This is a genomic window from Paenibacillus sp. S25 (assembly GCF_019454085.1).
GTDB lineage: Bacteria > Bacillota > Bacilli > Paenibacillales > Paenibacillaceae > Paenibacillus > Paenibacillus polymyxa_B.
The window spans coordinates 4,890,001-4,947,671 of the sequence record NZ_CP073683.1 but is presented as its reverse complement, the minus strand read 5'-3'; the positions used below and the strand labels follow the sequence as shown (position 1 = coordinate 4,947,671).

The window sequence follows — 57,671 nt, the reverse complement described above, 5'->3', positions numbered from 1 at the left end:
TTACCGCCATTATCCATCAAGCGAATGGAAAGCACAGGAGCTAGACTTGTACCGGCAAACAGGATGAAGGTATATAGTGAGACAGCTATAGCTCTCGCTGCACCGCCGAGCTGGCCGACGATTGCTATGAGTGAAGGAACACTCAGGGCAATGCCGCTGACAAAGCATACACTCAATACCACGATAGTCATAAGAGAGTGTGTCATTCCCATCAGCGCCAAACTCAGAATGGAAAGAATAAGGGCTGTACGTAATATAAGGTCCACACCATATTTCTGGGCTAGCTTTCCGGCGAATGGTGAAAGGAGCATGCCGATGATACCAGCGGATCTGACATAAAGCATCTGTCGGCTATTCAGGCCAAATTCAGGGCCGCCAAGATAGCTACCCAAAACCGTGTACATGCTCACAAAGGACATCAGGAGAACAAAAGCAACCGTATAGCTTAACCATAAAGGATACGAGCGCAGAACGGTCCCTAACTGACTGAAAGCTGACCAAATACGAACACCTCGTTGAGGGGAGGGGGTTTTAGGCAGGAAAAAAAGGACGATTAGGAAGGTAATTGCATATAAAATGCCTAGCATCCGAAATACCGTACTCCACCCCATTTGTTCGCTAATGACAATACTAAATACCTGACCAGCGATGCCTGCTACTAGAAAACCGGTGCTGATAAAGCCGATAGCCGTTACCCGTTTTTCGGTCGGGAACATATCGACAGCGTATGCAAGAGCAACGGGAGAAAAGGTGGCCGCAGCTAAACCCTGAAGTAAGCGCAGTGTAACTAATACAGAATATTGACTGGTTAAGCCGATGGATAACGAAATAATCGTTAATGCGAGCAGTCCGGTGACGATAACCTGCTTTCGTCCAAAGCGGTCAGACAATCCACCATAAACAAGACATCCCACCGCAAAGCCTAAGGAAAAGATACTGCCCGGCAGGGCTGCTTCAGCAAGCGTTTTTCCAAACACTTTAGCAAAAAGAGGGACCAAAGGGATTGTCACATACAGGCTGGACATAACTGCAACCGCTGACCAGCATAGGATTACAGTCATCCATGCATAAGGGAGAGCCACATTTTCTTTCTGTATAACGGTATGATTGGTTCGTAATTTACTCATCAGTTGAACACTCCTTGATCATAAAATAAGCAGCTTGTTGATACGCGCAATTAATTATATTAGATAACCTAATTATATGTTTAAAAAAATTTATCTGCCCACCCCCAATCTGCTTTCCATATGATGATGGATTTTTTCTATAATCCGCGAAAAAACGACCTGCTCCTCTGGCTCCAAAATACTCGCTAGAGAAGCACAGGAAGACCAAAATACAGGAAGCACCTGCTGTACAAGATGAGTCCCCGCTTCTGTAATGCGTACGTGAATTTTGCGTCGATCTGTAGAATTATGTTCTCTGATAATCCATCCTCGTTGCTCTGTCCAGTCCAAGATTGATGTAACAGATGCACGACGGATTCCTAGACGGTCGGCAATCATAGAGGGGCTCATCTGAGCCTGAGATTGGTGCAGTGTCAACAGCAACAACAGATCTAGCTTACTCTCTGTGAGGCCGTAGGCAGATAGATCTAGATCGATCGCGTCCAGCACGTTATCACCCGTCCACAGCAAGAAGAGACCAATGCGGGCAAGTTGTCGGTCCGTTCCTGCAAGGGCAGTTTGATCCATTAACTCCAGATAAGGTTCTGGACCCAGACGTGGAAGGGGTTGCTGGACGGTGTCCCCCTTACTTTGTTTTGGTGGCATAAGTTCACTCTTTTCATATAATTAGGTTATCTAATTATATATCAATATAACGTATTGAAATGCATAAGACAATATCTAAAAAGAAATACGGCTACATTCAATGCAGAAGCAGGGTTAAAACTCGGAAGAATGAACCAAACTGTGAATAGGTTACCAAATTGCGCCAATAGATAAGTGAAGGAGGCGTTCCTATGTTCCGCAAGCAGGAAAGAACGCTCATTATTGTATGTATAGTAATTGCGGCCATTATGCTATATGCCGTAATTAAAAGCATAGCTCGCTTGACTCCTTAGTTGGTAATCCAGAGTGATCCGCGATGTTTAAAATGTGAAATGAAGGAGTGAAACCCATTTGTCTTCATTGGACCCTGTATTGCTAAGCCGGATGCTGACCGGAATTACCCTGTTTGTTCATATCGTATTTGCATCCATCGGCGTTGGCGTACCCTTAATGATTGCACTAGCAGAATGGCGTGGGCTGCGAACCGGTGATCCGCATTATACACTGCTGGCCCGACGGTGGGCGCGAGGGTTTGTCATTACCGTTGCCGTGGGTGTCGTTACAGGCACCTCCATTGGTCTACAGCTCAGCTTGCTTTGGCCCACCTTTATGCGGGTGGCTGGACAAGCGATTGCGCTGCCTCTGTTTTTGGAGACGTTTGCTTTTTTCATCGAAGCTATATTCCTGGGCATCTACTTGTATACCTGGGATCGGTTTAAAAGTAAATATTTTCACCTGATGCTGCTCATCCCGGTAGCGATTGCCTCATCTGCTTCAGCGGTTTTTATTACGACTGTGAACTCGTTCATGAACCAACCTCAAGGCTTTACACTCAAAAATGGAGTCATGACTGATATTCATCCCATCCAGGCCATGCTAAATCCGGCTACCCCGACCAAAGTTTCTCATGTACTGGCTTCTTCGTATACATTGAGCGCTGGGGTGCTGATGGGACTGGCTGCTTACAGTATGCTGAGGGGACGTAATCACTCTTATTTCAAAAAGGCGCTGAAGCTGACTGCCACCTGTACCATTGTGTTTGCCATCAGTACCGTGATGATTGGAGACGCATCCGGTAAATTTCTGGCGAAATATCAGCCAGAGAAGCTGGCAGCCGCCGAATGGCATTTTGATACGATGACGCACGCGCCCTTCGTATATGGCGGATATATGGATAAGAACGGTGAAATCAAGTATGCGCTGAAAGTGCCTTATGCACTTAGTGTGTTGGCCGGGAACCTGCCCAGTACGGAGGTCAAGGGCTTAAATGATTATCCCGTAGATCAGCGTCCGCCACTGTCTATCCATTATATGTTTGACCTCAAAATCACCACAGGGGTGCTGATTCTCGTCATTCCGCTGTTATATCTGATCCGCAAGCGTTTGCCAGGTCGCAAACCATACCCCAGATGGCTGCTGTTGGCGCTCATTCTGGTGGGGCCGATGGCGATGGTAGCTATTGAGCTCGGATGGATGTTTGCGGAGGTCGGTAGACAGCCGTGGATTTTACGCGGATATATGAAGGTCTCCGAAGCAGCGACCACTTCTACGAGTGTCGGGTGGATGCTGGTGTTGTTTGTTATTTTGTATCTGGTGTTGTGTTTCTCGGCCATTAAGGTACTCAGCAAGCTATTCCGCAATAAGGATGCGGTGGAAGAGATAAGGCAGCTGGGCCTGGAAGGGGCTGAAGGCAAGTGAGCTATGAGATTGTAGGTATCGCCATTTTGTGGACGTTCCTGTTCGGATATTTGCTTGTGGCATCCATTGATTTTGGTGCAGGGTTTTTCAGCTTTTACAGTGTGTTAACAGGCCACCAGAACAAAATCCACAATATCATTCAACGGTATCTGTCCCCGGTGTGGGAGGTAACAAACGTATTTCTCATCTTTTTTGTGGTGGGATTAAACGGGTTCTTCCCGGATGCGGCATATTACTATGGTACGGCGTTACTCGTTCCCGGCAGTATTGCGATTGTGCTTCTTGCCATCCGAGGAGTGTATTATGCATACAATACGTATGGGCATTCCGGTAAGAATAATATCGTCTACATGGCGTTGTACGGTGCGACAGGATTGCTGATTCCGGCGGCACTGTCCACAGTTCTCGCTATTTCGGAGGGCGGCATTATTGTAGAAAACAGCACAGGTGTTCATCTGCAATGGGGCCAGCTATTAAGCAACCCCTACACGTGGGCGGTTATTATTCTGGCGCTGGTGAGTGTATTGTATATCTCGGCGATGTTTTTGTCCTTTTATGCCAAAAGGGCGGGGGACAAGGTTGCTTTCGAAATCGTACGAGGATACGCGTTGCTTTGGAGTGCTCCTACGATTTTGGCGAGTCTGCTCGCATTTTTTCAGATTAACAAACAAAATCCAGATCATTTTACCAATATGCTGAACATAGCCTGGATGTTTGTTGCATCCTTCATATGCTTTGCAGGAGCAGTTTATCTGGTATGGCAGCGGCGGCATCTGGGGGTTTCATTCATATTGGTGATGCTGCAATTTGCATTTGCCTGGTATGGCTACGGCCGCTCGCATCTCCCGTATGTTCTGTATCCCTACATTAATGTCTACGACAGCTTTACAAATTCTACGATGGCGTATGCATTGATTACGGCGTTTGTTGCGGGTCTGCTGGTGCTGATCCCTTCGCTGATCCTGATATTAAGATTGTTTCTGTTCGATGCAAAATATGTGCGCGGACATGAAGGGAAGAAAGGGTGAGTTAGAGTGGCTGCATTCGAGCATTTTACGATTATGTACGAGTCACCTATCATTATTGTCGTGGCGATTGTGTTTTTGTTTATTTATTCGGCACGCTTTAAAAATCCACAAGACTGACAACAACAGGTGGAACAGGCCTTCCTGATTGATCCGGGAGGTCTGTTTTTGCTGTATTATCGCAGAATTTCCTTTACAGACGTGATTGAATTATACTTTACATATATCAGGATGTTGCATCATTTTATGTTCACACTCGAGTGACAATATATAGTTAAATTGAACCGCTGCGTTTTTTGGAGAACGGGTTCATCAGGGAGGGAGCTGCATCATGCCCAAAGTTCGTTTTAACAATATGGATCAAGTAAATACCGATAAAACAATCAAGCAATTCAGACAATGGCGGCAGGAGCGACGCAGCAAAATAAAGGATTATACGTTCGTTGTGCCAAACCATCCCCCGGAGCTGGAGTTTCTGCATAGCAATCGGGAGATGGCGACAGCCACCTGGGTGGGACATTCCACCTTTTTCATCCAGTATCTTGGGCTGAATATCGTCACCGATCCGGTATGGGCAGAGCGTATGGCTTTTGATAAAAGGTTGGCTCCGCCTGGCATTCGTATTCAGGATGTGCCACCACTGGACATCATTCTGCTGTCTCATTCACATTATGATCATTTACATTTAGAATCGTTGCGGAAATTATATCGTGCAGATACGCTGATGCTCGTACCCACGGGGTTAAAGGCGAAAATGATCCGCAAAGGTTTTCGTAACTGTCATGAGCTGCAATGGTGGGAGCATTTTACGGTAGGAGGGGTACGATTTACGTTTGTTCCAGCCCAGCATTGGACACGACGCACGCCGTTTGATACGAATACTTCACATTGGGGTGGATACGTTCTGCAAAATGAGCAGCAGGTGATTGGCTCTGCCACGTCCGTCACGGAATCTCATCCTCATTCGAATACAGATTCAGAGCATACACCGACGTTGTATTTTGTGGGAGACACCGGATATTTTCGTGGGTTTAAGGAGATTGGCGAGCGCTTTGCCATTGACCTGACCTTTATGCCGATTGGTGCGTATGAACCGGAATGGTTCATGACCTCGCAGCATGTGACACCGGAGGAGGCATTGCAGGGGTTTGTAGATTGCGGCGCAGATCAGATGATTCCAATGCACTACGGAGCCTTCAAGCTAGCGGATGATACGCCAAGAGAGGCGCTGGATCGTCTCGAAGCGGAGCGTGAGCGTATGGGTATTTCGAAGGAACGCATTCATGTTCTGGGGCACGGAGAGACGCTGAAAATTGGACGTCGCTGCTCAACTACAATTTGAGGAATTCGACATAATCCTTATATAAGAGGATTTTGCAAAACTCCAATAAGCAACTTCCAATGAATAAGATATAGATCGAAATGGTTTAGTTCGTCTATATCTTGTACTTCGGAGCGACTGGAATCGAATTTTGCAAAATCCTGATAAACAAAGCGACTCTGCGGACAAATGATGTTGTCTGCGGAGTCGCTTTTTTTGTTTTTAGGCTGTGATGCAGGATTAAACTGCTTCCGTATCACTCGCCAAAGAGGAATCGCTGTTGGCGATGGGATGACGAACGATTTTAACTTCATAGAACGTGATTTTATTTTCAATAATATAGTCTGGAATTTGCCGGTGGCTATGGGATTCGCGGAACGCTTCGCTTTTCGTCCAGCCTTGGAAGTTCTCTTTTTCTTTCCAGCGTGTACTGATCGTTACTTCCTCATAATCCTTCGTGTTTTCAGTTAGCAACACTTCCAGACCGAGAAAACCTTCCATTTTTTCAACTTTTCCTTCTTTGTTAAATCTTTCGATGAGTAGATGTGCATTGCCCGGTGTGATTTTAGATGTATTTGTAACGATAACCATATTAATTTCCTCCTGAATGATGTGGTATGGTCGGTATAATAACCGGATAGCCATTCTCAAATTTGATGGTAGCGTTCATTTCATAAATGTCGCGAAGAAAAGCAGACGTCAAAATCTCACGGGGTTCGCCGGCAACGGCGATGCGTCCCTTTTTAAGCGCAATCATATGATGACAATAGGCCGCAGCTTGCTGCAAATCATGCAGTACCATAACAATCGTCAAGCCGGACTCGTGATTGATACGCCGCAGCATATCCATAACTTCAAATTGGTGGGCGATATCCAGAAAAGTGGTCGGTTCATCGAGCAAAAGAATATTCGTTTGTTGGGCCAAGGCCATTGCAATTCGTGCTTTTTGTTGTTCACCTCCCGATAGAGTATGGAACATCCGATCTGCATAGGGCTGGATGCCCGTGATCTTCATGACATGGTCCACGATTTGCTGGTCCTGTCCGGTATGGCGTACCCTCAAGCCCTTGGCATGAGGAGATCTTCCGTAAGCGACCAGCTCGCGGACCGTCAATAACGGCAGCATATCCTTCATTTGCGGTAGCATTGTAATCGTCTGGGCCAAATCACGTCGTTTGTATTCCTGCACGGGCTTGCCCAGGACGGAAACCTGACCCTGATCCTGCTTGAGCAGCCGGGTCATAATCCGCAAAAGCGTGGACTTGCCTGAACCGTTCGGTCCGACGATCGCAGTGAGCTGACCAGCGGGCAAGGTGATATTCACATCGTTCAGCTTGAAATACCCACGTTGTAAGGAGATATGCTCACCCTGAATGGCTGTCATCCGAAATTCCCCCGTTTCTTGAGCAAGATTAAGAAGAACGGTGCCCCGATGACGGCCAGCAAAATACCGACAGGCAGTTCAATCGGGTCAAACCAGGATCGCGCCACCGTATCTGCGAGAATAACCAGCGTTCCGCCGCCCACAATGGAAAGGGGAAGGAGGAAACGATAATCTTCCCCGATTAGCAGCCGTATGACGTGGGGAACAACCAGTCCTACAAAGCCGATCAACCCGGCTACACTGACTGCTGTACCGGCAAGCAGGGCAGAAAGCAAGATAATGAGCATACGTTGAAGCTCTACTCGCTGGCCCAGTAGCTGTGCTGAATCGTCGCCCAGCAGCAGCAAATTAGCTGGTTTAATCGCAAACAGAGAGGCGATTAAGCCAATAATGGCGTAAGGCGCCATGAACTCTAAATGATGCCAACTTCTTCCGTTTAATCCGCCGGATAGCCAAGGAAGAACGGCCTGTACGCGGTCGCTGTACATGACCATTACGCCGTTGGTGAGTGCGCCCAGCAGCGCGTTGATCGCAACGCCAGCGAGCACAATTTTAACAGGCGATGCCCCTCGGTCCCAAGCCAGCAGATAAATGACGATTGCGCTCAGAAAGGCTCCCAAAAAAGCGGTTATCGGAAGAAGGTAGCTGAGCTGTGGAAGCATCACCATCGTAATGACGGCGGCAAGTCCACCTCCAGCCGATACACCAATAATGCCAGGGTCAGCCAATGGATTTTTCATAACACCTTGAAGAAGTGCTCCGGAAGCTGCGAGACAAGCTCCTACCAGTAAACCTACTAATACTCTGGGTAGCCGGAGATCCATCAGGATCGTGCGATATGTAGATTCATCATTATGTAGCAAAACATGATTAATTTCTTGAAGTGGAATCGATACCGAACCGTAGGCCAGACCGTACACAGAGACGGCCAGCAGTAGAATCGGAAGGGTAATCCAGGCGATGGTGCGTCTTCTGGCGCGCTGTAGTTTGTTCATCTCCATCGCCTATTTCGCCGGATACAGCTTTTGATGCATCAAATCCAGCGCTTTAGTGACACGTGTGCCCGGATTCGTACCGAACAGATCTGAAGGTAAAACCTCGACCTGATTGTTTTTGACTGCTCGGATCCCGTTCCAAGCTGCATTTTCCTGCATTTCCTTTATAAATGCGGCTTTAACATCTTCCGTATTGCCATGGGTCATGATAAAGATGTAGTCAGGGTCAGCCTGTATGATGCGTTCTGTGTTCAGCTGCGCATATTGTGGGAAATTCTGCAGGCCCGGAAAATCAGAGGCGATGTTAGAGCCACCCGCAGCTTCCAGAATGTTTCCACTTAGTGAATTTGGCAGTGCCGCCATATACGTAGCCGGGGCTCCGTAGACTAGCAACACCTTCGGTTTGGAGGCAGAAGCAGTTTCCTTTTGCAGCTTAGCTACTTGTTGGTCAATTTGCTGGTTCAGCTTCATGGCCTGAGCCTGCTTTTGCAGTAATTGTCCGAACAGCGTAATTTGCGACTGAATATCGTGAACTGAATTGGCTCCCGTCAGCAGCAGCTGCGAACCGACTCCTTCAATGGCTGGAATGTCTTTTTCATTCATAGGATAATTGCCTAGCACGACATCCGGTTTGAGCATCGTAATTTTCTCCAGATCGACTTCATGGGTGGAGCCTACTTGCTGAACGTTCTCAGCAGCAGGTACGACGGCAGGTCCATTGGAGTTGGGTCTGCCCACGGCAGTTCCACCCAATGCGTATATGATATCCAGATCGCCATTGCTGAGCGCAATGATATGTTGTGGGGCCTTTTGAAACGCTAACGTCCGTTTTGAAAAATCAATAACTTGAATCGCCGCACCGCTTGGCGTGCCAGAAGTGGCAGATACGGATGCACTGGTTGGTTTGTGATCTGCGGTCGAGGCACCATTACTACATCCGGTAACTGCCAATAAAAGCGCTGCGGACGACCACAACACATAAGATTTCATGTTATTCCTCCTGCAATTTTCGAGTTAAACAATAATGATAATCATTTTCATTTATGTATAAGAGAATGATAATGAATATCACTGGGGATTGTCAATTGAAAAAAGCAAATTTTTAAATAAATTTTGAACTAAAAATAAGAGGTAGCTATTCTACTTATAGAAGAAGGAACCACAAATTTTTCTTAAAAAATAGCATATATCAAGGGATTATGTACATGCAAATACATATTGACATTTTCGAAAAGTGTAAGATATATTGGTGATGGGTTTACTTTATTTTGCGAAATTCTGGAATAGAAAGGTGGGAAGACACGGCTCAAAAAGAGCTATTTTTTTTAATTATCAATTGAGAATGATAATCAATTACTTAAATTCTCGTGGGGAGGGACTGCTGTCAAAATGAAGAAGGGGTATTCTGCAATTATTGCTGTGTTTCTGCTGGTGAGTGTGCTGAGCTTTTGGCCAACTTCGTCATCTGTAGTAGCCGCTGCGGCTTCTCCAAAATTGGCGGATGGTACATACACGCTCAAATACAATATTCTCAAGGCAGAAAATGATTCAGTGTCCATGGCTAATGATTATTTTGAAAAACCAGCTAAGTTGTATGTAAAAAAAGGTCAAATGACCATGCAAATTAAGCTGAATCATAGCGAATGGACAACCGGGTTTAAAGTAGATTACAAAGGCAAAATCATCGATACAAAGGTCATCCATAAGGATGCCAAAACCGATACCCGCACCGTACAATTTCCAATTACGAGTGTGAACAGCCCGCTAATCTCTAAAATTCATGTTACTGTCCCTGCGTATAACTACGATCATGACTATACGATCCGCTTCGCTTTTGATTCCAAAAGCGTCAAAAAAGTAACAGCCGTTCAGCCCGCGAAATCAACTAAATCTTCCAAGAAGTAAATTCAAGTTATCTTTATCGTTCATAAAATCAACATAAATTCAAGCATAAAAAATTGAGGAGTGTGTGTAGATATGAATATGGTAATGAATCGCTTTGAGCAATTTTCTTTTAAGAAGGTATTCGTCGCATTGATCATGACAGCGCTTGTTTTTGCACTCGTTGCTCCATTCTCAGCTAAAGCGGCAGCAGCCGACGGCACGTATAACGTAGACTATACCGTTCTGAAGGATCAAACCAATGAGACTTCTCGATTGGATAGCTACCTGACGAAGCCTGCTCAGGTTACAGTAGCTAATGGCAAAAATGTCGTTCGTCTGACTGTGAAAAGCAGCAATCTGATTACAACGTTCAAAGTAGAGCAAAATGGCGTACTGCAAGATGCGACTGTAGTAAGCACAGATACTGCTAGCAACACTCGTGTAGTGGAATTCGAAGTTGCTGATCTGAATGCAAAAGTAAATGCTTACGCTGAAATCACAATTCCAGTAATCGGCTACACAGGCAAGTACGATGTACAACTGCAATTCGACGAAATCTAATCCAAAATAAAACGTAAAAGGAGATTAAAAACATGAACATGATTATGAATCGTATGGAAAAATTGTCTTTGAAAAAAGTAATGCTTACTGTACTGATGGCAGCGCTTGTTTTTGTGGTACTAGCTCCATTTTCTTCCAATAAAGCGAACGCGGCTTTGCCTAATGGAACGTATCAATTGCCTTATACCGTTTATAAAGATGGAACCACTCAGCCATCTTACATGGATACAAATGGTTATGTGAAAAAACCAGCCACACTGATTGTTACGAATGGTCAATATAAAGTGAGAGTAGCTATTACCAAAAGTGCTTGGGTTACTGAATTCAAAACTCAACAAAACGGTCAGTATGTGAATGCGACTGTAGTAAGCACATCAGGGGATACAAGAATAGTCGAATTCCCTGTAACTAGCCCGTCTCAAAAATTGAACGTTAAACTGCATGTAAGTGTGCCTGCAGAATACACGGGTGGTATTCCGTACGATCACGACTATGTTGTTCAATTCCAATTCGACGACAGCGATATCTAAGACTTCTTTTTGTAAATATAATTTTGAATTGAATACTCATTTGGAGCTTAGTTTCAAAGCTCCAAATGAGTATATTTTAAGTAGGGGGATACATCACCTTGAAAAGCCGATTTAACAAATTTATAACGACATTTGCTGCTGTTCTAATGTTGTTTTCTTTATTTTCACCGTACGTAGGAGCAACACCAGAGGATGAGTCTACATCGTCGAATTTGCCCGATTCAAGCACTACAGTCACTAGTGCTACTTATGCTACTTATGAAATTCCAGTAGAAGTACCCAGCACATATGCTGAGCCTACCAATGTTATAACCACCACCGATGCGACCTATGCAGATGGAGAATACCTGATTGATTACAAACCTTTAAGAAAGACGGTCAGCGGTAGCACCAGAGATTCGAGTTTCAAAACAAACTATACCTTTCCAGGAGACTTGATCATTAAAGATGGAAAATTCCATTTTTCATTTAAGTTTGCGGAAACTCAAGGTCTATCGAAATTTTTAGTAGAACAAAACGGGGAGACAGTTCCCGCAAAAATAGAGGTGGATTCTGGAAAAACTTCCGGGACTGTAAGCTTCGATGTTTATGATTTTCATCAAAATGTAAATACGGAGTTTGGATTTAATAGCAGTTCTCCATGGTATGTAGATACCGATCCAGACCGTTCAGTGAAGGAATGGATTGAGTTTGATCCTTCCAGTTTGAGACTTAAAAACTCAACAGAGAATCCAACGGTTCCACCTGTAACACCACCGGTAACGCCTCCTAATACAGGAGAGAAACTCGCTGATTTGGACTTTACCCTTTTGAAAGATGAAAGCAATGAAAAGTCAATGATGGATGGGTATACGGAGAAACCAGGCTCTCTAATTGAGCGTGGTGGTAAACGATATGTCCAATTTACATTAAAGAACAGTAAGCAGATTGATGGTTTCAAGGTAGAGCAAAATGGAGTGTTAACCGACACCTCTGTTGTAAGTGAAGATCAAACTGCGAATACACGTATGATCGAGTTTGAAGTAAAAGATCTGCCTGCCAAGCTGAACGCATGGGTAAGCATCAACTGGCCTGAGCTGGGCTACGTGCATACTTATAATGTAGATCTTCAAATGGCTTCTATACCCGCTCCATCAGATTTGGCAGATGGAACGTACTCGATTAACTTTAACGCGCTGCACGCCACAAAAGATCAGCCATCAGCCATGGCACAGTATCTGTTGTCTCCGGCGACTTTGACGGTAGCGAAGGGACAAAAAGAAGTTTCCTTCACCATTAAAGACAGCACTACAGTAACGGAATTCAAAACAGAACAAAATGGAACGTTGACGGATGCGGATATTGTAAGTGAGGACAAGACAGCTAATATGCGTGTTGTGAAATTCAAAGTAGCAGATTTGGACGCTATTCTGAATGCACAGGTACATGTGAGCACGACCTATCCAGGTGGGGTTTATGAAATGGATCATAAACTTCGTCTTCAGTTCGATAAAAACAGTATCTCGGGATCAGACAATGGTTCATCTCCAGTAACGTCAAATCTGGACTTCACGCTGTTAAAAGACGGTTCGAGTGAAAAGTCCATGATGGATGGATATACGGAGAAACCAGGCGTTTTGATTGAACGTGAAGGCAAGAGGTATGTTCGTTTTACTTTGAAAAACAGCAAGCAAATTGACGGCTTTAAAGTAGAACAAAACGGAGTATTGACGAATACGACCGTAGTAAGTGAAGACAAAGCTGCGAATACACGAGTTATTGAATTTGAAGTAAAAGAAGTACCTGCCAAGCTAAACGCATGGGTAAGCATCAACTGGCCTGAGTTCAACTATGTGGAAACATATAATGTCGATCTCCAATTAGGAACGGCAACATCCCCGGTTGATCCTGAGACGCCAGGTACACCAGGTACGCCCGGAAAGGTTATAGCCGATGGAACGTATTCGATCCAGTTCAATGCACTGCACGCAACAAAAGATCAAAAATCGGCAATGGCGCAATATTTATTATCTCCGGCAACACTGACGGTATCGAAAGGCAACTATGAAGCTTCCTTCACAATCAAAGACAGCGCCACAGTGACGGAGTTCAAAACAGAACAAAACGGAACGTTAACAGATGCAGATATCGTAAGCGTGGACAAGAAAGCGGACACACGTGTTGTGAAATTCAAAGTGGCCGATTTGGACGCTATTATGAATGCACAGGTACATGTGAGCACGACCTATCCAGGTGGGGTTTATGAGATGGACCATAAGCTTCGTCTTCAATTTGACCGCAGCAGCATTGCGGCAAAAGGAACAGATAGCGGCACAACTCCCGTGACTGAAAACGGCAGATACAGCATTGATTTCTCCGTACTCAAAAATGGAAGCAATGAATTATCTGTGATGGATGGCTATATGCAGAAACCAGCCACGCTGTTAAGACAGTCCGGTAAAAATGTGATTCAGATTAAAATGGACAAGAGCAGCTGGATTAAAACGTTCAAAGTAAATGGTGCAGAGGCTCAGGTTGTCGATCAATCGAGCTCCGCAGATACAAGAACAGTACAATTCGAAGTACCAAATCTGTCGGATAAAGTGACAGTGAATACGCATGTTATCGTACCTGGATTGGATTTGGGTGGCATCCCTTATGACCACGTATATGATGTGCAGTATCAATTCGAGCCTGCTACCATTCGCAGCTTTGTCGAGCCTTCCTCTTCGGGTGCAGCTGATCCCATTGTTAAATTGGATTTCGACAAGCTTGCCAATGGTAAATATGCTTTGAAATTCAGTATCATTTTGTCTGATGGTTCCACAGGAGTGGATTCTCCGGCTCAACGCTTCATCACTGACGAATCGGCGCAATTGGTCGTGGAAGGCGACAAACGGTTTGTAGGTCTAAAGCTGCAAAACAGTAATGAAGTGAAGGCGCTACGCATTTGGGACAACGCAAGCGGGGACTATCGAGACGCAGAAGTGACCCAGGAAGATGCAGCAAGCAATACGAAGCACGTTCGGTTTAGTGTGAATGACTTTAAAAACAATGTAAAAGGCCAATTGGTTGTCTATGAAGCCCCTAAAGTGGCAACTGCCACTCCGATGGTCTTTAAGACTGAGGATCGGGTGGAGAAGGTCTACGATTTTGAATTTAAATTTAACACCAGTGATGTTTCTTACTACAACGAAACTAAAGCAGACGAAGTAGAGCAAGGGAAAAACAACTTAGCGGATGGAGAGTACAGTGCGAACTTCCGTGTGCTGGCGAACGGAACGGACAAGGATTCTCTAGTGGCTCCTTTTGTACAGAGTCTAGCGAAATTGATTGTGAAAAATGGGAAGGTTCAGGCTCATGTAACCGTTACGGACAACCAGGCTTTGAAGCTATTCCAAACGGATTTTGAAGGCCGTTATGCCAATCCGACGATTATGGGTTCGGACACCAAAGGTGACACGCACACTATTGCATTCGAAGTGCCTGATCTGGATAAAAAGTTGAGCGTGTACACACAGGTATATCTGCCTGAGAAATACATTCTAAATGAGAAATTCGGCGGACAGATTCAATTTGACCGTGCATCGCTAAAAGGTGAGGGAGTCAATGCGGCTACAACTGCAACCGCAACTGAACCGATAGTAGCTTCTACGGACAAGGTAGCAGAACCGACCACACCTGTGGCAGAAAAAAAATCAGTAGTTGAGCAACCGGCTCAAACGGCTTCCGAGAAGCAATACACGATTAATTACAACGTATTTAAAGACAAAACGAGTGAAGCTTCCGTTATGGACGGTTATCTCGACAAGCCAGCTACACTGATTGAAAAGGGAGACAAGCGCTATATTCAAGTGACTTTGAAAAATAGCTCCTGGATGCCAGCCCTCCAAGTGGAGCAAAACGGTACCCTGAAAGATGTAGAAGTGATCTCGACATCCGGCGATACACGTGTCGTTCAATTCGAGGTAGGGGACTTGTCCCAGAAAATCAGTGCTTACACACACGTCATTGTGCCTGGCTTGGTCCTTGGCGGAGTGCCGTATGATCACTGGTATACAGTTCAGTTTCAATTTGATGAAGCAAGCCTGAAAGCGAAGTAGCCTCAGGTTGTGACATTCATGAAGCACGAATAACAGCAAAGTTTGTATGCGAGCAAGTCTTGGTGCCCCGGCGTCAAGACTTGTCAGCATTTACATACCCGAGGAATTTGCAAAAATCCAATAAGCGACTTCTAATGAACAATATGTAGATCGAAATGGTCTAATTCGTCTAGATATTGCACTTTGGAGCGACTGGAATCGAATTTTGCAAAATCCAGATCCCGAAAAGTTGGGGTTCCTAATGTTGTTCTATATTTTGAATTGAGGTGACTGGATTTTCATGAAACGGTATATAGCATGGGCTCAAGGAAGATCGTTTTGTTTGTATATGTTAATCGGCATCGTGATCTTGTTGCTGGCTGGGTGTTCGGGAGGAGCACAGGCTGGACAGAATCAGAGCGATGGTTCGAAATCAGCGGCAACATCTAATACAACCGGAAAGTCGTCTGATGGTAAAGCTCAAGCTCCTCGTATTGTGGCAACTACGGTAGCCATTGCGGAAATCACGGATGCGCTGGGCCTGGATTTGGCAGGCAAGCCGACAAGCACAAAAGTGCTGCCTGACCGTTACAAGGATGTGCCTGATGTGGGTAATCCGATGAGTCCTGATATGGAAAAAGTGATGTCACTGAAGCCGACGGACGTACTGTCGGTAACGACACTGAAATATGATCTGGAGCCTAAATTTAAAGATTTGAAAATTAATGCCGAATTTTTGAATTTTGAAAGTCTCACGAATATGCAAAAAGAGATTCAAAAGCTGGGAGACACGTTTGACAAAGCCGATAAGGCCAAAGAGATTAATGGAGCTTTGGATGCCAAAGTAGCTGAGATTCAACAAAAAATCAAAGGGAAGAAATCCCCTAAAGTATTGATTTTGCTGGGAGTACCGGGAAGCTATCTGGTGGCTACCGAGCATTCCTATATCGGGGATCTGGTCAAAATTGCAGGAGGAACAAATGTGGTTCAGGGCGAGAAGGTGGAGTTCATTGCCCACAATACCGAAGCCTTGCAGCAATCCAACCCCGATATCATTTTGCGCGCTGCACACGGGATGCCGGATGAAGTAGTGAAAATGTTCGATGAAGAGTTTAAAACTAACGATATCTGGAAGCATTTCAACGCTGTGAAAAATGGGCATGTCTATGATCTGCCTGAACCGTTGTTTGGCACAACAGGGAATTTAGCGGCAAACTCGGCGCTGGATGAGCTGATGAAAATGCTGTATCCTTCGAATTAAAGGAAGCTGATGACATGTCCAAAAAAGTATGGAGCCTTATTGTTGTAATTGTCTTGCTCGTCGGCGTTATGCTTTATTCAGCGATGACAGGCAGTCTCAAGGTGAATTTGAGTCAGTTGGTGGCCGGATTGTGGACAGGTGTAGATGATCAGGTGAATGTGGTCAAGGACCTGAGACTACCGAGAATTTTCGTGTCCGTGATGGCAGGTGCAGCACTTGCAGTAGCGGGTGTTTTGCTGCAAGCCGTCATGAAAAACCCACTGGCGGATGCAGGGGTTATCGGCATTTCTTCGGGAGCGGCATTGATCTCGCTGATTGCGGTGACGGTCTTTCCTGCGCTTTATTTCTGGATGCCATTCTTTTCATTTATTGGCGGGGCGTTAGCCTGTCTAATGGTTTATGGTTTTTCATGGAAATCTGGCTTGCATCCGATTCGTCTCATTCTGATCGGGGTGGCTGTGAACGCCATTTTTTCTGGACTAGGTCAGTCGTTTAACTATCGAGGCAGTTATGCAGTCACTAGCATTAATCAGGTTACCACTTCAACCTTGTCTATGAAAAAATGGGTAGATGTCGAGGTTATTGTGACCTATGGCGGGATTGGGCTAATTTTAGCCATGCTCGTGTTCTCTTGGTGCAATTTCTTGTCCCTTCAAGATAAAACAGCTAAAAATCTGGGATTCAATGTAACGCGTGCACGACTTTTGATTTCTGTGATTGCAGTGCTGCTTGCAGCAACGGCTACAGCCATCGCGGGAGTGATTGCCTTTATCGGCCTGCTCGTTCCGCATTGTGCCCGCTACCTAGTTGGCTCGGATCATAAGTGGTTGATTCCATTTTCCGCCTTATGCGGCGGCTTGCTGCTGCTGCTCGCGGATACACTGGGGCGGACGGTGCTTGCTCCCAATGAAATCCCGGCTTCTATTATTATGGCCGTCATTGGCGGGCCGTTCCTGATATTCCTGATCAGAAAGGCGGATCGCACCTATGGACATTAAGGATATAACCTTCTCATATGATCGGAAAACAGATCGTCTGCATGCTATTAATGCTGTTATTGAGTCGGGACGGATTACGACCATTATTGGTCCCAACGGATGCGGCAAATCGACGCTGCTCAGCGTGATGTCCAACAATGCTGTTCCCCGCTTGGGCCAGGTGATTCTGGACGGCAAGGAGATAGCCCACTACAAGCCCAAGGAACTGGCCCGTCAACTGGCGGTAGTTCATCAGCAGAACGAGGCACCTTCCGACTTGACAGTAGAAAAGCTCGTCAGCTTCGGCAGGTTGCCGCATAAGAACATGTTCACAGCGAGACGTGACGAGGATGAGGAGGCGATTGAGTGGGCAATAGCCTGCACTAACCTGAACGAACGTAGAACTCGCACGTTGGATCAGCTCTCAGGAGGAGAACGGCAGCGTGTATGGATTGCAATGGCCTTGGCACAGCGGACGCCAATTTTATTTTTGGATGAGCCGACCACCTATTTGGATATGTACTACCAGCTTGAAATTTTAGAACTCATTCGGCAGTTAAACCAGGAACATGGACTGACAATTGTGATGGTGTTGCATGATATCAACCAGGCTATTCGGTATAGCGATGTGATGATTGCCATGAAGGAAGGGCGTATTATAGCGAACGGCCCACCTACAGAGGTCGTTACATCTGAACTGATCCAGGCGGTCTATGACGTGGAGGTCGTAATCAAACAGGATGATGAAGCCGGCATGTACCTCATTCCGATAGGTGTCGGGGTTTCCTGACATTTACAAGCGTGCAGAACGTCAATGCTGCGACTGAATAACACGTCTTTCCTCGTGGTATCTTAACGAATTTAAAACATGAAAATGGTTCTGGTCCATGTGTTTGTCAGGTGACAATGGTGGAGACAGAAGCATTTTTTATTTTATTTATAAGATATTGGATGAGATTCAGGGGCGGTTATACTTATACTACGGTTCGAATCCGATCTTTTGTGTGTTATACTATTGCCGTCGGTAATTTTGTGTTTAGCACTTTACTAATGATAAGGATGGTATGCTTATATGATCAGTACAAGCGGCGTAACGCTTCGTTATGGTAAACGCCCACTTTTTGAAGACGTAAATATCAAATTTACTCCTGGGAACTGCTACGGCCTGATTGGGGCGAATGGCGCGGGTAAATCCACCTTTTTGAAAATTCTTTCCGGTGAAATCGAAGCCAATTCTGGCGAGGTTCACATGACACCGGGTGAACGGATGGCAGTCCTCAAGCAGAACCATTATGAATACGATGAATTCCCGGTTCTGGAAACCGTTATTATGGGTCACACGCGTCTGTATGAAATCATGAAGGAAAAGGATGCGCTGTATGCCAAAACGGAATTTACCGAAGCGGACGGTCTACGTGCCGGTGAGCTTGAAGGTGAATTTGCGGAGCTGAACGGATGGGATGCCGAGCCGGATGCAGCTTCCTTGCTGATCGGTCTTGGTATTCCCCGTGATCTGCATGACAAGAACATGTCTGAGCTGAGTGGTAATGACAAGGTACGTGTTCTCCTGGCTCAAGCGTTGTTTGGTCGTCCGAACAATTTGCTGCTCGATGAGCCTACCAACCATTTGGACCTGGAATCCATTCAATGGCTGGAAAATTTCTTGATGGACTATGAAGGCACCGTCATTGTCGTATCCCATGATCGTCACTTCCTGAACAAGGTATGTACGCATATTGCGGATATTGATTTTGGCAAAATCCAGATGTACGTCGGTAACTACGACTTCTGGTATGAGTCCAGCCAGCTTGCGCTTGCCTTGACTCGTGATGCCAACAAGAAAAAGGAAGAGAAGATCAAGGAACTGCAAGCCTTTATTCAGCGCTTTTCTGCGAATGCTTCCAAGTCCAAACAGGCTACTTCACGTAAAAAACAACTGGATAAAATTACGTTGGATGACATCCGTCCATCGAACCGTAAATATCCTTTCCTGAACTTCAAGCCTGAACGCGAAGCAGGCAAACAACTCCTGACAGTAGACCGCCTCAGTAAAACCGTTGAAGGCGAGCAAGTGCTGAATGAGTTCAGTCTGGTTGTGAACAAAGGCGATAAAATCGCGTTTGTTGGCCCGAACGGCATGCCTAAATCGACGCTCTTCCAGGTGTTGATGAACGAGATCGAAGCGGATAGCGGAGAATTCTCTTGGGGGATTACAACTAGCCAGGCTTATTTCCCGAAAGATAATTCCACCTATTTTGAAGGTGTGGATATGAACCTTGTGGAATGGCTGCGTCAATATTCCAAGGATCAGGACGAAACATTCCTGCGCGGCTTCTTGGGACGTATGCTTTTCTCTGGAGAAGAAGCGCTTAAGAAAGCAAGTGTGCTGTCCGGGGGCGAAAAGGTTCGCTGTATGCTGGCGAAAATGATGCTGAACGGTGCCAATGTGCTGTTGCTGGAAGAACCGACCAATCACTTGGATCTGGAGTCCATCACAGCGCTGAACAATGGTCTGATTGATTTTGACGGTACTATATTGTTCACATCCCATGACCACCAGTTTATTCAAACTATCGCAAATCGAATCGTGGAAATTACACCAAACGGCGTAATCGACCGTACGATGAGCTATGATGAATACTTGGAAAATGAAGAAATCGCGAAATTGCGTGAACGTATGTATCCGGTAGAAATCGGCTAGAATCCAAACCGGCTAACTTCAACAACTAGATAAACGAAAGAGGAGCTCCTTTAGGCCATTGATATGGTCGGGAGACTCCTCTTTTTTCGTTTGTGCCATGACCCATAGCTTACTCGGTTCCGGAGTGAGGTAAGATAGACCTCGTCCGATTTTGCGTACTATATATATACTATGGGGTGGCTTATGATCCGCCTGTACGACGGCGTTGGTTGTTCGGCTTCTTCGTATTTTGGCTTTTCAGTGTTTTGGCGGAACCGCCTTGAAAGCCGCCCTGCTGTGAAGCGCCGGACTGCTGTTTTTTTTGTGCCAGTTTTTCCCGAATGGCATCTGCGAGATTAACTTTACGTGGTTCATTAGCATCGCTCATGAATAAATTCCTCCTGTTGCCGCCAGATTCATGTCAATCATGCTGGATTGAATAAAAACGCGGCTGTGTCCTCATTTTATACGTTTTTAAAAGAAGGGACAAGGGCAACAATGATAACACACATCTGGGGTGGGGTGGAAGAGAAAACCTCTGTTTTTTGCGTGAAGGAAAAAATGTTTTGTATAACCTACAGGAATGGGGCCTGGCAATACTTTTTCGTTGTTACTACAGCGATGCAGAGCGGAAAGACTGTTTCTCTAGACCCACACAAAGTTCGTCTGCTATCCTGAAAATAACAGTTAACAAAAGAAAATTGTTATTATTCAGGGCAGCAACGCTGCTATTTTTATTTTTGGGCCCGGTAAGATCGTTCTGCTGGGAACTATATATTTGAAGGAGTGTCCTGCGTTGTGGTAAATGTCTATGAAGAGATACGAAAAGGTGAGCGCGGGGCGTGGGTGAGCATTGCTGCTTATCTCTTGCTGTCCGCCTTTAAGCTGATTAGCGGATATATATTTGCTTCTAGCGCGTTGCGGGCAGATGGCTTCAATAATGTCACCGATATTGTAGTGTCGGTTGCTGTACTGGTTGGACTGAGAATTTCCCAAAAGCCACCGGACTCTGACCATGCCTATGGACATTTTCGGGCAGAAACGATCGCGGCGCTGCTGGCGTCCTTTATTATGGCTGTCGTCGGTTTGCAGGTGCTTATTGATGGAATCGGGAGCATTTTCAAGGGCGGAAAGCAAATACCGGATATCACCTCCGCGGGTGTAGCTGTGATTTGTGCAGTGATTATGCTGGGAGTGTACCTTTACAATAACAGACTGGCACGGCAAATTAACAATAAGGCTTTGCTGGCAGCGGCCAAGGATAATCTATCGGATGCACTTGTCAGTGTTGGGGCAGCAGTTGGCATTATCGGCGCACAGTTCGGCCTACCCTGGCTGGATACTGTAGCTGCGATTGCGGTAGGATTTATCATTTGTAAAACAGCGTGGGATATTTTTAAGGATTCCACGCACAGCTTGACCGATGGATTTGATGAGCAAGAGCTGTCTGACTTACGGAGTACGATTGCCTGTATACCTGGAGTAGAGGGGATTCGGGACGTTAAGGCACGTGTACACGGCAATCATGCGCTGGTGGATGTGGTCATTGAGGTCAATCCGCAACTCAGCCTGATTGAAGGGCATCGAATCAGCGACCGGATTGAGGAACGTCTGCAAGAGGTTCATAATACGATGCATGTCCATGTCCATGTAGAACCCAAATTATAGATTAATTATTGAATAATTAGTGTTAAAAGTGACTTTAGACCTATATGCAAAAGGCGTATACGCTTCCTTTTGTGACGTTTGGATTATATCTCTCTTCCTGCTGCTTTTACTATAATGAAGGCATGTCCGGCTATATTCGTCGGAATTGGATATGCTCTTCAAATTCGTAAAAACAGCCAGGAGGTGCAACATTGAGAAGACGCGTGATGGGAATGCTCATGACGTCAGCCGCGCTGTTGGCAGCAATTCATGTGGCGCCGGGTCAGGTTGACGCAGCGGCATCAACAGCATCCACAGGACAGAAGGCAGTTATTCAGGCGGCTGTAAAGCTTAGGTCCGGTCCTTCGACTACAGGGGATGTAGTCAGCTTTATGAAGCAGGGAGAGGCCGTAACGGTATTGGAGAAAACAAACAGCTATTGGTATAAGATCAAGACTTCTGATGGAGTAACCGGATATACTAGCAGCTCCGACAAGTACATAAAAGTTGGCGCTACCAGCGTCGCTGCTGCTGTCACCTCATCTGCCAGCCGTAAACCGGAAGCCGCAGAGTCAGTTAAAAATGTTTCAGCTAAAGAGGCTGTAGCCTCAGTGAATAGTTCTGCCGGTCAAACGAAAGCCACGATTCAAACGTCCGTTCGTTTGCGGGCGGAGGCATCCACTTCTTCCGAGGTTTTGGGCTATTTGAATGCAGGGGATGTCGTTACGATTACCGATCCAAGTAATGCCTATTGGTTCAAGGTTACCAATGCTGATGGTACGATAGGCTACGTCAGCTCGTCTCCACAGTATATTCGTATTGGTGAGGGCGTCGTTGTGCAGCAGCCTGTGTCTGCTCCGGTGACAACCACTCCTGATACTACCGCAATACCTGTGACAGCATCTCCTGCGTCAACTATGAACATGTTTTCCGGTGATGCAGCGGCTGCAATAGAGCAGGTTATTAACACGGGGATGACTTATCTCGGAACTCCATATGAATATGGTTCGGATCGTAACAGTACGGCTACTTTTGACTGCTCGGCATTTACCCGTCAAATTTTCCGTCAGGCTGTAGGTATCCAGCTTCCGGCAGATTCTCGTTCACAGGGTGAGTGGATCAAGCAAAATAGTCAGCCGAATACGGACATGACTACGCTGAAGCGTGGGGACTTACTCTTCTTTACAAATTATAATGCATCTTCCGGGGCGTACACGTCCTTGGATAATTCCTCCCAAACGATTACACACGTAGCTGTATATTTGGGAGACAACAAACTTCTCCATACGTTTTCTGTAGCGGGTGGCGGTGTAAAAGTTACGGATTTCAGCAAGCCTTGGCAGGACCGTTTCCTGTTTGGGGGTAGCGTGATTCAATAAAAGCGCCGTTAACCGTAAAAAAGCTGCATCAAAAAAGGATGTTCCACAGCCCTGTTGACCAGGGTGGGAACATCCTTTTTTGATAAACATTTATTGCTTTTGTACAGCTATCATCCGATAACTATGAAACCCGTCTTCTTCCGGTAAAGAGTGAAATGACGAACAACACCAGAAATATCACAAATAATATTTTTGCAATTGTAGCAGCTATGGACACGACGATACCAAAAAAACCTAAGATTCCGGCGATCACAGCAAAAATTAAGAATAAAGCGGACCATTTTAGCATGTTCTGTATCCTCCTTTAATTGTATATAATGTGGCATACTCACGCCCCGATAGAGCGTGGTTGCAGATGACGGTGACTTCTATAGATTACTCGTGGCTGTGCCATCGTTATATGTTGTTTTAAACGGTGCGAGAGTCCGTGAATCATAACGTTTGGAGCGGAGAAGAAGCCAGCCTGGACGTTGTTTCGTGTCTGAATCTAAAGGGTAACTATGCAGTAATCATAAACATCATCGTGAAAGACGAAAGAGAGGTTACGCCATGTTAACACAGGTCAGCATTTTTATTATTGCTATCGCATTTGCAGTTCTCGTTATTTTCCTCATTAAAACGTTGAAAGCAGCACAAGGCTCACTGGATAAGGTGACTCAAACCTTACAGGATGTACAAAAAACGGTAGATGAACTGAGTTATGAAGTAAAACAAACGGTTCGACATGCGAATGACATCACCGCAGATGTTGATCATAAATTGAAGCAAGTGGAGCCAGTGATGGAATCGGTTAGAAACTTGGGAGAGGTACTCAGCGAAGTGACGCTGGCTGCCAAGCAGGCTTCAACAGCGTTAATGACACGGTTTCAGAAATCGCAAAGCGCTGCGAGTAATACTTCCAGAACGGATAACGCGATTAAGGCAACGACACCGAATAGACCTTTGACCGCAACGGAGCGAACGGTTCAGAGCTACAATGCGACTTATGAGGAGCCAGCGACCAAGCCGGGTAAAAACTGGTTGGGTTATGTAGACATCGCTGCTGGGGTGTGGCAGAAAATGCGTCAGTAGCATAGTGGCTGAACCGTAAACTACAGGAAATTCATTGAAAGGGTGAGATTTATGATGAAGACGTTATTACTAGCTGCTGGTTTGCTCACTCCCTTTTCCGGACAGGATATGGTTCAGCAAACCGTTTCCCCGCAAACAGCGGGGCATATGGTTAGGACTGTGCAGACGATACCCGCTCCACATGCTGTACCAGCAGATTTTCATACCTTAAACGGCATATCTTTGGATGATACACGTGCCGATGTATTGAAAAAGCTGGGCAAGCCACTACGAGTCAAAAAGGATACGCTGCTGCTTTCTACAGAATACCAATATCCAGATGTTGTAGTTGGTATGCGTGAGGACGTCGTTTCTTATGTGCATGTAGACCCTGCTGCCGGTCGAATCAAGGTAAATGATGAGTGGTTGCCGCTGCAACGGAAAACGCTGGATCAGGCGCTGGGTGGCTCGCAATTCACGGCGGAAGACGGAGAGGTCTATGTACGCGGACAACGTGCAATCAAAGTGTTTATGGATGAGACGTCTGATAAACCTAAGTATGTCGAGTTTTTTGATGAAACGGAATGGTAATTGATATTTCCGAGGCGTGACATAACATGGAAGTTTCAAATGGATGTGTGAAGTGTAATAGTCAGAGAAGTCAATCCTTAAAGGAGCGTGAGAAACATGAATCAGACCAATCATAAATCTTATGCCAAAGTGGTAGATAACGGTGTACAAGCCGTTGAAGCAGTAAATGAGTTGCGTAACACGGGCTATCGTTATGAGGATGTGTTCGTGCTCGCTCATGATCAGGATCGGACAGATCGTATTGCTGATACGGTGGATGCCAAGGAAATCGGGATTAAGGAAGAGGGCGTTTTCGACTCATTAGCCAACTTGTTCCGTTCCCGCGGCGATGAGCTTCGCGCTAAAATTACTTCCTTGGGATTTACAGATACCGAAGCTGACTTTTATGAAAAAGAACTGGATCAGGGTAAAGTGCTGGTCATTGCTAAAAAAGCGTGATATTGCTGTTCACCATAAAAGCAGAGTGGCATTAGATTCGAAAAAGAGGATGTTGACCGCAGCACAAGTGTTTCGCGGGTCCTCCAAAAACATAGATAAGGAATGGGGTTCCAGCCTCATTCCTTATCTATGTTTTTGGAATGCCTTCTTACGGAAACACTACTTCTAATGAACAAGGGTGTTGCCGTTTAAGCAGGTATAGTATAATACATGAGTTACAGATAAGGAGAGGCCAATGAGAATTCTAATTGTTGACGATAACCCGACGAATGTCATTATTATTCGTGAAATACTGAAAAAAGAAAATTATCGGGATGTGATCTCTGCTAGCTCGGCCGCAGAAATGTTGGAGCATCTGGGAATCGGTGATCGTACCATTAGTCTTCGACCCCGTCCTTCAGACATTGATTTGGTGCTGCTGGACATGATGATGCCTGAAATGGACGGCATTGAAGCTTGCAGTATTGTGCAGGAATATGAGCATTTAAAAGATATCCCGATTATTATGGTAACGGCAGTAGGCGATTCCAAAAAATTGGCCGAAGCTCTGGATGTGGGAGCCGTCGATTATGTCACGAAGCCGATCAACAAGGTAGAGCTAATGGCGCGAATCCGGTCTGCTTTGCGTCTCAAACAGGAGAAGGACTGGCATAAGGATCGGGATCAGCGAATTCAGGATGAGTTGAAGCTGGCCGCGATGGTACAGCAGGCGGTGCTTAGTCCTGCCATTCAGGACCCGGTGCTGCAAGTGAATGCGCTCTATCAGCCTTCCTTTGAGCTGGCAGGAGATTTATATTCATGGTATCCGTTAGGGGAGGGAAGATATGCCATCATTTTGCTTGATATGATGGGGCATGGCATTTCTTCCTCGCTGTTCTGCATGTTCATTGCGTCTGTACTTAAGGATACGGTGACCACATATGTGGAGCCTGAGAAAGTCATACAAGAGCTGAATCGTCGTTTTAATCAACTGGATCTGGGCAAGCAGCTGGTACAGTATTATTTTACGGCGATTTATATGGTGATTGATACCCGTTCACAGCGAATTGACTATGTAAATGCGGGACATCCTCCCGGTTTGCTGTTCAACCAGGATGGAAGCATTATCAAATTTGACCGTGCATGTAGCCCGGTTGGTTTGTTTGATAAGATTGATGCAGAAATGCACACAATTTATTATGAAGGAACTGGACATATCGCTTTGTATACGGATGGCTTGCTGGAAGCGGTGGAAGGTGAATATGAGGAGCAGTTGGAGTATCTGACTGAGTGTCTACGTAAGTATGAGGATTGGAATGAAGAAGCGATGCTGGATGCATTTTTTCGTAATGAAGCGCCACAGGATCGCGATGATGATAAGTGCTTGATCTGGATTTCATTGAAAGAGGGAGAGAGCTTGCATGAAAATCAGAAATAAACTGCTGATCGGCTTTGGATCGCTTATGGCGATCCTCCTTGTGCTGACGCTAATCAGCTATGACCGTATGGGGAGCCTGAATGAGCAGCTGAATCAGGTTTACCAGGACCGATATGTGAAGGTCCGGAAAACAACGGCTATTCGTGGTCAGGTGAATGATATGGCCAAAGTTATGGCCAACCTGCTTTTAAATCCGGGCTCCTCTGTCGGCGAGGCCAAACGTGAGCTCGATGATATTTCCGCTACTGGAACGAAAGTGCTGGCAAGTCTGCAAACAAACTCAGGCACCAGTGAAGAGCAGCAGCAGGTTGATCGGGTAGCCGTCGCCTGGAATGAATTTCTAAGTTACGAACAAAGGTTAGTTTCCTTGTTGGGACAAGATCGTATTGATGAGGCTAACGCTTTCCGAAACAGTACTGGTTTGCCTGCTCAAGAGGAGGCAATGGACAGCATTAATGCCCTTGCCGTTTTTCAGGATCGGGAGATTGATAACGACATGAAGCAAGCCAATCAGGCCTATGAGGAATCTGTGCAGATTACCACAATTCTGATGGCCGCCGGTCTGATCATGGGCTTACTGGTTATTTTGTGGGTGCTCCCAAGCATTGCCAAAGGTCTAAATATCGTTAATCTCATGATTAATGGTTTTGGCAAGGGAAAGTACAGGGCCATCAGCCGAATGAGTGTTGCCTCCAAAGATGAAATCGGTGAAGTCGCTCGTGTATTTCAACAAATGGCCGGAGACTTGGAAGAAAAGCGGAAATTCGAGCATTCCGTCCTTCAAACGCAGAAGGATCAAACTTGGCTTAATGCCAATACTGCTCGGGTGACTGAGCTGTTCCGCGGTGTGAATTCACTGGAGCAGGTTGCTCAGATGTTCATTAGTGAGTTTACGCCCATCTTGGGAGGCAGCTATGGAGCTATCTATTTGCAAGGAAAAGATGTAGAAGACAACCGTTTTAAGTTATACGGCTCCTATGCAAAGGTGACTGGCGAAAATTCGATTAGGGACGTTATCCATGTGGGCGAAGGATTACTCGGACAATGTGTTCTGGATCGTAAGCCGATCTTGATTACAGAGGCTCCTGACGGATATTTGTCCATAGGCTCTGCCTTAGGAGAAAGTAAGCCAGTGGGAATTATGATCTTCCCTATTTTGTTCGAGGATGAGTGCATCGGTGCTATAGAAATAGCGTCACTGGATCGCTTCAGTGATCTGGAAACGAAGCTGTTTGCTCAATTAGTAGAGAGCTTGGGAATCATTCTGAACAATATCAAGGGACGAATGCGTGTAGAGCAATTGTTGCGCGAATCCCAGGCACTTACTGAGGAATTGCAATGCCAGTCCGAGGAGCTACAAACTCAGCAAGAGGAACTCAAGCGCTCCAACGAAAATTTGGAGGAGCAAACAGAGGAGCTCAAGCGTTCAGAGGAATTGTTACAGCGTCAACAGGAAGAATTGGAGCATTTTAATACTGAACTGATTGCCAAAACTAGAGCGCTAGAAGAACAAGTTCGAGAAGTGGAAGAAAAGAACGACGAGATTGAACATGCACGAGCTCAGTTGGAACAACAGGCAATGCAGCTAGGAATTACTAGCAAATACAAATCCGAGTTTTTGGCTAATATGTCTCATGAGCTGCGTACTCCGCTAAATAGCTTGCTTATTCTTTCTCAGCTCTTGTCTGAGAACAAGGAAGGCAATCTCAAGCCAAAGCAGGTGGAATATGCACAAACCATTTATATGTCAGGCGCGGATTTGTTGAAAATGATTGATGAAATTCTGGATTTATCCAAAGTGGACGCTGGAAAAATGGATATTAACCATGAAGCGGTCCATTTGAAGGAACTGCAACTGTTTGTGGAGCAGAATTTTGCTCCGGTCGCAGCCAAACGTGAGCTTCACCTGCATACCGAAATCGAAGAGAACTTGCCAGATGCCATTATCAGTGACGGTTATCGTCTCAAACAAATTTTACGTAATTTGCTGTCTAATGCCTTCAAGTTCACCATGGAAGGTTCTATTCGTTTCATTGTATCTCGGGCAAACGGAGAGCAGCTTCCTGGTCTGCTAAATCCACGAAGATCCTATCTGGCTTTATCTGTGCGTGATACGGGCATTGGGATTGCTTCCGATAAAACGGATCTGATCTTCGAAGCCTTCCAGCAGGTAGATGGTACAACCAGCCGAAAATACGGGGGGACAGGACTAGGTCTGTCGATCAGCCGCGAGCTTTCCAGATTGTTGGGCGGCGTTATTACGGTGGAATCCGAGCAGGGACAGGGCAGTTGCTTCACACTGTATTTGCCGGAACAAACGCCAACGGCTGAGGATATGGATTCTCATTCGAGAGAGGAATTTAACGGTGCGGATGTGAATTCGGATTTTGAAAATGTCGCAGCCTCGGTAGAAACGGACCTTCCCATGATTATGCCTGCTAAACGATTGCCATTATATCAGATGCCTTCGAAAAACAAAGTGGAGGACATTATACATCCGGGGGACGACCGAAACGAGATTACCTCGCAGGATAAAGTGTTGCTGATTATTGAGGATGATATTAATTTTGCTAATATTTTGTACGATATGGCCCGTAGCCGGGGCTTTAAGGCACTGATCGCTCTCCAAGGAGACGATGGGCTCAACATGGCTCAGTCTTATTTGCCGGACGCTATTATACTAGACATTCAATTACCTGTAATGGATGGCTGGTCCATTTTGGGTGAGCTAAAAGGAAATTCATCGACACGTCATATTCCAGTGCATGTTATTTCGGTCATAGATGATGTGAAGCAGGGCTTAATGATGGGCGCGATTGCCTATCTCAAAAAGCCTTCCTCGAAGGAAAGTCTGGATAAGGCATTTTCACATATAAAATCGTATACGGACCAAATGGTTAAACGTCTCCTTGTGGTTGAAGATGATGATAATCAGCGTAAATCCATTATTGAGCTGATCGATCATGATGATGTTGCTATTACGGCGGTATCGACAGGTCAGGAAGCACTGAATGAGCTGGCTACCCAGCGGTATGACTGCATGGTACTGGATCTGATGCTGAGCGACATGACTGGTTTTGAACTGCTGGATCGTATTCGAGAGAACGAGCAGCTAACTGACCTGCCGATTATTATTTATACAGGCAAAGATCTGGATAGCAAAGAAGAAACGCAACTTCGCAAATATGCAGAGTCTATTATTATTAAGGATGTTAAATCGCCGGAACGGCTTTTAGACGAAACAACGTTGTTCTTGCATCGTGTAGAGGCGAATCTTCCTGAGGATAAACGCAAAATTTTGCAGAAGCTATACAACAAGGAAGAGCTGTTTGAAGGTAAAAAAATATTGTTGGTAGACGATGATATTCGCAATGTATTTGCTCTGTCCAGTGTGCTGGAAAGCTATCGTATGGAGGTTACCTTTGCGGAAAATGGAAGAGAAGCACTGGAACTGCTGGAACAGACACCTGATTTTGATCTGGTGCTGATGGATATGATGATGCCGGAAATGGATGGATATGAAGCGATGCGACGTATCCGGCTAATGCCACAATTCGAGAAGTTGCCTATTATTGCCCTGACAGCCAAGGCCATGAAGGATGATCGTTCCAAGTGTATTGAGGCAGGCGCTTCCGATTATGTAAAAAAACCGATTCAAACCGAACAGCTTTTATCATTAATGCGGGTGTGGTTGTATTCGTAACCCAAAAAAATGGGTAATATAAATCGACACATGATTGGAGCGGCACAGGCAAAACCTATTTAGGAATTGGAGAGAGATTATGACATCTAAGGATATGGCGGATAATGCTGCTAATGAAGTGAAATCGAATGATACTGAGCGGGAATTGATTGAGATTGAGCTGTTGCTGGAAGGTATACATCGGCTGTACGGCTACGATTTTCGTAACTACGCTCTGCCATCGATTAAGCGGCGTGTTTATTATCATGCGCAGTCCGAGAATGTAAGCACGATATCAGGACTTCAGGAGAAGGTGCTGCATGATCGCAGCGCCTTCGATAGACTGGTACAAAGCCTTTCTATTCCGGTGACCGAGATGTTCCGTGACCCGGAGCTGTTTCTGAATTTCAGGCAGAAAATCATTCCTATTTTGCGAACGTATCCGTACATTCGAATATGGCATGCAGGTTGCTCCACTGGTGAGGAAGTATATTCTATGGCGATCTTGCTGCATGAAGAAGGCTTATATGATAAGGCCCGCATTTATGCGACGGATATGAATAACCTGTCTTTACAGCAGGCGAAGGAAGGCGTATACGGGATTGACCGAATGAAGCTGTATACCAAAAATTATTTGGAGTCCGGGGGCACACAATCGTTCTCTGAATATTATACAGCCAAGTATGATTCAGTGATGTTTCATCCTTTTTTACGGAAAAATATTATTTTTGCTGAGCACAACTTAGCGACGGACCGGTCCTTTAACGAGTTCAATGTTATTTTTTGCCGGAATGTCATGATCTATTTTAACGACGAACTTCGCAACCACGTACATGGGTTGTTTTATGATAGCTTGAGTCATTTTGGTGTGTTGGTGCTTGGGGCCAAGGAATCCATACATTTTACCGATTATAGTGATTCCTACGAGCCGCTGGACCGGATAGAAAAAATTTACCGGAAGATTAAATAGAGATGCTTAGGAGGATTCCATGGGGCTTCATGAACCGATTCATATATTGCTGGTAGATGACAGACCTGAGAACCTGCTCGCTCTTGAGGCGGTGCTGGAGAGTGAACAATATAATCTGGTAAAGGCCACATCCGGGGAAGAAGCGCTGCGATGTCTATTAAAAGATGAATTTGCAATCGTAGTCCTCGATGTACAGATGCCGGGTATGGATGGAATTGAGACCGCAAAGTTAATCAAGGCCAGAGAGAAAACGAAGGATATTCCAATTATCTTTATTTCAGCTAACAGCAAGGAAGCGGAGCATTTATTTGCGGGGTATTCAGCGGGCGGTATTGATTATATGGTGAAGCCGTTCATCCCTCAAATTCTCAAGTCCAAAATTGAAGGCTTTGTACAAATGTATCTGACAAACAAGCGCTTGAAGACACAGTCCATGCTGCTTCATCAGAAGACCCAGCAGCTGGAGAAGATGAACAGCGAACTGATTGCCGCCAAGGAGGCAGCAGAGATTGCTGCCAATGCCAAAACGGAATTTCTGGCGATGATGAGCCATGAGATCCGCACACCTATGAACGGCGTCATTGGCATGATTGATTTGCTGATGGAGACGGAGCTGCAAAGTGACCAACAGGAATATGCCGATATTATCCGTCGTAGTGCAGACGCGCTGGTGGCAGTCATTAATGATATTCTGGACTTCACTAAGCTGGAGTCAGGCAAAATGGAGGTAGAGGAATATCCTTTTGATCTGGTTTCCTGTATCAAGGAAGTTTTCAGCCTATTTACGGTAGAGGTGAACCGAAAGAACTTGGAACTGGTTTATTTTCTCGATGAACAGATGCCTCCTGTGTTATATGGAGATATGGGGAGATTGCGTCAAGTACTGATTAACCTGGTATCCAATGCCGTCAAATTTACAGACCAGGGTGGGGTGTATGTCTTCGCATCTGTGAAAGAGCGTAGAGATAACGGACTTACCGTTGAGTTTTCTGTGAAGGATACAGGCATTGGTATTGATCCTGCTAAGGTTGGAAGGCTGTTTCAGCCCTTTTCCCAACTGGATTCTTCAATGACGCGTAAATATGGTGGAACTGGGCTAGGACTCGCCATTTGTAAAACCTTGGTGAATATGATGGGCGGAGATATCCGTGTAGATACGAGTGGAGAACAGGGCGTGACGTTTCATTTTACAATGAAGCTTGGCTTTGCTCAGGAAAATGAACTGGAGGGGGAGTCCAGCCACGATTGGGAAATTCCACACCAGGAATCTCCAAGCCGTAAACCTGTACTGGTCGTAGATGATCATCCGATTAACCAGAAGCTGATGGTAAATATACTGGATAAGCTCGGTTTAGCTTCAGATGTGGCAGCAGATGGGCAACAGGCGCTTGATATGGTCATGGCGAATCAGGACTATGACTATATCTTTATGGACTTACAGATGCCTGTGATGGACGGTCTAGAGTGTACGGGTAGAGTGCGTGAGCAATTGGCGGGAAGATCCCAACCTGCCATTATTGCCATGACGGCTAACGTGATGGAGGGTATTCAGCCTCGATGTATTGAAGCTGGGATGAACGATTATATTAGTAAGCCCGTTAAAATCAGCAGTGTAAAACAGGCGTTGCTACGGCATTCTCCAGACCATTTTCCAATGCAGTCGGGTAAAGATCAAATCAATGAAGCTTAGATGGTGGTATTTGGTAGTGTTTAAAAAGTTATACCGTGATTCAAATGCTCGTATAATGGGTTAGTATGTAGGGAAATCTTTTTTCGGGAGAGTAGGCCTATGAATACAAATAAAAATGAGAAGTTTAATGCAATTACAGAAACAACCGATGGCGTAAATACTGTTTATCTGAGTGGAGAGTTGGATCTTTCGGTAGCACCTGATTTTCGTCTGGTGATGGAGCCATTGGTGGGGGAGTCCAGCCAAGATTTGATTATTAACTTGAGAGACCTTAAATACATTGACAGCACGGGTATTGGTATCTTGTTATCCATTTTAAAAGCAAGGCACGGGATGGAGTCCCACTTTGCTGTTCAAGAGGTACCGCCTCAAATTCAAAAGCTGTTTGATATGACCGGTATTGCCAAATTCTTTGTCCCCCAGGAGAATTCCCAATAGGAAAGGAAAGAAAAAGAAATGAATGCTCAAATTCAAAAAGTAGTTCTTAATTTGCCGGCAACTGCTGACTTTGTTGATATTGTAAGATTAAATTTATACGGTATTGCCGCGAAAATGGGATTCTCTTATGAGGATATTGAAGACATGAAAGTGGCTGTATCGGAAGCCTGTAATAACTCTGTCCTTTATGCATATGGTCATGAGGGGGGAGTCGTGGAAGTAATATTCGAATTTGATGAAGTTTCGTTGTCCATTCGTGTCAAAGATGAAGGGGAGAGCTTTGAACGTGTGGAGGACCCGTCCCGCATCGCATCCTTGCATGACAAGGAGTTGAATGATGCACAGATAGGCGGATTAGGCTTTTATCTCATGCAGGCGCTTATGGACGATGTCCATATCTTGAATGAGACAGGAAAAGGCACCGAAGTGGTGCTTGTAAAGCGACTGACTAGAAGTGAGGAAAGAGTATGAATGAAAAGGTAACTCCCCCGGAGTCGATGGATGAAGCCGTTGGTCTAATCTGGGAGTACCAGCAAACAAAAGATAACGAGATTGCTACCGTGCTGATCCGTAAGTATGAGCCGATGGTCAAGATGGCTGCCGGGAAGATCTCCCGTAACCGTCCGGACTTATACGAGGATTTATATCAGACCGGTCAGATGGCTTTGATACGTCTGCTTCAGCAATACGATATCAGCTTGGGTATCCCATTTGAACCGTACGCTATGAAAAGTATGCTGGGACATATGAAAAATTATTTGCGCGACAAATCCTGGTACATCCAGGTTCCTCGCCGCATTAAAGAAAAGGGTGCGCTTGTTCAACATGCTATTGATGAACTGACCGTTAAATTGGAACGCTCACCCAATGTGGACGAGATTGCGACCTATTTGGATCTTACCGTGGAAGAAACGATTGAGGTGCTTGCTGGTCGTGAGTGCTATCACTATGTTTCACTGGACTCGCCTTTATCCCAGGAAGAGAGTGCAGCTACGTTAGGCGAGCTCATTAGCTCGGATGCTAACGATTATGACACTGTGGAAAAACGAATGGATTTGCAGCAGGCTTTAAGCCAACTGAAGGAGCAGGAACAAAAGGTGCTTCTTCTGGCATTTCAGGACGGTCAATCTCAACGTGCGATTGCACAGACGTTGGGCGTATCGCAGATGAGCGTTTCCCGTATTCAGAAGCGGGCAACGGAAAAGCTGAAGCAGATTATGTCTAATTCCTCTATTTCATGAGTAGATGGCAGATTATATGGCTTAAAATATTTGACGTCACATCGTAAGGACACGTTATTCCGATATGGGAAGCGTGTCCTTTTTATAAAGCGAAAAAGGTTGGGAGGAAGGTTGGAATCCATGACTGCATTTGAACAGATTTCTTCCTTTCGTGGAGGATGGGAATGGTGGGACATCAGTGCTGAGAATTGGCAAGATTCGGTCATACAGCACTTGAAGGAGAAGCTCCCAGAAGTCTCAGAATGGCTGGACAAGGTAGAGGACATTCCATCCAGCTTTATATCTGTGCGTTTTCCAGATGGCAATCAGCCCTTAATGTACGGGTCGCTGATCTACTCCGTTCAGGAGGAGATCGACAGTCAGCGCAATTGCAACAAGTTTTATTTTCTGGTCCTAAATCAGAAGTTAGTGACGTTAAATTTGGATCAAAATACCCGTGAAATTATGCACACAGCGGAACGTCAAAAAATGCTGGAACAGTGTGAGGATGCAGCTGACGGCATGTTTGTATTGGCGAGAGCCGTGCTTCATTATTTTCATACAGGTATGGATAAGTTCGAGATCAACCTGAGAAAACTGGAAGAGGACATGGAAATAAGGAATGCTCGGACGCTGATGGATTCTATATTGAATGCACGTTTCGAGCTGTTGTATTGGAGCAATATGTTCATTCCTTTTTCAGAGCTGGTAACGGCTTCTCGGGAGGCATATCTGGATAAACTGGAGGAGAATCGCTTTTTTAAGCAGTTACTTTACCGTGTTACTCGGATGGAAGGACTTTTCCTGCATTATGAAAAGGAAATCGACACATTGATCTCCATTGACGACGCCATTTCTGCATTTAGGGGGAATGAGATTACAAAGACGCTCACCATTGTCACCGCCGTATTTACACCAGCAACTGTAGTGGGCGCTATATGGGGCATGAACTTTGAAAATCTGCCTTGGATTAAAACAGGCTGGGGTTTTACCACCGTGATTATTGCCACATTGCTAAGTATGGCGGGAATGTACGGCTGGCTGATGATGAAGGGGTGGACAGGAGACTTATTGAAAGCTAACAAGCGCAACAAATTGTAGCGGCTGACTACATCTGTTTTATTTTACAAATAAAAAACGATCCATCGTAACTGGAGGCTCTTTGAGGAGTCTATTACCGGTTACGATGGATCGTTTTTAAATGAGATAGGGACAATTACTTAGTACCTTGGCTCATTTTGATATATCCTAATAATTCGGCGATGAAATCTCCGATGACCGGAAGATTTAATTGTACCAGGAAACTGAGCAACCAAGCGAGCAAGGCGAGTATGACCACTGTACCCAGCGTAAGGCCGAGACCACGTGCAATCCCTGCGGTCAGATTGCTCATAATTCTTCTTTTAGTGCTGGAGTAGTTCTCCAGAATATCTTTAAACTCTGCTCTTTCAAGCGTATCTGCTATTTGATCTAAGCGTTTGTTAAGCCGCTTAACCTCATGGCGCAGCTCAAAAGGATGCTCATTTACATCAAAGTCTCTCTCCTGATCATGCGTTTTAACATGATCAGGAGTGGAAGAAGCCTGCTTGGATGAAACCTCATCTGGCTGATCTTGAGCCTGTAGGGGATGAAAGGTTCTTTTGTTGTTCGCGGAAAGATCATCTCCATAGGAGTTTGGCTTGCTCATTGTCATCCCAGCCTTTCTATCATTTAAAAACAGCCAGCTTCTTGCATGCTGGCTGTTCAGTGTCTAGGGCTTATTTTTTTTCATCTGAATGTGTAACTATTAGGAATTAGCATTCAATTGTTTCTGTGTATCCTTGGCCGCCTGAGCCGTTGCATCCATAACTTCTTTATCCGCTTTGGCCGCTTCATTAGCGACATCGGCAGAAGCTTTGGTTACGCTGGAAACGATATTGTCTTTGCTCTCGGATACCGTTTTGGCTACATCTGCTGTTTTGGTGGAAACGGTTTTGGCCAAATCTGTTGCTTTGCTGCTAACTACAGATGCCACGTCCTTTGTTTTATCGGAGACAACTGTAATTTTATCAGACAGATCACTACGCAAATCACGACCCGGCTTCGGCGCGAACAGCAGGGCTGCGGCAGCACCAATCAAACCTCCAATAAATAAACCTTTTGCAAAACCTGAAGTACCTGCCATATTTTGATTGTCAATGTTACTCATGTTATATCACTCCTCTTATAGAATAAAAAATATATATAAATGTTAGGTAGCCCTTCTTAATAGCCTGGACACAAGTCCGAGCAAGAACACGAACAATGCGGTTCCGAGTATGGCTGGAATGACTGCAAAATCTCCGATGACCGGGCCCCAGTCTCCCAATAGCATGACACCTAGCCAAGCTCCTACAAATCCAGCAATCATAGAGCCCGCAATGCCGCCAGGCATTTCATGACCAGCCAGTGCATCGCCAATCAATCCGATAATAATAGCCATTACAATACTTAGTACAATTCCCCACACAAGGATCGCCTCCCTTATCCTAAGTTCACAAAATCATAACGTTTTTGATGATGCTGAGCTTCGATATTGCTGTGCCTTGCTTACTTCGTATATAAACGTCGTGACCCGGAGTGAAACAAAAAGCCGTCTCGGACATTTACCGGTGGGGAGTGGAAGGATGCTGCATACGCGCTCGCCAATAGATCACAGGAACGGTAAACACCAGCCAAATAATACCTGCAATATAGCCACCCACAATATCTGTAGGAAAGTGAACACCTAGATATACGCGGCTTAGTCCAATCAGGAGAATCAGTAGTGCACCAAGAACGCACGGAAGAAAGAGCGAGCGCCCACGAATCTTTCGTTCTATGGCCCAAATGGCAAATATCATTCCGTAAAATCCCATGGAAATCATCGCATGACCACTGGGAAAACTGTAGCCCCCGGCTTCAACCAAATGTTGAAGTGACGGGCGTTCCCGTTGCAAAATTTCTTTAATTAGCGTATTCAGCACCCACATCGCCGTAAAGCTGCTTAGGATCGCAAAGGAATAAGCTTTTGAGCGAAGACTGACCCAACACAAGGTGGCAGCACCGAGGGCGATGATCAACGACATGCGGAATGAACCGAAAGATGTAATGAATACAGCGATGGTTAACAGTTGGTAACGAGCAGCTGCTGTGTCTGGAAAAACGACATTCTGTATGCGTTCATCCCAATATAGAAAAGGAGCTGTGCCAATCCATTTCACAGAGTAGGCGATGAGAAGCAACACAGCGATCATGATAATAGATGCATACAGACTACGACGCAAATAGCTTGGTAGGAACCGGGATGATTGGGGTTCATGGGATAGCATATGTAATAAATCTCCTCCTTATGGCTGTGATAGACTCAATTTTTCGTACTATTAACTTAACTAATAATGAACTTAAGAGCAAAACCCGACGGAGACGACAGGCTGATTGAGGCATTTAAGCCCGGGGTAAAGGGATCGTATCACAGCGTTTGTAAATGCCAGGGCCGGAAGTGGGATAGTCATTACAAAGCAAGGCTGCTTTACGGAACTGGAATCCATGGAGGTGTTAAGGATGATTAAAATAGTGACATCGGCAGAAAGACATACCTCAAATAAAGGATGGATTCATAGTGAGTTTAGCTTTTCGTTTGCCGATTATGAAGATCCGAGCAATGCTCATTTTGGTTGTATGCTAGCCCATAATGATAACGAGCTTGAACCGCAGCAAGGCTTCAAAAGACATCCGCATCACGATTTGGAAATCGTCACCTATGTAATTGAAGGCCAACTGCATCATAGCGACAGCTTGGGACATGAGCAGGATTTGAAAAGCGGCTCGATACAGGTTCTGAGTGCAGGCACGGGAATTGAGCATGAAGAGCGAAATACTGGGGATGAAAGACCGGTTCGCTTTTTGCAAATGTGGTTTTTACCTGAGAGCCCTGACATTCAGCCTTCTTATCAGGTGCAAAGATTCAAGCACAGTGAACGTCTAAATCGGCTTCAGCCTGTTGTGTCTGGTTCAGAAGTGGAGGGGGCGTTATCCATCGCGCAGGATATAAATCTGTATCTGAGCAGATTGGAAAAAGGACAGCAGCTTGAATATCCGCAGCAAGAGGAGCGCCGCACCCACATTTATGTAGTTAGCGGTCATGTAGAAGTTACATGCCAGGATGGGGATTTTCAGTTAGGGCCTGGTGATGCCGCGCGAATTCAAAAAAGCTGTACATTAAAGATACTAGCTACAGGTAATGAGGATATATCTGAACTGGTGTTAGCGGATTTGCCTTGAAGCATCCTTAAGTGAAGAAGTGTATGAAAATGCATATATGCAATCGAAAAAATAAAGCTCGTATCCCGTTGCACGTCTGTTGAGACGACCGGAGATACGAGCTTTATTTATGCTGACAGGGCCACTATCATGAAGGCTGTTGCTCATGATGATAGGTTGTAATACAGCTAAGCTGTCTTCCTATAAGCTAATTCAGGAGGATTTTCGCAATCTGCCCAGTTCAGAAACAATAGCTTCAACTTCTGAAATGCTCAGGTTAGGCTTGCTTATCACCATATCATAGACATCATGAATGTCCTCGTATTGCTCCAGCGAGAAAGCAGAAGCCTGCATAGCAGCACCACTTGCCATACGGAGCTTGGTTTTAATACCTTCAATCATATACTCAATGTTGGCATGAGACGGTACAGACAAATCCATCGTTAATTTTCCATCCTTTCATAACAGGGGAAGTTGCCTGTATTGTATCATGTTTTTGTTGTAGAATGTACTGAAAGCCAGATTACCGATATACAACCGAATCAAGGAGGATGGACAAAGTTGTCTTTGTATAATCGAGCTTCCGCACCCGGTCGCTTGTCCTTAGAACATAATGTAAAGAAAACAGATCGCGATGGACTCGCGCCGTTTTTTCGAGAAATTCATCATCAGCATGCTATAGATAAGTTGACTTTTGTTTGCATCGGTACAGATCGTTCGTCGGGTGATTCACTTGGGCCACTAGTAGGCACCATGCTCAAGGAGCAAGGCTTTCCGCACGTGATTGGCACAATGACGGAGCCCTGTGACGCAGATCATCTGGTTTCATACTTGGAGTGCATTCCCCAAGATCATCATGTGATCGCCATAGATGCTTGTCTTGGACAGCACGGCTCAACGGGAATGTTTCTTGTTGCGCGTGAACCGCTAACTCCTGCGCGATCGGTGGGGCTGTCTCTGCCGTCTGTTGGTCATTATAGTGTTGCAGCGATTGTGAATGAGCGCAGCCCCAAACCCTATTGGACACTCCAAATGACGTCGCTTCACTTGGTCATGACAATGGCTGCGTATATTGCTAATGCGGCGGCTTATGAATTTGGTTTGAAAACAGCTTCGCAAGATTTTCCAGAGGGTTACCGTTTCAGATATTGATGGTCTGCTTAATAATATACATCAGCATTGTTCTACTTAATAATATATTCAGCTCCAATAGATTATATACAGAGAAGGAAGGGTTCCATATGGAAAAGGTATTATGCGAAGGAACGACGATCTGCTATGCCGAACAGGGAAAAGGAGATCCGATCATTTTATTGCACGGATTTTGCGGAAGCTCCTCCTACTGGGATGAGGTTGTTCCATTGCTATCCCCAAGCTATCGTTGTATTGTTCCAGACTTGCGTGGACACGGACGCAGCGATGCTCCACTAGGAGCCTATACTATTGATCAAATGGCAGATGATGTGCTTAAACTTCAAGAACAATTGGACATCCCTCAGGCTGCCTGGTTTGGTCACTCCCTAGGAGGCTATCTAGCCCTTTCGGCAGTGCAGAGACATGCAGAGCGCCTTACAGCCTTTGGACTGATTCATTCCACAGCTTATGCAGATACGGACGAAGGTAAAGAAAAGCGGAATAAGGCTGTATCCACCATCCAAACGGAGGGGATTACGACCTTTGTAGATGAACTTGTACCGGGGCTATTTGCTCCTGATCATGTGGAGTCGATGTCCACCCAATTACTGAAAGTCAAAGAAATTGGCTACAAAACACCACCACAAGGAGCCGTAGGAGCATCACTGGCTATGCGCGAGCGTACTGATCGTCGGGATGTATTGTCGGCTTCTGCATTGCCAGCCCTTTTAGTAGCGGGTGAGCAGGATCAGGCGGTTCCTCCAGCGCGGACGTTTACAACAGATCGGGCCGGAGTAACTCAGGTTACCCTACCGGAAGCAGGTCACATGAGCCTGTTCGAAGCACCGGAGTTATTAGCGAACGCTATCTTGACATTTTTAGAGCAGAACTTGAAAAAATAGACTAAGGGAAGCCCAAAAAACCGGAACCGTCTGAGGCGATAATCAGAAGGTCCCGGTTTTTTGTGTAGTCAATTATTTTAAGGTGTGTAAGGTGTCTAATTTATGTTGCTTTTGTTAAAGGCAAACGCTGTCGGCAAACCGTCAATACTCTCCAAATTTTTCTCATAGGCATACTTTTTAAGTGCTTCTTCTCCCATCTGAATCGAGACTTCCTTCAGCTTTTCCCGTTCGTTCTCGTATGTCATGAAGGGAACCGCAAAACCACATGAATTCTGCACCATGTGAACGTCCACGACAATGATTTGTCTTGCACCGGGAAGCGGATTGAAGAGTGGGTACAGCTCATTCCATTGCTTAGTATCAGGCAGCGCGACTGTACCAGTGCCATAGAGCTTTAATACACTGGGAGCGCCCTCAAATGCACAAAACATGATTGTTACCCGTCCGTTCTCGATAATGTGGGCGCTTGTCTCGTTGCCGCTTCCCGCCAAGTCGAGATAGGCTACCCTCTGGGCCGATAGAATACGAAAGGAATCATATCCCTTGGGGGAAAGGTTAACATGCCCTGTCTTGGATAGTGGTGCTGATCCTACAAAGAAAATGTGCTGCCGCTGTATAAACTCTTGATGTTCCGGTAATATCGAGCTAAATTGTTTACCCAAACTCCATCATCCTTTCTCACAAAAACATTCATATAAATTTTGTTTCTAAGGAAAATAACTACTATGAACTATTTTATGGAATGTTTAAATATACTGATGATATTTTTGTTTCGTATGAAACAAAAATATCACGACACTAACAAAGAAGCAATATTGATATTAAAAAAAGTCGTCATTCGCTATTCACATGATTTGCTACAAAGTACTGTACCGTAGGAATTTCACTGCCATACGTGAGCATTCTGACTACCTGATCATTGAGGTTATTAACTGAGGGTGAAGGTTACAAGTGGTATTTCTGCATGGTGGGGCATTTGGCTTTTAGACAAGGATGTCATACAATCAGAAGACAGAGTTTCTGGTTGTCTAGGCATTGGGATGAAAGGAAGGGAACGGCTTGCTTAGAAAAGATTATTTACTCAGTATGATGGAAGAATTGACATCCGCAGTAGCATCAGTGCTCGGTCTAAGGCGTGAAAATAAACACGTCGAAGCGCTACAACAGCTAGATGACCTGCTCAACAAGCAGTTTCGTCTTCGTTCAGATCTGCTCAGACGATTGCCGCCGGAACAAATTATTGAGCTTTTCCGATTGGGCCCTGGAATTGAAGCAGACAAGCTCCAGCAGGTGGCTCGCATTTTAGAGGAAGAAGCCGTGATTTACCTGGAAACCAGTAGAACAGACGAGGGCATACGAATCTTGATGAAATCTCTTCATTTATATTTGTACAGCGATTTGAATGGCGCGACTCGTAATCTGCAGGTCCTGCCTGAACGAATAGCGTGTATCGTGCAACTGGTGCATGAATATGAGCTTCCCCCTGAAACCAGCAAGCTGTTGGCTGTTCATTACGAGCGGGAAAACAGGCTGGACGAAGCCGCCGATGTCTGGTTTGGATTGGCATGGGAGCAGCCAGAGCTGCTAGCGGAAGCGGAGACGTTTTATAGTCAATTACTGGATAAGACCAATGCAGAGCTGGAGCTGGGTGGAATTTCACGCCAGGAAGTCACCGAGGGTTTGACTGAGATCACCCAATTACATGAAAGAAAGTGAGATGTACCTTTTGGATTCACTGCGCGAACTTATATACCAATTGACCACGGGAGGATCCCTCATAACAGCGACGCTGAGTCAGCTTCGCAAACGGGAGGATGCTTCTTTTACTAAAGTGCAAATCAAACCTGTAGAATTGAAAAACAAGCTGCATTACCAGTTTGCTTTTCATTATAGCAACAAAGTCATTCATGAAAATCTGACCCCTGACGAAGCTAATGAGCGTATGACTGCTTTGTTTGAGGACACGTTCCGCCAAGGACTTTTATGCGCCAAGGATGCAGATTACCAAGTGCTGATCAGTAAAAAATATAAAGTATCCATTCTGACAAAGTCACCGAGCAAAAGTAAAGCCGACCTGTCTCATAATCGCAAAAAGCAATATGTGCTCGAAGAAGGGGAACGAATTCCTTTCCTGATTGAGCTGGGGATAATGAATGAGGATGGTAAGGTACTGGCCCGCAAGTATGATAAGTTTCGTCAAATTAACCGGTTTCTCGAAATGGTGCAGGATGTATTGCCTAGCCTTCCGGTAGGCCGCCCATTGACGATTGTGGATTTTGGCTGTGGCAAATCGTATTTGACCTTTGCGCTGTATCACTATTTGGCTGTACAGCAAAAGCGACCATTGCAGATCGTTGGTTTGGACTTGAAGGCAGATGTCATTGAAACCTGTAATGTTCTGGCTCAAAAGCTGCAATATCGACAGTTGGAGTTTCTGGTCGGTGATATCGCAGACTATAACGAACTGGAACAGGTGGATATGGTTGTTACCTTGCACGCTTGTGATACAGCAACGGATGCGGCGCTGGAAAAGGCCGTCCGCTGGGGAGCTTCCGTCATTTTGTCGGTTCCGTGTTGCCAGCATGAGCTGTTCAGCCAACTGGAAAATCCGGTATTGGAGCCGTTGCTTTCCCATGGTATTTTAAAGGAGCGTTTTTCAGCACTGGCAACGGATGGAATCCGGGCCAAACTGCTGGATATGATGGGATATCGGACACAGCTGTTGGAATTTATCGACATGGAGCATACACCTAAAAATATTCTGATTCGTGCCGTCAAAGGGCAAGCGGGAGAACAATCCGTTCTGTGGCGTGAATATACAGCATTTCGGGATTTTATTCATGCTAATCCTTATTTAGAACGCGCTTGTGCGGATTTGCTTCCCGAAGGAGCGGGGAAGAAGCAGACACACAGCTAGGAATATAGTAAAAGTGGAGCCACTGCGGGGTGGCTCCACTTTTTTTGTAGTTCACAGTTGCAGTACGCAAACATCTATCCGCCATAGGCACTTCTAAAAGCGGTGCACAAAACATCGCGATCCACCTTCCACAATGCCGCGAGTTCCTCGCTGACATCTTCGTCCCACCAGTCACATAGTAGTTTGCGGTTACTATGGTTTTCCGCAATCCAGATAAGGTGTCCGACGACCTTGCGGCAGTATAGCTCCTCGCCCTGCTTGACCAGATCAGGAGCAATGTGAACAGGCAGACGTTTGCAGGTTCGATACAACTCTTTGATACATGCGCGGCGGATACCACGAGCCGTGGGTAAACGGGATTGTGAATTGTCATGTTTGGGGAATTTGCCGGGAGGCATATTGTACCCCCTCCTCTCTCTCTCAACTTATGCGGGCAGAGGGGGCGGGGTCACTGACCTCCCTATTTGGGCGAAGTGGCGACTTGTTCTGCCGCTGTGATACACTAATGAAAATAGAGAAGCAGGCAGGGAGTGGGAAGAGAGATGGACCAAATATCTAGTATCATTAATTATTTGTTTGAGATCATTCGTAGTCTTGGGTATTTTGGTATTATGCTAGGCTTGATGGTTGAGGTCATTCCAAGCGAAATTGTCCTCGCTTATGGTGGCTTTTTGGTATCCTCGGGTCATATTAATTTTTTTGGCGCAGTCGTTTTTGGAACGATTGGCGGGGTGCTGGCCCAGTTGTTCATTTACTGGATTGGGCGCTATGGCGGCAGACCGGTATTAGATAAGTATGGGAAATACATACTTATCAAAAAAAGTCATGTCGACCATGCTGAAGCCTGGTTTAACAAATACGGCACAGGGGTCATTTTCACAGCTCGCTTTATTCCTGTTGTGCGTCATGCCATCTCAATCCCTGCCGGGTTGGCTCGAATGAACGTATGGCGCTTTATTATTTTGACAACGCTAGCGATTATACCTTGGTCTGTTTTGTTTATATATTTAGGTATGCTGCTAGGAGACAAGTGGGAGCAAATTGACGAAGTGGCAGCACCTTACATCAAACCGATTTTGCTGGTTGCCCTTGCACTCTTGATCATTTATTTTGTTATCAAATGGATTTTGTCCAAAAACAAAAAAGGAAGTGTATAACATGAGCCGTACTAATGTATCGCAATACTTCGGAAAGGGCTTAAGCCCTGAACAGTTTATGGAGGGCATGGAAAAGAACAAAGAAGCCTTCCGCTCTGGGTACGATCAGTTTGTGTGGAATCGCGAAGAGGATCGAGAGTATTTTGAAAGCTTGAACCATCGGGATGATCTGCGTGTGCTTATTTTGGCTGCCGACTGGTGTGGGGACGTGGTGCGCAATGTGCCAGTTGTGTTCCGCGCGCTGGAGAATAGCGGGATTCCGACCGAAGTATTAATCTTGGAAAACCATCAGGCGCTGATGGATGACTTCCTGACAATGGGCGGACGTGCTGTTCCGATTGTGATTTTTGCGGATACAGGAGGTCACGTACTTGGCCACTGGGGACCACGCCCTGCACATGTCCAACAAATTATGATCGGATTCAAACGTGAAAATCCAGATCGGGAAGCTGATGATTATCAAGAAAAAATCGCAGTTGCTCGTAAAGAAATGGCTGAAAAATATGGGGAGGGAACCGAGGTCCATCCTGTGATTGTTCAGGAATTACGCGAGCTGATCTCGGGATTTTAACTTATGACGTTATCTATTCGCAGCTTTAATCTCGGTCCTCTCCAAACAAATGCTTATTTGCTTCAAGGGGATGATCCGCAGCGCGCCGTTATTATTGATCCGGGGATGAATCCGGGTCCTTTGCTTAGAGCTATCGAGCCACTGACCATTGAAGCTATCCTGCTGACTCATGCCCATTTTGACCATATCGGTGGAGTAGAGGAGATTCGCAATACCAAAGGCTGCCCGGTTTATCTGCACGCCTTGGAGCAAGACTGGCTCACATCTCCTAAGCTGAATGGTTCCTTGATGTGGCCAGAGGCATCCCCTCCGATCTCGACGGAACCTGCCGAATATGATTTGGCAGAAGGTCAGCAATTGAACCTGATCGGGCACACGTTCCGGGTTTTCCATACACCGGGCCATTCACCCGGAAGTGTCAGCTTTTTGTGCGGCAAAGATCTTTTTTCCGGGGACGTGCTATTCCGTCAGGGCGTCGGACGCACGGATCTGACGGGTGGCCGGGAACGGGATCTATACGATTCTATTCAGAACAAATTGTTTCCGCTCGGAGATGACGTTACAGTCTATTCCGGTCACGGTCCCAAAACGTCCATCGGTTATGAGAAAGCTAATAATCCGTATATCCGGTAAATGTGATAAACGTTTTCTGTAGGGGCAAAATCAAAGGTATGACAGGTTTTGCCCCATTTCGACAACAAATTATAAATTATGTATAGACAAAGGTTTTTATTTTTGTTAACATAAATTTATTAAAGTTACATACTAAACTCGCGAAGCACGCAAGCTGTGGATGAATCCCGGTTTGCGTTCTTTTTTTTGCCCATTAAGAGGATAAAGAGGCATGAGGCCGTCAGATCACAAGGGGGAGCAAGAATGAAAAGAAAACATATATACGGGGTACAACGTGAGATTGGAGGTAGTTTCCGTGTTCCCAATATAATAGATATTGAAGATTCTGTGGTAGGTTCCGAGCCGAAGATCATAACTTGGAAAAAGGTGAAACGACGGGGCGGAATCCCTTCACAAAACTGGCATGTGAGGCTGAATGAACACAGGCTGGGACGTGGAGACGGTCGATTATGAAGATACATAGATGATATAGACAAGCTACTTTTTTTTTAGTAGACTTAGCAGATAAGTTCAGACAAACGGGGGGGCTAACGATGCATCATTTAGGAGCTAGAATTATGATCGTCGCGGATGCTTTTGAGCAGAATCTTCCTGTGGGCGAACATGGTTATATCATTGCTTACGACCGTAATGCGGACAATGCTTTTGACTATGTCATTCGCGTACCGAAGGTGAACCGCAATTTTTTTGTACCATCCGGGGACATCGAGCTGGAAGAGAGTATTCTCAAGCTGGAAGCCGAGCGGATTGAGCGTGAAGCGCTGATAGATTACGCCCTTGCTACTCATAATGAGAAACTGTTCAAGCATGTAATGAACGGTGGTCTTGATTCGGTAGAGACTGAAGAGGAAGAAGAAACCGCGGCAGAGTTGTTGTCACAGGCTGATTTTATCAGACAAGTCAATTTGCGTGCTTGGATATAGGAGTCGGCTACTGCCGACTCTTTTTAAAAATATATAATGGGCACAATCTCAGCTCCTATAGTTTTCTCGAAAGAGCACCGAGAGGTGCTTTTTTTATATTCTTTTAGCAACATTTACCTCATTGATGTACAGTTTGCTTCTGTACCGCGTCAAAGATTGAATTGTAAAGGGTTCTATCCTATAATTAAAAACGTTATTTCGAAGTTCGGTGCAGCATTTTTTAATATCAGGATTTTGCAAAATTCGATTCCAGTTGCTCCGAAGTGCAAGATATAGATGAACTAAACCATTTTGATCTATATCTTGCTCATTGGAGGTCGCTTATTGGATTTTTTGCAAAATCCTCATATACATGAGGAGGGTTTTGTATGAACATTTCTACGGAAGATGTCCGTCACGTAGCCAAGCTGTCCAGGTTGAATCTGACCGCGGCTGAGGAAGAAACGATGACAGGACAATTAAACGCCATTCTCCATTATGCGGAGAAGCTGAATGAGCTGGATACGGAGCAGGTAAAACCGACCACTCATGTGCTGCACGTCAGCAATGTCATGCGAGACGACGAAGTTCGCGAAAGTTTGACACATGAGCAAGTGATGCGCAATGCACCTGAAGAAGAAGACGGACAGTTTAAGGTTCCTGCTGTTCTGGAATAGATCTCATATTTGAAAGGAGGATGCAAATTGAGCTTGTTCAATAACACATTGCCCGAGATACATAACAAGCTGCATCAAAAGGAAATTTCCGTGAGTGATCTGGTGGGACACGCTCTGGAGACAATTGGTGCGCGGGAAGACAAGATCAGAGCTTATATTACCGTTGACGAGGAACAGGCCCGTGCATCCGCACGTCAGCTGGATGATCAGCTGATTTCCGGAGAGGAAAGAGGGTTGTTGTTTGGTCTGCCGGTAGGTATTAAGGATAATATTGTGACAGAAGGGCTGCGTACAACATGTGGCAGTCAGTTTTTGAAAAATTTTGATCCCGTTTACGATGCCACAGTTGTTAGCAAGTTGCGCGCAGCGCAAACTGTGACACTCGGTAAAATGAACATGGACGAATTCGCCATGGGCGGCTCTAACGAGAACTCCAGCTTTTTCCCTGCACGTAACCCTTGGGATTTAGAACGTGTTCCCGGCGGTTCCAGTGGCGGCTCGGCTGCGGCTGTTGCAGCGGGTGAGGCTTATTTCACGCTTGGTTCGGATACAGGTGGTTCCATTCGCCAGCCCGCTTCTTACTGCGGTGTAGTTGGCCTGAAACCAACCTATGGTCTAGTATCCCGTTTTGGACTGGTGGCTTTTGCCTCCTCTTTAGACCAAATTGGACCCATTACTAAAAATGTTCAGGATTCGGCCTATGTCCTGCAAGCCATTGCAGGTTATGACCAGAAGGACTCCACTTCTGCAAAGGTAGACATTCCTGATTATTTGAACGCTTTAACCGGGGATGTAAAAGGACTTCGTATCGCTGTGCCTAAAGAGTATCTTGGTGAGGGCGTCGATCCTCAGGTCAAGGAAAAGGTGCTGGATGCACTGAAAACGCTGGAAGGACTGGGTGCTGTATGGGAAGAAGTGTCTCTCCCTCACACAGAATATGCGGTAGCTACATATTATCTGCTGGCTTCATCCGAAGCGTCATCCAATCTGGCCCGTTTTGACGGCGTGCGCTATGGTGTGCGTTCTGACAATCCGGACAACCTGCTTGATCTATACCATCAGTCCCGTACGCAGGGGTTTGGTCCCGAGGTGAAGCGTCGGATTATGCTGGGTACCTATGCACTCAGCTCCGGGTACTACGATGCCTATTATTTGAAAGCTCAAAAAGTGCGCACACTGATTAAACAGGATTTTGATCGTGTATTTGAACAATATGATGTGATTATCGGACCTACTGCACCGACAACTGCTTTCAAAATCGGCTCGCAAGTAGACGATCCATTAACAATGTATTTGAACGATATTTTGACGATTCCGGTAAGCTTGGCTGGTGTGCCAGCCATCAGCATTCCGTGTGGTCTTGCGGATGGAATGCCAGTCGGACTACAAATTATCGGAAGAGCCTTTGACGAGTCTTCCGTGCTACGCGTAGCTCATGCTTTTGAACAAAATACCGAATTTCACAAGCAGCGTCCGCAGCTGTAATTTGCGAAAAAGGAGGGAACCTATTCATGTCTACAACTACATCCAAGTATGAGACGGTCATCGGACTTGAAGTGCACGTGGAATTGCACACGAAGTCTAAAATATTTTGTGGATGCTCAACTTCCTTCGGAGCACCACCCAACTCTCATACATGTCCGGTCTGTCTCGGTCATCCAGGGGTGCTACCGGTATTGAACCGTCAGGCCGTTGATTATGCGATGAAAGCAGCAATGGCGCTGAATTGCACCATTGCTGATGTGAGCAAGTTTGACCGCAAGAACTATTTTTACCCCGATTCACCTAAGGCTTACCAAATCTCACAATACGATCAACCCATTGGCGAAAATGGCTGGATTGATATTGAAGTGAATGGTGAGACAAAGCGTATCGGTATTACCCGACTGCATCTGGAAGAGGACGCAGGAAAATTAACCCATGTTGATGGTGGCTATGCGTCTTTGGTCGATTTTAACCGGGTCGGTACACCATTGGTCGAAATCGTTTCGGAGCCGGAAATATCTTCACCGGAAGAAGCCAAGGCCTATCTGGAAAAAATACGTGCCATTATGCAGTATTGTGACGTATCCGATGTGAAGATGGAGGAAGGATCACTCCGCTGCGACGCGAATATCAGTCTTCGTCCGCATGGACAAAAAGAGCTGGGAACTAAAGCGGAACTGAAAAACATGAACTCCTTCCGTGGCGTACAGCGTGGACTGGAATATGAACAGTTCCGGCAGGAACAGACGCTGGACGAAGGCGGAACGATTGTACAGGAGACACGTCGTTGGGATGAAGCGCAAGGTAAAACTTTATCCATGCGTGGTAAGGAACAGGCTCATGACTATCGTTATTTCCCGGACCCGGATCTTGTTACACTGCATATAGATGAGGAATGGAAAGAACGCATCCGTGCTTCGATTCCTGAATTGCCTGACCAGCGTAAAGCACGCTACACTTCGGAATATGGATTACCTGAGTATGATGCCCAGGTGATTACGTCCTCCAAGCCATTGGCCGATTTGTTCGAGGATAGCCTTCAATTCACTAAGGATGCCAAAGCAGTATCCAACTGGATTATGGGGGATTTACTCGGTTATTTGAACAGTGCCGGTGTGGAGCTGTCGCAGGTTAAATTGACCGGACGGGGCTTGGGTGAAATGATCGGACTGCTGGAGAAGGGAACGATCAATAGCAAAATCGCTAAAACGGTCTTCAAGGAAATGCTGGAAAGTGATAAACTGCCACAGCAAATTGTTGAAGAAAAAGGGCTTGTACAAATCAGTGATGAGGGTGCAATCCTGACGATTGTCGAACAAGTTGTAGCAGCTAACCCGCAATCGGTCGAAGATTACAAAGCTGGCAAGCAAAAGGCCATCGGCTTCCTAGTCGGTCAAGTGATGAAGGAGAGCAAGGGGAAGGCAAACCCTGGCCTTGCTAATAAGTTGCTGACGGAAGTGCTGAACCGCTAATGGCATAGATTTGACAGGGGCTTGTCTTTTAGGGACAGGCCCCTTTTGCATAGACGCTGAGAACGGTTAGCGCGAACAAGCTTTAGAATCCTGATGGCATTTTATGAGTTTCCTTAGGAGGGAAAACAGCATGGTTACCCTATGTTCATTGCAAGATGATGATATCGTCAGTCAGATATGGCGTCTACAGCACGTTGCCTATAGGTTGGAGGCTGAGCTGATTGGGTTTGATGAGATTCCTCCACTGATGGATACATTAGATACGCTGAGAAGCTGTGGAGAGTCTTTTTATGGGTGGCTGGAGGACGGTGAATTGCTAGGAGCACTGGCTGTGCAGTCTGAGTCGCCCGATTCGCTTACCCTTACACGCATGATGGTTCACCCGGATCATTTTCGTAAAGGCATTGGAGACTCTTTAATGAAGCATGTTTTGAATGAATATCAAAATATCCCTTTGTTTATCGTCTCTACAGGAACTTTAAATACTCCTGCGGTGACATTATATCGAAAACATGGCTTTCGCCCCGTATCTGCGGCCGAGGTCGCTCCAGACGTGGAATTAACCACCTACCATCTGCATAAGGTGGAATAGCATTGAGATATCATTAAATTGTCATTAAAAATGCACATAAGCCCACAAATCGCGTACCCGGAGTGGGAAATACGACATAACCGGGAGGAGAGACTCGAATGAATAATCCGTGGATTATAGACGATTCACATATCATTTTACGGCTTTTACTGTCCATGCTTCTCGGTGGATTCATTGGCTTTGAACGCGAACGTTCCAATCACGCAGCTGGTTTGAGGACTCATATTATGGTCAGCCTTGGCTCGACGCTGATTATGCTACTCTCCATTTACGGCTTTGCCGATTTTATTAAAGAAGCTAATGTACGCATAGATCCCGCTCGTTTGGCTACGGCTGTGATCACTGGCGTAGGCTTTTTGGGTGCAGGGACGATTATGTTCACAGGTAAATCCATTACCGGCCTAACGACTGCGGCTTCCATTTGGGTCGTGGCTGCTATTGGCCTTGGGGTGGGAGCAGGCTTTTATTTCCCGTCTATAGCGGCGACAGTGCTCGTATTTTTAAATTTATGGGTGTTTAACAAAGTTGAACTTCGGTATATGCGTGGACGCAAGCGTCATCTTATTACATTGTACGGATTGTCCTCTCACGGACTGCTAGAGCAGATTTCGACTTATTTAGAGCAAGAAAAAGTGGAAATACGTAAAATAATGATTAAAGAACATGAAAATGTCCCATTTCACGAATTACACCCAGATCGGCAGAGTATGGAGGTTTCCCTAGAGGTGCTGGCCCGTCATGATTTTAATCCCGTACGTATTGCAGCTGATTTACGACAATGGGAAGATATAGCTGCTGTCTCCGTTGAGTAATAGTCTACCTTTTTTTAACAGTTACTCTTAAATCCGATTGGGGTACTATGTAAGCATCGAAGCATTTTCAGCGGAGCCACGCATGGGATTCAAAGGGGAGGATGGCATGAACTCGGAACAACCGTTACCGTCTGGAGAGGCTGGACAGCTACAAGCATCGGAACAGCGGGAACAGCCCAGACAGGGGAAACGTCTAAAATACGCTAAATTTCGCAAAGTGATTGCTATTATCATGGCGGCATTGTTACCCGGACTGGGACATCTTTTTTTAGGGCTGTTTATTAGGGGGCTTAGTTTTATTGTATTGCTCCTGCTAGATATTTTTGCGATGTTGTATGTTTCCTCTGACGGCTTGAGGATCAACATTCCATTACTTATTTTACTTGGATTGTTCATACCCGTTTTATATTTTTATAATGTATATGATGTCTTACAGTCAGCAGATTACATGGTTCGCTATCGGCGTAAGCCAGATCGTTATGCACGAATGGATGCTAGAGGCCAGCAAAGTAGTCCTTTTTATGCATGGGAGAGAGGCTTTGCTTTTGCTGTGCTGATGGTGGCAGGCGGTGGGCTTATGATTTTGTTTCGCATGAAACCTCGCTGGTTGAGTAATTTCTTTGAGGATTATGGATTCCTTACGCTGGCCATTTTATTAATGATGATCGGTTTATTCCTTTTTCTAAGGGAAGCCTTTCTGACCTTTAAGCGTAAAAAGTTGAAAGAAAGAGGGTGAAGCTGGCGTGCACCGCAAAATAAGAGTCGGGCGCTACACCTCTTCGCTTCTGTTGATGGCTGTAGGCATTTTGCTTATTGTAGATGTGTTTCAAAATACTGAATATATGCTTCAGCTCCTCGTTTGGTGGCCCGTAATCTTTGTGCTTTGGGGACTGGAGTATCTGATTTTTTTTGCCGTGTACTATCGGAAAGAAGGCAAGTCTGACAACGGAAGGCGATTCAGACCTGACCTAAAGGGGATTCTGTCCGCTTTGGTAGTGGCAGCCTCGGTTTTTATCGTGACCCAGCAAAATCATTATATGTATCTGTGGAACCGGGTCAGCCTCAATCTGACGTCAGCCTCTATGGATTTTAGCCAAGCTAAAGAGAATCGGTATGATATGGGTGGTGTGCTGATACCTGTAACTATGCAGACGTCCGATTTAGTAGTTGATTCGGTTAATGGTGATGTAACACTGATCAGACGGCCTGTGTCCAATATAGAGGTACGAGGGACTCTATGGGTGGATCAAGCGCCTGCTGCCGAAGCGGACAAGATTGCTCAAGCTTCTTCACTGACTTCTACCGACGGCAAGACTATCCAGATTCGTCCGGAGGCAAAGTCGTACGGAGCATCAAGCAAACGTCAGCCCCGTGTGAACATGCTGATCACCGTGCCGGAGGACCGGCGGTTCAATGTGCAGATTAGAACCTCCAACGGGAATATTTCCTTGAATGGAGTTGATGCGATTGACAGCATTCGGCTCGAGAGCGGTAATGGAAATCTCACTGTTAATGACGCTATCGGCAATGTCAAGGGAGGCACGTTGAACGGTCAGGTTAAATTGCATCGAATTTCTGGAGATGTGGATGTGCGCACGAACCGTGGCGACATGCAAGCAGGCGATATTGAAGGAGCTGTGACACTGCACACCATGGTAGGTGATATTCAGCTCGCTCGTTCGGAAGGGGACATCACCGTAGATACTCAGAATGGTGACATGAATGTGCTGAATTCTACAGCCAAGCTGAATGCAAATTCGCTTAATGGCTCCATCAAAGTGCATAGCGAGCAGATAGGCGGAGATTGGAAAATATACAGTGCTGTCGGTGATATCGTATTGGATCTTCCGTCGAATGGAGATTTTCAGTTAGAGGGTTCAAGCAGTTATGGTAATCTTCAATCCGATTTTCCATTTAAAATAGATAGTAAAAGTATTTCAGGCCAAAACGGGACAGGCAAGTATGCGATCAACGTAGAGGGCAACAGTAATTTAACCATTAAAAAGTTACTGTTGCCGTCGTTACCCGACTTGGATGATTCCGGGGGTACGACTGCGCCCGATACATCTGCAAGCTCTCCGGCTGAACCCGGAGCTTCTGAGACAGATACCTCTATAGGAATATCCGGCGACAATACGGCGCGTTGACAAGAAACTTGAGTAGACCGTACAATGTGAGTAGGTTTAGAAGTGAATTGTAAATAGATGCGTGGTAATTGATAGGATCGTAAGTAAGGGATAAGGCGGTGGACATATATGGCAGCACGCGTCCAGCATGCTTTGGAACTTCTGAAGAAGACAGGTGTACGCATAACACCCCAGCGTCATGCCATATTAAACTATTTAATGGAAACTATGGGGCACCCGACTGCAGATGAAATATATCGAGCGCTTGAGTCCAAGTTTCCAAGTATGAGTGTGGCTACGGTTTATAATAACTTAAAGATGTTTATAGAAGCGGGTATGGTACATGAGTTGACCTATGGAGATAACGCCAGTCGTTATGATGCCAATATTTCGGAGCACTATCACATCATTTGCGAAAAATGCGGAAAGATTGAAGATTTCAGTTATCCGTATTTGGCCGATGTGGAACGCCATGCCGCGTTGGAAACAGGCTTCGAGGTGCATGGACATCGTATGGAGTTACACGGAGTATGCAAAGCTTGTAGTAACAAACAAACGTAACGAAACAAGGAATAGAAGTTTTTTGTGCGGTATGTATATATTGTAATGGATTGGAAACGTGAGGAATTCCCCATAAGCGGGGATTTACCGCGTTTTTTTGTTTAAATCACTTTATTTTTGTTTTAAGTAATCTGTTGAGGTTACAAAATACGGAAATTCAAAGTTCATACAATGGAGGTTCAATATTGGCCAGAAATCATTCCAGACGCCGCCGTAAACGTTCACGATTCAAAGGAGCGGCAAGCTTGCTATTATTTGCAGCGATTATATGTGCAATTACTGTCGTATGGTTTGGTAATCCCCTTCACGAGAAACCCGATTGGCAGGGCAGTGTCCGTCCTATTTTTATGCAGGGAAAGTTGACTGGGTATGAAGCTCAGAGCTCCGGCAAGAACATGCTGATGCCGCTTAAATTGGTGCAAAGTAAAATTGATCCTACGGTTCGCTACGAGGATGACAGCCAAACCGTCATTATGGCGACGAGACAAAACCTGCTCAATATGAAGGTTTCGAAGGCACAAGGGGAACTGAATGGTAAAACATATGCGCTGAGCGCAACCCCTCAGGTAATCAGTGGAGAGGTATATATCCCGATAGAGGCTGTACGTGAAGTATACGGCGTTTCTATACACGAAGACCCTGTGACTGGTGCTGTCATCCTAATGAAGGCTGGAGAGAAGGTCAGGCTGGGGAGTGTGGAAAAGAAGGATGGCTCACAGGATGCTAGAATCGCCTTACGTAAAGAAGCCTCTAGCCTATCTTTCATTTTGACAGATATATCTCAACGGACGAAGGTGCGTATTTGGTCCAAACAGGGCGATTGGTATTTTGTTCAGTTAGACAATGGTTATGCGGGATACATTAAGTCAGACCATGTTGCTGAAGGAGAAGAGCTTGTGATCCCTTCGGTTAAGGACGATTTGTCCATCTCGGAAAAACATTGGGAGGATAGATCGGTAAACCTCGCTTGGGAAGCTGTCTATAATCGCAAGCCCGATCCTTCCAAGTTTGATCCTATGCCTGGAGTAAACGTGGTGAGCCCTACGTGGTTCAGTGTCGTCGATCATGAAGGCACTGTAGAAAGCAAGGCAGATCCTGCCTATGTCAGTTGGGCACATCGCAAGGGGATGGAGGTTTGGGGCTTGTTGAGCAACAGCTTTAATCCCGAATTAACAACTGAAGCTTTGTCCACCTTTGAACGTCGAAAGTCGATTGTAGATCAGATGATTTCACTAGCCCTAGAAAATGATCTGGACGGTATTAATATTGACTTTGAAAATGTTCATACGAAGGATGGCCCAAATGTCACCCAATTTTTGCGGGAACTTAAACCGATGGCTCGGGAACACGATTTGATACTATCCATTGATGTAACGCCTAAATCTCAAAGTGAGATGTGGTCAGCTTTTTTAGATCGAAAATCATTAGGCACCATCACAGATTACCTCATGGTAATGGCATATGATGAACATTGGGCGGCTAGTCCAAAGGCTGGTTCTGTCGCCTCGCTACCATGGACGGAAGCGTCAATTAAGCGAATTATTCAGGAAGATGAAGTGCCGCCTCAAAAAGTGGTTTTAGGTATTCCATTATATACTCGCGTGTGGTCCGAGACTCCCAAAGAAGGGAAGATTAAGGTCACCTCCAAATCACTTGGTATGGAGGCAGCAGCGGATATCATAGCCAAATTTAAGTTGAAGCCTAAGTTTAGAGCTTCCGAAGGTCAAAATTATGTTGAGTATACAGAAGATGGTGTGGTCAAAAAGATTTGGCTGGAGGATCAGGTATCTCTGGAGGCAAGAGTAGAACTTGCCAAATCGCTGAAGCTTGGAGGAATTGGTGTGTGGAATCGAACTTTTGCTGATGCAAACGCTTGGGTAACACTGAAAAAAATAAGTGAATAAGATAAAAATTTATACAATTGAAGAAGGAAGTCTCTTATTTATGTAGAAATGATCACATGTATCCAAATATCCAATTTGCGGTCATAGCCGCCTTGCAGGTATGGAGGGAGAAGTGCAGCTAACCAAATTAAACCTGATGTATGATGAATTGTTGCAGGAAGATTCGATAGGTGTTATTTCGTACAGAAAGCCGGGAGAGTATTTTCACGGTTCGATGTTGTATGACTTTGATGAACTCATTCTAATTATTGGAGAAGACACCAAGCCAGTTCGTTCTATTCAACACTTATTTATGAATGGATTAAGATGCCAAGTGTTGTATGCAACGCTCAGTTGTCTGAAGGAATGGATTATCGCTGGTGAACAAGCCAACATTATAGATTATGTGCTAGAAGGTCGTATTGTCTGGGAACGGGATGACAGGGTCCGTCTTTTAAGACAGGAAATTGTTGATTTTAACGATCCACTGCGGGAGCAGAAGCGATTTCATGAGTTCTCCCGCTTTCTGGTCAATTACGTTCATGGTAAAAGAGCGGTGCGAGAAGGGCGGATCATTGATGCTTATCAAAGTGTTCTGAAAGCATTGGATCATTGGGCATCTATTGAACTCATTGAACGGGGGATTTATCCAAAGATTCACTTATGGGTTCAGGTACAGCCTCTGGATCGAACGATTGACAAATTGTATAATGAACTCACATTAAGTACGGAAACCTTGGAACAACGGGTTGAACTAGTACTGCTTGCTTGTGAATTTTCAGTTATGTCAAAAATGGAGGAGTGCTCATCTCCGCTATTCCGTATATTAGGCAGCAGACGGGAACCTTGGTCTATAAATGAACTTATTAACCATCCTGAGCTAAAGAATCTCCAATTGGATCTTACCGTCGTGCTC

60 protein-coding genes (2 of these 60 only partly in view) are annotated in these 57,671 nt (G+C 45.5%); 45 read left to right on the top strand and 15 right to left on the bottom strand.

What is annotated here, in order from left to right:
• Positions 1–1,127, bottom strand: the 5' portion of a protein-coding gene (locus tag KAI37_RS21790) for an MFS transporter (RefSeq protein WP_220030201.1). It extends 106 nt beyond the left edge of the window; only the first 1,127 of its 1,233 coding nucleotides appear in the window; it begins with the start codon at positions 1,125–1,127; its stop codon lies beyond the left edge, outside the window.
• Positions 1,128–1,217: 90 nt separating this feature from the next.
• On the bottom strand, positions 1,218–1,772 hold the full coding sequence (locus tag KAI37_RS21785; protein WP_071642963.1) for a MarR family winged helix-turn-helix transcriptional regulator: 555 nt from the start codon (positions 1,770–1,772) through the stop codon (positions 1,218–1,220).
• 351 nt (positions 1,773–2,123) lie between these two features.
• Here KAI37_RS21785 and KAI37_RS21780 point away from each other — a divergent pair, with 351 nt between their 5' ends.
• The 4 genes from KAI37_RS21780 (at position 2,124) to KAI37_RS21770 (ending at position 5,837) form a co-directional block, all read left to right on the top strand.
• Complete coding sequence (locus tag KAI37_RS21780; RefSeq protein WP_071642961.1) at positions 2,124–3,470, top strand: cytochrome ubiquinol oxidase subunit I; 1,347 nt, start codon at positions 2,124–2,126, stop codon at positions 3,468–3,470.
• Positions 3,467–4,498 carry a cytochrome d ubiquinol oxidase subunit II gene (locus KAI37_RS21775; RefSeq protein WP_023990300.1) on the top strand — a complete coding sequence of 344 codons (1,032 nt, stop codon included), beginning with the start codon at positions 3,467–3,469 and terminating at the stop codon, positions 4,496–4,498. The genes KAI37_RS21780 and KAI37_RS21775 overlap by 4 nt, the downstream gene beginning before the upstream one ends.
• Positions 4,499–4,504: 6 nt before the next feature.
• The gene (gene cydS / locus KAI37_RS26810; protein ID WP_007432143.1) at positions 4,505–4,615 is read left to right on the top strand and encodes a cytochrome bd oxidase small subunit CydS family protein; all 111 of its coding nucleotides are present in this window, start codon (positions 4,505–4,507) and stop codon (positions 4,613–4,615) included.
• Between the two features lie 211 nt (positions 4,616–4,826).
• Positions 4,827–5,837 (top strand): MBL fold metallo-hydrolase, encoded by a 1,011-nt coding sequence (locus KAI37_RS21770; RefSeq protein ID WP_220030199.1) that lies wholly within the window; start codon positions 4,827–4,829, stop codon positions 5,835–5,837.
• 219 nt (positions 5,838–6,056) lie between these two features.
• Here KAI37_RS21770 and isdG read toward each other — a convergent pair whose 3' ends face one another.
• Genes isdG through KAI37_RS21750 form a run of 4 tightly spaced genes read right to left on the bottom strand, consistent with a single transcriptional unit; the run spans position 6,057 to position 9,185 of the window.
• Complete coding sequence (gene isdG / locus KAI37_RS21765; protein WP_023990297.1) at positions 6,057–6,407, bottom strand: heme oxygenase; 351 nt, start codon at positions 6,405–6,407, stop codon at positions 6,057–6,059.
• 1 nt (position 6,408) lies between these two features.
• Positions 6,409–7,200: an ABC transporter ATP-binding protein gene (locus KAI37_RS21760; RefSeq protein WP_220030197.1), complete on the bottom strand. Its 792-nt coding sequence runs from the start codon at positions 7,198–7,200 to the stop codon at positions 6,409–6,411.
• Entirely contained in the window at positions 7,197–8,195 is a 999-nt protein-coding gene (locus KAI37_RS21755) for a FecCD family ABC transporter permease (protein WP_220030196.1), read from the bottom strand. The genes KAI37_RS21760 and KAI37_RS21755 overlap by 4 nt, the downstream gene beginning before the upstream one ends.
• A gap of 9 nt (positions 8,196–8,204) precedes the next feature.
• On the bottom strand, positions 8,205–9,185 hold the full coding sequence (locus KAI37_RS21750) for an ABC transporter substrate-binding protein (protein ID WP_220030194.1): 981 nt from the start codon (positions 9,183–9,185) through the stop codon (positions 8,205–8,207).
• 399 nt (positions 9,186–9,584) lie between these two features.
• On the opposite strand from KAI37_RS21750, the gene isdC reads away from it, so the two are divergent.
• The 8 genes from isdC to KAI37_RS21710 all read left to right on the top strand — a co-directional run bounded on the left by isdC (position 9,585) and on the right by KAI37_RS21710 (position 20,170).
• Complete coding sequence (isdC, locus tag KAI37_RS21745; RefSeq protein WP_053326093.1) at positions 9,585–10,100, top strand: heme uptake protein IsdC; 516 nt, start codon at positions 9,585–9,587, stop codon at positions 10,098–10,100.
• 72 nt (positions 10,101–10,172) lie between these two features.
• Positions 10,173–10,640 carry an NEAT domain-containing protein gene (locus KAI37_RS21740; protein WP_029519187.1) on the top strand — a complete coding sequence of 156 codons (468 nt, stop codon included), beginning with the start codon at positions 10,173–10,175 and terminating at the stop codon, positions 10,638–10,640.
• 32 nt (positions 10,641–10,672) lie between these two features.
• Complete coding sequence (locus KAI37_RS21735) at positions 10,673–11,170, top strand: NEAT domain-containing protein (RefSeq protein ID WP_071642952.1); 498 nt, start codon at positions 10,673–10,675, stop codon at positions 11,168–11,170.
• Positions 11,171–11,268: 98 nt separating this feature from the next.
• Complete coding sequence (locus KAI37_RS21730; protein ID WP_220030193.1) at positions 11,269–15,252, top strand: NEAT domain-containing protein; 3,984 nt, start codon at positions 11,269–11,271, stop codon at positions 15,250–15,252.
• 280 nt (positions 15,253–15,532) lie between these two features.
• Positions 15,533–16,492, top strand: a complete 960-nt coding sequence (gene isdE / locus KAI37_RS21725; protein WP_071642949.1) for a heme ABC transporter substrate-binding protein IsdE — start codon at positions 15,533–15,535, stop codon at positions 16,490–16,492.
• A 14-nt stretch (positions 16,493–16,506) separates the two neighbouring features.
• Positions 16,507–17,490 (top strand): FecCD family ABC transporter permease, encoded by a 984-nt coding sequence (locus KAI37_RS21720; RefSeq protein ID WP_104495658.1) that lies wholly within the window; start codon positions 16,507–16,509, stop codon positions 17,488–17,490.
• Positions 17,480–18,259 (top strand): ABC transporter ATP-binding protein, encoded by a 780-nt coding sequence (locus KAI37_RS21715; RefSeq protein ID WP_025718721.1) that lies wholly within the window; start codon positions 17,480–17,482, stop codon positions 18,257–18,259. The genes KAI37_RS21720 and KAI37_RS21715 overlap by 11 nt, the downstream gene beginning before the upstream one ends.
• A gap of 282 nt (positions 18,260–18,541) precedes the next feature.
• Positions 18,542–20,170 carry an ABC-F family ATP-binding cassette domain-containing protein gene (locus tag KAI37_RS21710; RefSeq protein ID WP_071642945.1) on the top strand — a complete coding sequence of 543 codons (1,629 nt, stop codon included), beginning with the start codon at positions 18,542–18,544 and terminating at the stop codon, positions 20,168–20,170.
• A gap of 181 nt (positions 20,171–20,351) precedes the next feature.
• Here KAI37_RS21710 and KAI37_RS21705 read toward each other — a convergent pair whose 3' ends face one another.
• Positions 20,352–20,537, bottom strand: coding sequence for a hypothetical protein (locus tag KAI37_RS21705; RefSeq protein WP_013311941.1), 186 nt, complete (start codon positions 20,535–20,537; stop codon positions 20,352–20,354).
• A gap of 410 nt (positions 20,538–20,947) precedes the next feature.
• Here KAI37_RS21705 and KAI37_RS21700 point away from each other — a divergent pair, with 410 nt between their 5' ends.
• Both KAI37_RS21700 and KAI37_RS21695 read left to right on the top strand, forming a co-directional pair.
• Positions 20,948–21,817 (top strand): cation diffusion facilitator family transporter, encoded by an 870-nt coding sequence (locus KAI37_RS21700; protein ID WP_028541844.1) that lies wholly within the window; start codon positions 20,948–20,950, stop codon positions 21,815–21,817.
• Between the two features lie 191 nt (positions 21,818–22,008).
• Positions 22,009–23,175 carry a C40 family peptidase gene (locus KAI37_RS21695; RefSeq protein ID WP_076294277.1) on the top strand — a complete coding sequence of 389 codons (1,167 nt, stop codon included), beginning with the start codon at positions 22,009–22,011 and terminating at the stop codon, positions 23,173–23,175.
• 121 nt (positions 23,176–23,296) lie between these two features.
• Here the strand turns inward: KAI37_RS21695 and KAI37_RS21690 are convergent, their stop codons facing one another.
• Positions 23,297–23,464 (bottom strand): DUF1328 domain-containing protein, encoded by a 168-nt coding sequence (locus KAI37_RS21690; RefSeq protein ID WP_023990280.1) that lies wholly within the window; start codon positions 23,462–23,464, stop codon positions 23,297–23,299.
• A gap of 260 nt (positions 23,465–23,724) precedes the next feature.
• Between KAI37_RS21690 and KAI37_RS21685 the strand changes: the two genes are divergently transcribed.
• The 11 genes from KAI37_RS21685 to KAI37_RS21635 all read left to right on the top strand — a co-directional run bounded on the left by KAI37_RS21685 (position 23,725) and on the right by KAI37_RS21635 (position 35,772).
• The gene (locus KAI37_RS21685; protein ID WP_220030192.1) at positions 23,725–24,246 is read left to right on the top strand and encodes a DUF948 domain-containing protein; all 522 of its coding nucleotides are present in this window, start codon (positions 23,725–23,727) and stop codon (positions 24,244–24,246) included.
• A 51-nt stretch (positions 24,247–24,297) separates the two neighbouring features.
• Positions 24,298–24,816, top strand: a complete 519-nt coding sequence (locus KAI37_RS21680) for a hypothetical protein (protein WP_076294276.1) — start codon at positions 24,298–24,300, stop codon at positions 24,814–24,816.
• 96 nt (positions 24,817–24,912) lie between these two features.
• The gene (locus tag KAI37_RS21675) at positions 24,913–25,254 is read left to right on the top strand and encodes a YflT domain-containing protein (RefSeq protein ID WP_023990277.1); all 342 of its coding nucleotides are present in this window, start codon (positions 24,913–24,915) and stop codon (positions 25,252–25,254) included.
• Positions 25,255–25,489: 235 nt separating this feature from the next.
• On the top strand, positions 25,490–26,671 hold the full coding sequence (locus KAI37_RS21670; protein ID WP_220030191.1) for a PP2C family protein-serine/threonine phosphatase: 1,182 nt from the start codon (positions 25,490–25,492) through the stop codon (positions 26,669–26,671).
• Positions 26,655–30,374, top strand: a complete 3,720-nt coding sequence (locus KAI37_RS21665; RefSeq protein ID WP_220030190.1) for a response regulator — start codon at positions 26,655–26,657, stop codon at positions 30,372–30,374. The genes KAI37_RS21670 and KAI37_RS21665 overlap by 17 nt, the downstream gene beginning before the upstream one ends.
• Positions 30,375–30,453: 79 nt before the next feature.
• Complete coding sequence (locus KAI37_RS21660) at positions 30,454–31,323, top strand: CheR family methyltransferase (RefSeq protein WP_023990274.1); 870 nt, start codon at positions 30,454–30,456, stop codon at positions 31,321–31,323.
• 19 nt (positions 31,324–31,342) lie between these two features.
• Positions 31,343–33,013, top strand: a complete 1,671-nt coding sequence (locus KAI37_RS21655; RefSeq protein ID WP_071642933.1) for a response regulator — start codon at positions 31,343–31,345, stop codon at positions 33,011–33,013.
• A gap of 99 nt (positions 33,014–33,112) precedes the next feature.
• Entirely contained in the window at positions 33,113–33,451 is a 339-nt protein-coding gene (locus tag KAI37_RS21650) for an STAS domain-containing protein (RefSeq protein WP_220030189.1), read from the top strand.
• 18 nt (positions 33,452–33,469) lie between these two features.
• Complete coding sequence (gene rsbW, locus KAI37_RS21645; RefSeq protein WP_023990271.1) at positions 33,470–33,922, top strand: anti-sigma B factor RsbW; 453 nt, start codon at positions 33,470–33,472, stop codon at positions 33,920–33,922.
• Positions 33,919–34,692 carry a sigma-70 family RNA polymerase sigma factor gene (locus KAI37_RS21640; protein WP_013311929.1) on the top strand — a complete coding sequence of 258 codons (774 nt, stop codon included), beginning with the start codon at positions 33,919–33,921 and terminating at the stop codon, positions 34,690–34,692. The genes rsbW and KAI37_RS21640 overlap by 4 nt, the downstream gene beginning before the upstream one ends.
• A gap of 120 nt (positions 34,693–34,812) precedes the next feature.
• Positions 34,813–35,772: a magnesium transporter CorA family protein gene (locus KAI37_RS21635; protein WP_076294273.1), complete on the top strand. Its 960-nt coding sequence runs from the start codon at positions 34,813–34,815 to the stop codon at positions 35,770–35,772.
• A 115-nt stretch (positions 35,773–35,887) separates the two neighbouring features.
• Here KAI37_RS21635 and KAI37_RS21630 read toward each other — a convergent pair whose 3' ends face one another.
• The 4 genes from KAI37_RS21630 to KAI37_RS21615 form a co-directional block, all read right to left on the bottom strand.
• On the bottom strand, positions 35,888–36,364 hold the full coding sequence (locus KAI37_RS21630; protein ID WP_071642929.1) for a DUF5665 domain-containing protein: 477 nt from the start codon (positions 36,362–36,364) through the stop codon (positions 35,888–35,890).
• A gap of 93 nt (positions 36,365–36,457) precedes the next feature.
• On the bottom strand, positions 36,458–36,859 hold the full coding sequence (locus tag KAI37_RS21625; RefSeq protein WP_068938232.1) for a YtxH domain-containing protein: 402 nt from the start codon (positions 36,857–36,859) through the stop codon (positions 36,458–36,460).
• Positions 36,860–36,901: 42 nt separating this feature from the next.
• On the bottom strand, positions 36,902–37,159 hold the full coding sequence (locus KAI37_RS21620) for a GlsB/YeaQ/YmgE family stress response membrane protein (protein ID WP_013311925.1): 258 nt from the start codon (positions 37,157–37,159) through the stop codon (positions 36,902–36,904).
• Between the two features lie 136 nt (positions 37,160–37,295).
• Positions 37,296–38,000, bottom strand: coding sequence for a phosphatase PAP2 family protein (locus KAI37_RS21615; protein WP_220030188.1), 705 nt, complete (start codon positions 37,998–38,000; stop codon positions 37,296–37,298).
• 232 nt (positions 38,001–38,232) lie between these two features.
• Here KAI37_RS21615 and KAI37_RS21610 point away from each other — a divergent pair, with 232 nt between their 5' ends.
• A complete protein-coding gene (locus KAI37_RS21610; RefSeq protein ID WP_071642924.1) occupies positions 38,233–38,952 on the top strand; it encodes a pirin family protein in 720 nt (239 codons plus the stop codon).
• Between the two features lie 192 nt (positions 38,953–39,144).
• Here the strand turns inward: KAI37_RS21610 and KAI37_RS21605 are convergent, their stop codons facing one another.
• Entirely contained in the window at positions 39,145–39,372 is a 228-nt protein-coding gene (locus KAI37_RS21605) for a DUF1128 domain-containing protein (protein ID WP_013373034.1), read from the bottom strand.
• A 120-nt stretch (positions 39,373–39,492) separates the two neighbouring features.
• Between KAI37_RS21605 and yyaC the strand changes: the two genes are divergently transcribed.
• Positions 39,493–40,083 carry a spore protease YyaC gene (yyaC, locus tag KAI37_RS21600; protein ID WP_076294339.1) on the top strand — a complete coding sequence of 197 codons (591 nt, stop codon included), beginning with the start codon at positions 39,493–39,495 and terminating at the stop codon, positions 40,081–40,083.
• Positions 40,084–40,172: 89 nt separating this feature from the next.
• Positions 40,173–40,967 carry an alpha/beta fold hydrolase gene (locus KAI37_RS21595; protein ID WP_220030187.1) on the top strand — a complete coding sequence of 265 codons (795 nt, stop codon included), beginning with the start codon at positions 40,173–40,175 and terminating at the stop codon, positions 40,965–40,967.
• Between the two features lie 95 nt (positions 40,968–41,062).
• On the opposite strand, the gene KAI37_RS21590 is transcribed toward KAI37_RS21595, so the two are convergent.
• Positions 41,063–41,629 carry a pyridoxamine 5'-phosphate oxidase family protein gene (locus tag KAI37_RS21590; protein WP_071558260.1) on the bottom strand — a complete coding sequence of 189 codons (567 nt, stop codon included), beginning with the start codon at positions 41,627–41,629 and terminating at the stop codon, positions 41,063–41,065.
• Between the two features lie 397 nt (positions 41,630–42,026).
• Here KAI37_RS21590 and KAI37_RS21585 point away from each other — a divergent pair, with 397 nt between their 5' ends.
• Both KAI37_RS21585 and KAI37_RS21580 read left to right on the top strand, forming a co-directional pair.
• Positions 42,027–42,683, top strand: coding sequence for a DUF6483 family protein (locus KAI37_RS21585; RefSeq protein ID WP_071558261.1), 657 nt, complete (start codon positions 42,027–42,029; stop codon positions 42,681–42,683).
• Entirely contained in the window at positions 42,670–43,884 is a 1,215-nt protein-coding gene (locus KAI37_RS21580; RefSeq protein ID WP_071558262.1) for a class I SAM-dependent methyltransferase, read from the top strand. The genes KAI37_RS21585 and KAI37_RS21580 overlap by 14 nt, the downstream gene beginning before the upstream one ends.
• 74 nt (positions 43,885–43,958) lie before the next feature.
• Here KAI37_RS21580 and KAI37_RS21575 read toward each other — a convergent pair whose 3' ends face one another.
• The gene (locus tag KAI37_RS21575) at positions 43,959–44,282 is read right to left on the bottom strand and encodes a hypothetical protein (RefSeq protein WP_023990260.1); all 324 of its coding nucleotides are present in this window, start codon (positions 44,280–44,282) and stop codon (positions 43,959–43,961) included.
• 144 nt (positions 44,283–44,426) lie between these two features.
• Here KAI37_RS21575 and uptA point away from each other — a divergent pair, with 144 nt between their 5' ends.
• The 15 genes from uptA to KAI37_RS21500 form a co-directional block, all read left to right on the top strand.
• Entirely contained in the window at positions 44,427–45,041 is a 615-nt protein-coding gene (gene uptA / locus KAI37_RS21570; protein WP_069290373.1) for an undecaprenyl phosphate transporter UptA, read from the top strand.
• Between the two features lies 1 nt (position 45,042).
• Positions 45,043–45,612, top strand: coding sequence for a thioredoxin family protein (locus tag KAI37_RS21565; protein WP_013311914.1), 570 nt, complete (start codon positions 45,043–45,045; stop codon positions 45,610–45,612).
• A 3-nt stretch (positions 45,613–45,615) separates the two neighbouring features.
• Positions 45,616–46,245 carry an MBL fold metallo-hydrolase gene (locus KAI37_RS21560; RefSeq protein ID WP_023990259.1) on the top strand — a complete coding sequence of 210 codons (630 nt, stop codon included), beginning with the start codon at positions 45,616–45,618 and terminating at the stop codon, positions 46,243–46,245.
• Between the two features lie 243 nt (positions 46,246–46,488).
• A complete protein-coding gene (locus KAI37_RS21555) occupies positions 46,489–46,698 on the top strand; it encodes a hypothetical protein (RefSeq protein WP_061831453.1) in 210 nt (69 codons plus the stop codon).
• Between the two features lie 80 nt (positions 46,699–46,778).
• Positions 46,779–47,168: a hypothetical protein gene (locus tag KAI37_RS21550; RefSeq protein ID WP_013311911.1), complete on the top strand. Its 390-nt coding sequence runs from the start codon at positions 46,779–46,781 to the stop codon at positions 47,166–47,168.
• A gap of 368 nt (positions 47,169–47,536) precedes the next feature.
• Positions 47,537–47,824 carry an Asp-tRNA(Asn)/Glu-tRNA(Gln) amidotransferase subunit GatC gene (gene gatC, locus KAI37_RS21545; RefSeq protein ID WP_013311910.1) on the top strand — a complete coding sequence of 96 codons (288 nt, stop codon included), beginning with the start codon at positions 47,537–47,539 and terminating at the stop codon, positions 47,822–47,824.
• A gap of 27 nt (positions 47,825–47,851) precedes the next feature.
• On the top strand, positions 47,852–49,309 hold the full coding sequence (gatA, locus tag KAI37_RS21540; protein ID WP_220030186.1) for an Asp-tRNA(Asn)/Glu-tRNA(Gln) amidotransferase subunit GatA: 1,458 nt from the start codon (positions 47,852–47,854) through the stop codon (positions 49,307–49,309).
• A gap of 26 nt (positions 49,310–49,335) precedes the next feature.
• Positions 49,336–50,781 (top strand): Asp-tRNA(Asn)/Glu-tRNA(Gln) amidotransferase subunit GatB, encoded by a 1,446-nt coding sequence (gene gatB / locus KAI37_RS21535; protein WP_013311908.1) that lies wholly within the window; start codon positions 49,336–49,338, stop codon positions 50,779–50,781.
• A gap of 130 nt (positions 50,782–50,911) precedes the next feature.
• Positions 50,912–51,373: a GNAT family N-acetyltransferase gene (locus tag KAI37_RS21530; RefSeq protein WP_220030185.1), complete on the top strand. Its 462-nt coding sequence runs from the start codon at positions 50,912–50,914 to the stop codon at positions 51,371–51,373.
• A gap of 98 nt (positions 51,374–51,471) precedes the next feature.
• Positions 51,472–52,185, top strand: a complete 714-nt coding sequence (locus tag KAI37_RS21525) for an MgtC/SapB family protein (RefSeq protein ID WP_071642911.1) — start codon at positions 51,472–51,474, stop codon at positions 52,183–52,185.
• Between the two features lie 82 nt (positions 52,186–52,267).
• Positions 52,268–52,921 (top strand): hypothetical protein, encoded by a 654-nt coding sequence (locus KAI37_RS21520; RefSeq protein WP_076294266.1) that lies wholly within the window; start codon positions 52,268–52,270, stop codon positions 52,919–52,921.
• 7 nt (positions 52,922–52,928) lie between these two features.
• The gene (locus KAI37_RS21515; RefSeq protein WP_220030184.1) at positions 52,929–54,332 is read left to right on the top strand and encodes a DUF4097 family beta strand repeat-containing protein; all 1,404 of its coding nucleotides are present in this window, start codon (positions 52,929–52,931) and stop codon (positions 54,330–54,332) included.
• A 108-nt stretch (positions 54,333–54,440) separates the two neighbouring features.
• Complete coding sequence (locus tag KAI37_RS21510; protein ID WP_013311903.1) at positions 54,441–54,872, top strand: Fur family transcriptional regulator; 432 nt, start codon at positions 54,441–54,443, stop codon at positions 54,870–54,872.
• Positions 54,873–55,057: 185 nt separating this feature from the next.
• Positions 55,058–56,776, top strand: a complete 1,719-nt coding sequence (locus tag KAI37_RS21505; protein WP_071642905.1) for a glycosyl hydrolase family 18 protein — start codon at positions 55,058–55,060, stop codon at positions 56,774–56,776.
• A 112-nt stretch (positions 56,777–56,888) separates the two neighbouring features.
• Positions 56,889–57,671, top strand: the 5' portion of a protein-coding gene (locus KAI37_RS21500) for a nucleotidyltransferase-like protein (protein WP_081396592.1). Its footprint extends 96 nt past the window's final position; the window shows 783 of its 879 coding nt (coding positions 1–783); the start codon lies at positions 56,889–56,891; its stop codon lies off the right edge, out of view.

Coding starts and splice junctions, on each gene's coding strand:
- KAI37_RS21785 (WP_071642963.1), bottom strand. CDS start 1,772: ATGCCACCAAAACAAAGTAAGGGGGACACCGTCCAGCAACCCCTTCCA.
- KAI37_RS21770 (WP_220030199.1), top strand. CDS start 4,827: ATGCCCAAAGTTCGTTTTAACAATATGGATCAAGTAAATACCGATAAA.
- isdG (WP_023990297.1), bottom strand. CDS start 6,407: ATGGTTATCGTTACAAATACATCTAAAATCACACCGGGCAATGCACAT.
- KAI37_RS21760 (WP_220030197.1), bottom strand. CDS start 7,200: ATGACAGCCATTCAGGGTGAGCATATCTCCTTACAACGTGGGTATTTC.
- KAI37_RS21755 (WP_220030196.1), bottom strand. CDS start 8,195: ATGAACAAACTACAGCGCGCCAGAAGACGCACCATCGCCTGGATTACC.
- KAI37_RS21750 (WP_220030194.1), bottom strand. CDS start 9,185: ATGAAATCTTATGTGTTGTGGTCGTCCGCAGCGCTTTTATTGGCAGTT.
- isdC (WP_053326093.1), top strand. CDS start 9,585: ATGAAGAAGGGGTATTCTGCAATTATTGCTGTGTTTCTGCTGGTGAGT.
- KAI37_RS21740 (WP_029519187.1), top strand. CDS start 10,173: ATGAATATGGTAATGAATCGCTTTGAGCAATTTTCTTTTAAGAAGGTA.
- KAI37_RS21735 (WP_071642952.1), top strand. CDS start 10,673: ATGAACATGATTATGAATCGTATGGAAAAATTGTCTTTGAAAAAAGTA.
- isdE (WP_071642949.1), top strand. CDS start 15,533: ATGAAACGGTATATAGCATGGGCTCAAGGAAGATCGTTTTGTTTGTAT.
- KAI37_RS21720 (WP_104495658.1), top strand. CDS start 16,507: ATGTCCAAAAAAGTATGGAGCCTTATTGTTGTAATTGTCTTGCTCGTC.
- KAI37_RS21715 (WP_025718721.1), top strand. CDS start 17,480: ATGGACATTAAGGATATAACCTTCTCATATGATCGGAAAACAGATCGT.
- KAI37_RS21710 (WP_071642945.1), top strand. CDS start 18,542: ATGATCAGTACAAGCGGCGTAACGCTTCGTTATGGTAAACGCCCACTT.
- KAI37_RS21705 (WP_013311941.1), bottom strand. CDS start 20,537: ATGAGCGATGCTAATGAACCACGTAAAGTTAATCTCGCAGATGCCATT.
- KAI37_RS21690 (WP_023990280.1), bottom strand. CDS start 23,464: ATGCTAAAATGGTCCGCTTTATTCTTAATTTTTGCTGTGATCGCCGGA.
- KAI37_RS21685 (WP_220030192.1), top strand. CDS start 23,725: ATGTTAACACAGGTCAGCATTTTTATTATTGCTATCGCATTTGCAGTT.
- KAI37_RS21680 (WP_076294276.1), top strand. CDS start 24,298: ATGATGAAGACGTTATTACTAGCTGCTGGTTTGCTCACTCCCTTTTCC.
- KAI37_RS21675 (WP_023990277.1), top strand. CDS start 24,913: ATGAATCAGACCAATCATAAATCTTATGCCAAAGTGGTAGATAACGGT.
- KAI37_RS21670 (WP_220030191.1), top strand. CDS start 25,490: ATGAGAATTCTAATTGTTGACGATAACCCGACGAATGTCATTATTATT.
- KAI37_RS21665 (WP_220030190.1), top strand. CDS start 26,655: ATGAAAATCAGAAATAAACTGCTGATCGGCTTTGGATCGCTTATGGCG.
- KAI37_RS21660 (WP_023990274.1), top strand. CDS start 30,454: ATGACATCTAAGGATATGGCGGATAATGCTGCTAATGAAGTGAAATCG.
- KAI37_RS21655 (WP_071642933.1), top strand. CDS start 31,343: ATGGGGCTTCATGAACCGATTCATATATTGCTGGTAGATGACAGACCT.
- KAI37_RS21650 (WP_220030189.1), top strand. CDS start 33,113: ATGAATACAAATAAAAATGAGAAGTTTAATGCAATTACAGAAACAACC.
- rsbW (WP_023990271.1), top strand. CDS start 33,470: ATGAATGCTCAAATTCAAAAAGTAGTTCTTAATTTGCCGGCAACTGCT.
- KAI37_RS21640 (WP_013311929.1), top strand. CDS start 33,919: ATGAATGAAAAGGTAACTCCCCCGGAGTCGATGGATGAAGCCGTTGGT.
- KAI37_RS21635 (WP_076294273.1), top strand. CDS start 34,813: ATGACTGCATTTGAACAGATTTCTTCCTTTCGTGGAGGATGGGAATGG.
- KAI37_RS21630 (WP_071642929.1), bottom strand. CDS start 36,364: ATGACAATGAGCAAGCCAAACTCCTATGGAGATGATCTTTCCGCGAAC.
- KAI37_RS21625 (WP_068938232.1), bottom strand. CDS start 36,859: ATGAGTAACATTGACAATCAAAATATGGCAGGTACTTCAGGTTTTGCA.
- KAI37_RS21615 (WP_220030188.1), bottom strand. CDS start 38,000: ATGCTATCCCATGAACCCCAATCATCCCGGTTCCTACCAAGCTATTTG.
- KAI37_RS21610 (WP_071642924.1), top strand. CDS start 38,233: ATGATTAAAATAGTGACATCGGCAGAAAGACATACCTCAAATAAAGGA.
- KAI37_RS21605 (WP_013373034.1), bottom strand. CDS start 39,372: ATGGATTTGTCTGTACCGTCTCATGCCAACATTGAGTATATGATTGAA.
- KAI37_RS21595 (WP_220030187.1), top strand. CDS start 40,173: ATGGAAAAGGTATTATGCGAAGGAACGACGATCTGCTATGCCGAACAG.
- KAI37_RS21580 (WP_071558262.1), top strand. CDS start 42,670: ATGAAAGAAAGTGAGATGTACCTTTTGGATTCACTGCGCGAACTTATA.
- KAI37_RS21575 (WP_023990260.1), bottom strand. CDS start 44,282: ATGCCTCCCGGCAAATTCCCCAAACATGACAATTCACAATCCCGTTTA.
- uptA (WP_069290373.1), top strand. CDS start 44,427: ATGGACCAAATATCTAGTATCATTAATTATTTGTTTGAGATCATTCGT.
- KAI37_RS21565 (WP_013311914.1), top strand. CDS start 45,043: ATGAGCCGTACTAATGTATCGCAATACTTCGGAAAGGGCTTAAGCCCT.
- KAI37_RS21560 (WP_023990259.1), top strand. CDS start 45,616: ATGACGTTATCTATTCGCAGCTTTAATCTCGGTCCTCTCCAAACAAAT.
- KAI37_RS21555 (WP_061831453.1), top strand. CDS start 46,489: ATGAAAAGAAAACATATATACGGGGTACAACGTGAGATTGGAGGTAGT.
- KAI37_RS21550 (WP_013311911.1), top strand. CDS start 46,779: ATGCATCATTTAGGAGCTAGAATTATGATCGTCGCGGATGCTTTTGAG.
- gatC (WP_013311910.1), top strand. CDS start 47,537: ATGAACATTTCTACGGAAGATGTCCGTCACGTAGCCAAGCTGTCCAGG.
- gatB (WP_013311908.1), top strand. CDS start 49,336: ATGTCTACAACTACATCCAAGTATGAGACGGTCATCGGACTTGAAGTG.
- KAI37_RS21530 (WP_220030185.1), top strand. CDS start 50,912: ATGGTTACCCTATGTTCATTGCAAGATGATGATATCGTCAGTCAGATA.
- KAI37_RS21525 (WP_071642911.1), top strand. CDS start 51,472: ATGAATAATCCGTGGATTATAGACGATTCACATATCATTTTACGGCTT.
- KAI37_RS21520 (WP_076294266.1), top strand. CDS start 52,268: ATGGGATTCAAAGGGGAGGATGGCATGAACTCGGAACAACCGTTACCG.
- KAI37_RS21510 (WP_013311903.1), top strand. CDS start 54,441: ATGGCAGCACGCGTCCAGCATGCTTTGGAACTTCTGAAGAAGACAGGT.